This window comes from Frigoribacterium sp. Leaf164 (genome assembly GCF_001423665.1).
GTDB classification, from domain to species: domain Bacteria; phylum Actinomycetota; class Actinomycetes; order Actinomycetales; family Microbacteriaceae; genus Frigoribacterium; species Frigoribacterium endophyticum.
Genome location: NZ_LMOX01000003.1, coordinates 361,530 through 418,988 on the forward strand (window position 1 = coordinate 361,530; position 57,459 = coordinate 418,988).

At 74.1% G+C, this 57,459-nt stretch carries 48 protein-coding genes and 1 riboswitch (1 of these 49 cut by a window edge); of the genes, 16 read left to right on the top strand and 32 right to left on the bottom strand.

The window, feature by feature from the left end; translation table 11 throughout:
* From gcvP to ASF82_RS09765, 7 genes are all read right to left on the bottom strand, one after another.
* A partial coding sequence (gene gcvP / locus ASF82_RS09735; RefSeq protein WP_235491320.1) for an aminomethyl-transferring glycine dehydrogenase occupies positions 1-2,774 on the bottom strand: 2,774 nt, incomplete at its 3' end.
* A gap of 101 nt (positions 2,775-2,875) precedes the next feature.
* Entirely contained in the window at positions 2,876-3,253 is a 378-nt protein-coding gene (gcvH, locus tag ASF82_RS09740) for a glycine cleavage system protein GcvH (RefSeq protein WP_056056584.1), read from the bottom strand.
* A gap of 118 nt (positions 3,254-3,371) precedes the next feature.
* The gene (gcvT, locus tag ASF82_RS09745) at positions 3,372-4,691 is read right to left on the bottom strand and encodes a glycine cleavage system aminomethyltransferase GcvT (RefSeq protein WP_082514534.1); all 1,320 of its coding nucleotides are present in this window, start codon (positions 4,689-4,691) and stop codon (positions 3,372-3,374) included.
* Between the two features lie 221 nt (positions 4,692-4,912).
* Positions 4,913-5,016, bottom strand: a riboswitch (glycine riboswitch).
* Positions 5,017-5,090: 74 nt separating this feature from the next.
* Positions 5,091-6,482 carry an HD domain-containing protein gene (locus tag ASF82_RS09750; protein ID WP_056056586.1) on the bottom strand — a complete coding sequence of 464 codons (1,392 nt, stop codon included), beginning with the start codon at positions 6,480-6,482 and terminating at the stop codon, positions 5,091-5,093.
* Positions 6,479-6,970 carry a hypothetical protein gene (locus tag ASF82_RS15550; protein WP_056056588.1) on the bottom strand — a complete coding sequence of 164 codons (492 nt, stop codon included), beginning with the start codon at positions 6,968-6,970 and terminating at the stop codon, positions 6,479-6,481. The genes ASF82_RS09750 and ASF82_RS15550 overlap by 4 nt, the downstream gene beginning before the upstream one ends.
* Positions 6,971-7,047: 77 nt before the next feature.
* Positions 7,048-7,506 (bottom strand): SseB family protein, encoded by a 459-nt coding sequence (locus tag ASF82_RS09760; RefSeq protein WP_082514536.1) that lies wholly within the window; start codon positions 7,504-7,506, stop codon positions 7,048-7,050.
* A gap of 51 nt (positions 7,507-7,557) precedes the next feature.
* Positions 7,558-8,376: a putative protein N(5)-glutamine methyltransferase gene (locus tag ASF82_RS09765; protein ID WP_056056590.1), complete on the bottom strand. Its 819-nt coding sequence runs from the start codon at positions 8,374-8,376 to the stop codon at positions 7,558-7,560.
* Positions 8,377-8,799: 423 nt separating this feature from the next.
* Between ASF82_RS09765 and ASF82_RS09770 the strand changes: the two genes are divergently transcribed.
* From ASF82_RS09770 to ASF82_RS09790, 5 genes are all read left to right on the top strand, one after another.
* Positions 8,800-9,282 carry an FBP domain-containing protein gene (locus tag ASF82_RS09770; RefSeq protein WP_056056592.1) on the top strand — a complete coding sequence of 161 codons (483 nt, stop codon included), beginning with the start codon at positions 8,800-8,802 and terminating at the stop codon, positions 9,280-9,282.
* A gap of 71 nt (positions 9,283-9,353) precedes the next feature.
* Complete coding sequence (locus ASF82_RS09775) at positions 9,354-9,668, top strand: antibiotic biosynthesis monooxygenase (RefSeq protein WP_056056594.1); 315 nt, start codon at positions 9,354-9,356, stop codon at positions 9,666-9,668.
* Positions 9,669-9,867: 199 nt separating this feature from the next.
* Positions 9,868-10,992 carry a DUF2092 domain-containing protein gene (locus ASF82_RS09780; RefSeq protein WP_056056595.1) on the top strand — a complete coding sequence of 375 codons (1,125 nt, stop codon included), beginning with the start codon at positions 9,868-9,870 and terminating at the stop codon, positions 10,990-10,992.
* An 11-nt stretch (positions 10,993-11,003) separates the two neighbouring features.
* Positions 11,004-11,990: an ABC transporter ATP-binding protein gene (locus ASF82_RS09785; protein ID WP_200931994.1), complete on the top strand. Its 987-nt coding sequence runs from the start codon at positions 11,004-11,006 to the stop codon at positions 11,988-11,990.
* Positions 11,977-12,837, top strand: a complete 861-nt coding sequence (locus tag ASF82_RS09790) for an ABC transporter permease (protein WP_056056599.1) — start codon at positions 11,977-11,979, stop codon at positions 12,835-12,837. The genes ASF82_RS09785 and ASF82_RS09790 overlap by 14 nt, the downstream gene beginning before the upstream one ends.
* A 21-nt stretch (positions 12,838-12,858) precedes the next feature.
* On the opposite strand, the gene ASF82_RS09795 is transcribed toward ASF82_RS09790, so the two are convergent.
* From ASF82_RS09795 to ASF82_RS09845, 11 genes are all read right to left on the bottom strand, one after another.
* On the bottom strand, positions 12,859-13,785 hold the full coding sequence (locus ASF82_RS09795; RefSeq protein ID WP_056056601.1) for an acetamidase/formamidase family protein: 927 nt from the start codon (positions 13,783-13,785) through the stop codon (positions 12,859-12,861).
* The gene (locus ASF82_RS09800) at positions 13,782-14,582 is read right to left on the bottom strand and encodes a GntR family transcriptional regulator (RefSeq protein ID WP_235491251.1); all 801 of its coding nucleotides are present in this window, start codon (positions 14,580-14,582) and stop codon (positions 13,782-13,784) included. The genes ASF82_RS09795 and ASF82_RS09800 overlap by 4 nt, the downstream gene beginning before the upstream one ends.
* Before the next feature lie 30 nt (positions 14,583-14,612).
* A complete protein-coding gene (locus tag ASF82_RS09805; protein ID WP_082514537.1) occupies positions 14,613-16,310 on the bottom strand; it encodes an ABC transporter ATP-binding protein in 1,698 nt (565 codons plus the stop codon).
* The gene (locus ASF82_RS09810) at positions 16,294-18,186 is read right to left on the bottom strand and encodes a gamma-glutamyltransferase family protein (RefSeq protein WP_056056603.1); all 1,893 of its coding nucleotides are present in this window, start codon (positions 18,184-18,186) and stop codon (positions 16,294-16,296) included. Before ASF82_RS09810 ends, ASF82_RS09805 begins: the two co-directional genes overlap by 17 nt.
* Positions 18,187-18,190: 4 nt before the next feature.
* Positions 18,191-19,069, bottom strand: a complete 879-nt coding sequence (locus ASF82_RS09815; RefSeq protein WP_056056605.1) for an ABC transporter permease — start codon at positions 19,067-19,069, stop codon at positions 18,191-18,193.
* Entirely contained in the window at positions 19,069-20,022 is a 954-nt protein-coding gene (locus ASF82_RS09820) for an ABC transporter permease (protein WP_056056607.1), read from the bottom strand. Before ASF82_RS09820 ends, ASF82_RS09815 begins: the two co-directional genes overlap by 1 nt.
* Before the next feature lie 3 nt (positions 20,023-20,025).
* Positions 20,026-21,678 carry an ABC transporter substrate-binding protein gene (locus tag ASF82_RS09825; RefSeq protein WP_056056611.1) on the bottom strand — a complete coding sequence of 551 codons (1,653 nt, stop codon included), beginning with the start codon at positions 21,676-21,678 and terminating at the stop codon, positions 20,026-20,028.
* A gap of 193 nt (positions 21,679-21,871) precedes the next feature.
* Positions 21,872-22,882 (bottom strand): LacI family DNA-binding transcriptional regulator, encoded by a 1,011-nt coding sequence (locus ASF82_RS09830; protein ID WP_056056612.1) that lies wholly within the window; start codon positions 22,880-22,882, stop codon positions 21,872-21,874.
* Between the two features lie 46 nt (positions 22,883-22,928).
* Positions 22,929-23,717 (bottom strand): carbohydrate ABC transporter permease, encoded by a 789-nt coding sequence (locus tag ASF82_RS09835; RefSeq protein ID WP_235491321.1) that lies wholly within the window; start codon positions 23,715-23,717, stop codon positions 22,929-22,931.
* A gap of 164 nt (positions 23,718-23,881) precedes the next feature.
* Positions 23,882-24,835 carry a carbohydrate ABC transporter permease gene (locus ASF82_RS09840; protein WP_056056614.1) on the bottom strand — a complete coding sequence of 318 codons (954 nt, stop codon included), beginning with the start codon at positions 24,833-24,835 and terminating at the stop codon, positions 23,882-23,884.
* A gap of 79 nt (positions 24,836-24,914) precedes the next feature.
* Positions 24,915-26,222 carry an ABC transporter substrate-binding protein gene (locus tag ASF82_RS09845; protein ID WP_056056617.1) on the bottom strand — a complete coding sequence of 436 codons (1,308 nt, stop codon included), beginning with the start codon at positions 26,220-26,222 and terminating at the stop codon, positions 24,915-24,917.
* Between the two features lie 204 nt (positions 26,223-26,426).
* Between ASF82_RS09845 and ASF82_RS09850 the strand changes: the two genes are divergently transcribed.
* The 3 genes from ASF82_RS09850 to ASF82_RS09860 all read left to right on the top strand — a co-directional run bounded on the left by ASF82_RS09850 (position 26,427) and on the right by ASF82_RS09860 (position 30,930).
* Entirely contained in the window at positions 26,427-28,478 is a 2,052-nt protein-coding gene (locus tag ASF82_RS09850) for a beta-galactosidase (protein WP_056056619.1), read from the top strand.
* Positions 28,479-28,616: 138 nt separating this feature from the next.
* Complete coding sequence (locus tag ASF82_RS09855; protein ID WP_056056621.1) at positions 28,617-30,263, top strand: glycosyl hydrolase 53 family protein; 1,647 nt, start codon at positions 28,617-28,619, stop codon at positions 30,261-30,263.
* 172 nt (positions 30,264-30,435) lie between these two features.
* Positions 30,436-30,930: a MarR family winged helix-turn-helix transcriptional regulator gene (locus ASF82_RS09860; RefSeq protein ID WP_056056623.1), complete on the top strand. Its 495-nt coding sequence runs from the start codon at positions 30,436-30,438 to the stop codon at positions 30,928-30,930.
* Positions 30,931-30,961: 31 nt separating this feature from the next.
* Here the strand turns inward: ASF82_RS09860 and ASF82_RS09865 are convergent, their stop codons facing one another.
* From ASF82_RS09865 to ASF82_RS09880, 4 genes are all read right to left on the bottom strand, one after another.
* Entirely contained in the window at positions 30,962-31,642 is a 681-nt protein-coding gene (locus ASF82_RS09865) for an SDR family oxidoreductase (RefSeq protein ID WP_056056625.1), read from the bottom strand.
* Positions 31,643-31,748: 106 nt separating this feature from the next.
* The gene (locus ASF82_RS09870; protein WP_056056627.1) at positions 31,749-32,579 is read right to left on the bottom strand and encodes an ABC transporter ATP-binding protein; all 831 of its coding nucleotides are present in this window, start codon (positions 32,577-32,579) and stop codon (positions 31,749-31,751) included.
* On the bottom strand, positions 32,576-33,643 hold the full coding sequence (locus tag ASF82_RS09875; protein ID WP_082514539.1) for an iron chelate uptake ABC transporter family permease subunit: 1,068 nt from the start codon (positions 33,641-33,643) through the stop codon (positions 32,576-32,578). Before ASF82_RS09875 ends, ASF82_RS09870 begins: the two co-directional genes overlap by 4 nt.
* Positions 33,640-34,713, bottom strand: coding sequence for an iron ABC transporter permease (locus tag ASF82_RS09880; protein WP_082514540.1), 1,074 nt, complete (start codon positions 34,711-34,713; stop codon positions 33,640-33,642). Before ASF82_RS09880 ends, ASF82_RS09875 begins: the two co-directional genes overlap by 4 nt.
* Before the next feature lie 139 nt (positions 34,714-34,852).
* Here ASF82_RS09880 and ASF82_RS09885 point away from each other — a divergent pair, with 139 nt between their 5' ends.
* From ASF82_RS09885 to ASF82_RS09895, 3 genes are all read left to right on the top strand, one after another.
* Positions 34,853-35,857, top strand: a complete 1,005-nt coding sequence (locus ASF82_RS09885) for an iron-siderophore ABC transporter substrate-binding protein (protein WP_056056629.1) — start codon at positions 34,853-34,855, stop codon at positions 35,855-35,857.
* Between the two features lie 14 nt (positions 35,858-35,871).
* A complete protein-coding gene (locus ASF82_RS09890) occupies positions 35,872-36,735 on the top strand; it encodes a siderophore-interacting protein (RefSeq protein ID WP_056056631.1) in 864 nt (287 codons plus the stop codon).
* 122 nt (positions 36,736-36,857) lie between these two features.
* Positions 36,858-37,130, top strand: coding sequence for a hypothetical protein (locus tag ASF82_RS09895; RefSeq protein ID WP_156370062.1), 273 nt, complete (start codon positions 36,858-36,860; stop codon positions 37,128-37,130).
* Positions 37,131-37,193: 63 nt separating this feature from the next.
* On the opposite strand, the gene ASF82_RS09900 is transcribed toward ASF82_RS09895, so the two are convergent.
* Positions 37,194-38,819, bottom strand: a complete 1,626-nt coding sequence (locus ASF82_RS09900) for an ABC-F family ATP-binding cassette domain-containing protein (protein WP_056056635.1) — start codon at positions 38,817-38,819, stop codon at positions 37,194-37,196.
* Positions 38,820-38,930: 111 nt separating this feature from the next.
* Here ASF82_RS09900 and ASF82_RS15270 point away from each other — a divergent pair, with 111 nt between their 5' ends.
* Together ASF82_RS15270 and ASF82_RS09910 are read left to right on the top strand one after the other, a co-directional pair.
* A complete protein-coding gene (locus ASF82_RS15270) occupies positions 38,931-39,923 on the top strand; it encodes a bifunctional methionine sulfoxide reductase B/A protein (protein WP_082514541.1) in 993 nt (330 codons plus the stop codon).
* Between the two features lie 118 nt (positions 39,924-40,041).
* Positions 40,042-41,250 carry a cysteine desulfurase-like protein gene (locus ASF82_RS09910; RefSeq protein WP_056056637.1) on the top strand — a complete coding sequence of 403 codons (1,209 nt, stop codon included), beginning with the start codon at positions 40,042-40,044 and terminating at the stop codon, positions 41,248-41,250.
* Between the two features lie 180 nt (positions 41,251-41,430).
* Here the strand turns inward: ASF82_RS09910 and ASF82_RS15555 are convergent, their stop codons facing one another.
* The 8 genes from ASF82_RS15555 to ychF form a co-directional block, all read right to left on the bottom strand.
* The gene (locus ASF82_RS15555) at positions 41,431-41,592 is read right to left on the bottom strand and encodes a hypothetical protein (RefSeq protein WP_156370064.1); all 162 of its coding nucleotides are present in this window, start codon (positions 41,590-41,592) and stop codon (positions 41,431-41,433) included.
* 70 nt (positions 41,593-41,662) lie between these two features.
* A complete protein-coding gene (locus tag ASF82_RS09915; RefSeq protein WP_056056639.1) occupies positions 41,663-42,961 on the bottom strand; it encodes a hypothetical protein in 1,299 nt (432 codons plus the stop codon).
* Positions 42,962-43,042: 81 nt separating this feature from the next.
* A complete protein-coding gene (locus tag ASF82_RS09920; protein ID WP_056056641.1) occupies positions 43,043-43,915 on the bottom strand; it encodes a patatin-like phospholipase family protein in 873 nt (290 codons plus the stop codon).
* 194 nt (positions 43,916-44,109) lie between these two features.
* Positions 44,110-45,525 carry a UDP-glucose/GDP-mannose dehydrogenase family protein gene (locus ASF82_RS09925; RefSeq protein WP_255354163.1) on the bottom strand — a complete coding sequence of 472 codons (1,416 nt, stop codon included), beginning with the start codon at positions 45,523-45,525 and terminating at the stop codon, positions 44,110-44,112.
* A 305-nt stretch (positions 45,526-45,830) separates the two neighbouring features.
* The gene (locus tag ASF82_RS09930; protein ID WP_082514543.1) at positions 45,831-46,940 is read right to left on the bottom strand and encodes a nitrous oxide reductase family maturation protein NosD; all 1,110 of its coding nucleotides are present in this window, start codon (positions 46,938-46,940) and stop codon (positions 45,831-45,833) included.
* A complete protein-coding gene (locus ASF82_RS09935; RefSeq protein WP_056056642.1) occupies positions 46,937-48,883 on the bottom strand; it encodes a right-handed parallel beta-helix repeat-containing protein in 1,947 nt (648 codons plus the stop codon). Before ASF82_RS09935 ends, ASF82_RS09930 begins: the two co-directional genes overlap by 4 nt.
* The gene (locus tag ASF82_RS09940) at positions 48,880-50,400 is read right to left on the bottom strand and encodes a glycosyltransferase (RefSeq protein WP_082514544.1); all 1,521 of its coding nucleotides are present in this window, start codon (positions 50,398-50,400) and stop codon (positions 48,880-48,882) included. The genes ASF82_RS09935 and ASF82_RS09940 overlap by 4 nt, the downstream gene beginning before the upstream one ends.
* 542 nt (positions 50,401-50,942) lie before the next feature.
* On the bottom strand, positions 50,943-52,016 hold the full coding sequence (ychF, locus tag ASF82_RS09945) for a redox-regulated ATPase YchF (RefSeq protein WP_056058897.1): 1,074 nt from the start codon (positions 52,014-52,016) through the stop codon (positions 50,943-50,945).
* Between the two features lie 99 nt (positions 52,017-52,115).
* On the opposite strand from ychF, the gene ASF82_RS09950 reads away from it, so the two are divergent.
* Positions 52,116-52,715 (top strand): exonuclease domain-containing protein, encoded by a 600-nt coding sequence (locus ASF82_RS09950; protein ID WP_056056646.1) that lies wholly within the window; start codon positions 52,116-52,118, stop codon positions 52,713-52,715.
* Positions 52,712-54,013 (top strand): DNA recombination protein RmuC, encoded by a 1,302-nt coding sequence (gene rmuC / locus ASF82_RS09955; protein WP_056056648.1) that lies wholly within the window; start codon positions 52,712-52,714, stop codon positions 54,011-54,013. The genes ASF82_RS09950 and rmuC overlap by 4 nt, the downstream gene beginning before the upstream one ends.
* Positions 54,014-54,095: 82 nt before the next feature.
* Here the strand turns inward: rmuC and glpX are convergent, their stop codons facing one another.
* Positions 54,096-55,094, bottom strand: coding sequence for a class II fructose-bisphosphatase (glpX, locus tag ASF82_RS09960; RefSeq protein WP_056056650.1), 999 nt, complete (start codon positions 55,092-55,094; stop codon positions 54,096-54,098).
* Positions 55,095-55,189: 95 nt separating this feature from the next.
* On the opposite strand from glpX, the gene ASF82_RS09965 reads away from it, so the two are divergent.
* Positions 55,190-57,459, top strand: partial view of an SdrD B-like domain-containing protein gene (locus tag ASF82_RS09965; protein WP_156370066.1) — the 5' portion only. It continues 1,216 nt past the right edge of the window; 2,270 of the gene's 3,486 nt are visible here — the first part of the coding sequence; its start codon is at positions 55,190-55,192; its stop codon lies off the right edge, out of view.

Genomic DNA, 57,459 nt, shown 5'->3' on the forward strand with positions numbered 1-57,459 from the left:
GCCTGGTCGATGCGGCGCACCGGCGGCCAGTACTTGCCGCGCACGAGCGACCGGACGGGGTAGACGGCCTCGTCGCGGGTGTAGTCACGCGACCACTCCCCCGAGATGACCGACTCCGCCGTGTGCGGCGCGCCGCGCAGCGGGCTCTCCTCCACCGACCAGCGACCGGCGGCGACCTGGTCGGCCTCCGCCGCGATGGCGATCATCGCGTCGACGAAGCGGTCGATCTCGGCGAGGTCCTCGCTCTCGGTCGGCTCGACCATCAGCGTGCCGGCGACCGGGAACGACATCGTCGGCGAGTGGAAGCCGTAGTCGACCAGGCGCTTCGCGACGTCGTCGACCGTCACGCCGGTGGCGTCGCGGAGCGGGCGCAGGTCGAGGATGCACTCGTGCGCCACGAGGCCGTTCTCGCCCGAGTACAGCACCGGGTAGTGCTCGCGCAGGCGGGCGGCGACGTAGTTCGCGGCGAGCACGGCGGCGCCGGTCGCGGCGGTGAGGCCCTCCGTGCCCATCATCCGGACGTAGGTCCAGCTGATCGGCAAGATGCTCGGCGACCCGTAGGGGGCGCTCGAGACGGGGACGCCCCCGTGTGCGAGGCGCTCGCCCGCACCGGCGGCGGAGGCGCCGGTTCGGCGGTCGGCCTGCTGCGCGAGCGGGTGGCCGGGCAGGAACGGCGCGAGGTGCGCCTTCGCCGCGACCGGCCCGACCCCGGGGCCGCCTCCGCCGTGGGGGATGCAGAACGTCTTGTGGAGGTTGAGGTGCGAGACGTCGCCCCCGAACTCGCCGAAGCGCGCGACGCCGAGCAGGGCGTTGAGGTTCGCGCCGTCGACGTAGACCTGGCCGCCGGCCGCGTGGACGGCGTCGGTGACCTCGCGGATGTCGTGCTCGTAGACGCCGTGCGTCGACGGGTACGTGATCATCAGCGCGGCGAGGTCGTCGGCGTGCTCGGCGACCTTGGCCCGCAGGTCGGCGAGGTCGACGTCGCCCTGTTCGTTGCAGGCGACGACGACGACGCGGAGGCCCGCGAGGACGGCGCTGGCGGCGTTCGTGCCGTGCGCGCTCTGCGGGATGAGGCAGACCGTGCGGTCGACGTCGCCGTTCGCGCGGTGGTACCCGCGGATCGCGAGGAGGCCCGCGAGCTCGCCCTGGCTGCCCGCGTTCGGCTGCAGCGAGACGGTGTCGTACCCGGTGACCTCGGCGAGCCAGCCCTCGAGCTGGCCGATCATCTCGAGGTAGCCCTCGACGTCGGAGGCCGGGGCGAACGGGTGGACCCCGGCGAACTCGGGCCAGGTCACCGCGGCCATCTCGGTCGCGGCGTTGAGCTTCATCGTGCAGCTGCCGAGGGGGATCATGCCGCGGTCGAGCGCGTAGTCCTTGTCGGCGAGGTGCTTGAGGTAGCGCATCATGCTGGTCTCGCTGCGGTGGGTGCGGAAGACCGGGTGCGTCAGGTAGTCGGAGGTGCGGAGGGCCGCCTCGGGCAGGACCTCGACCCGCGCCGCCGCGTCGAGCGGGGGCAGCGTGACGCCGAGCACGTCGGCCACCACCGCGACGTCGTCGCGGGTGGTCGTCTCGTCGAACGAGAAGCGCACGCAGTCGTCGTCGACGGCCCAGAGCAGGTAGCCGCGCTCGTGGGCGCTGGCCACGACCTCCCGGGCCCGGCCGGGCACGAAGACCTGCAGGGTGTCGAAGAACGAGTCGCGCTCGAGCTCGAGGTCGCTGGCCGTGATCGCCGCGGCGAGGTCGACGGCGTGGTCGTGCACGCGCCCGGCGATGTGCCGGAGGCCCCACGGGCCGTGGTAGACCGCGTACATCGAGGCCATCACGGCGAGCAGCACCTGGGCGGTGCAGATGTTCGAGGTCGCCTTCTCGCGGCGGATGTGCTGCTCGCGCGTCTGGAGGCTGAGCCGGTAGGCGGGGTGCCCCTCGGCGTCCTGCGAGACGCCGACGAGGCGCCCGGGCAGCTGACGCTCGAGCCCGGTGCGGACGGCCATGTAGCCCGCGTGCGGCCCCCCGAAGCCCATCGGCACGCCGAAGCGCTGGCTCGTGCCGACGGCGACGTCGGCGCCGAACTCGCCGGGCGCCCGCAGCAGGGTCATCGCGAGCAGGTCCGCGGCGACGACCGCGAGGCCCCCAGCCGCGTGGGCTGCCTCGACGACGGGCTCAGGGTCCCACACGGCGCCCGAGGCGCCGGGGTACTGCACGAAGACGCCGAAGGCGGCCGGCAGGTCGGCGGGCGCAGTCGTCGCGAGGTCGAGCTCGACGATCTGGACGCCGACGGCCTCGGCCCGACCGGCCAGCAGCGCCTTCGTCTGCGGCAGCGCGTCCGCGTCGACGACGAAGACGTCGCTCGGCGCCTTCGACGCGCGGCGGGCGAGCAGCATGCCCTCGACGACGGCCGTGCCCTCGTCGAGCATCGACGCGTTGGCGGTCGTCAGGCCGGTCAGCTCGGAGACCATGGTCTGGAAGTTGATCAGGGCCTCGAGGCGGCCCTGCGAGATCTCGGGCTGGTACGGCGTGTAGGCCGTGTACCAGCTCGGGTTCTCGAGCACGTTGCGGCGGATCACGGCCGGGGTCACGGTGTCGTGGTACCCGAGGCCGATCATGCTGCGGGAGGCGCGGTTGCGGTCGGCGAGCCCGCGGAGCTCGGCCAGCGCCTCCTCCTCGCCGATCGGGGCGGGCAGCACCGAGCCCTCGACGGCGGACGCGTGGATGCTGTCGGGCACCGCGGCGCTCACGAGCGAGGCGACGCTGTCGTGCCCCAGCACGTCGAGCATGGCGCGCTGCTCGGCCGTGGTCGTGCCGACGTGGCGGTCGACGAAGCCCGTCGCGGCGCGGTCGGACCAGTCGCCGAACACGCTGCCCTCGGTCACGGCGCTCATTCGGCGGTCAGGGCGACGTACTCGTCGCGCGAGAGGAGGCCGACCTGGTCGTTCGACGACAGGGTGATCTTGATCAGCCAGCCCTCGCCGAACGGGTCGCTGTTGACGAGGTCGGGGCTGTCGACGACGGCCTGGTTCGCCTCGAGCACGGTGCCGAGCGCGGGGGCGAAGAGCTCGCCGACCGACTTGGTCGACTCGATCTCGCCGACGACCTTGCCGGTCTCGACCTCGGTGCCCTCGGCGGGCAGGTCGACGTAGACGACGTCGCCGAGCTTGTCGGCCGCGTAGTCGGTGATGCCGACGGTGGCGGTGTCGCCGTCGATGAGCAGCCACTCGTGCTCGGAGGTGTACTTCAGGGCGGTGAGGTCGGTCATGGCCGGGCCTTTCGTGGGGGCCGTCGTACGACGGAGGCGGGGGCTGGGGTCGTGGGGGCGGTGCGGGAGGGCGGTGCGGGAGGCGCGGTGCCGGCCGGGCGGGCCGGCCGCGGCCGGGCTAGGAGCGCTTGTAGAACGGCAGCGGGACGACCGCCGCCGGGATCGCCGTGCCGCGCACGTCGACGGCGAGGCCGGGGCCCCGCTCGACGACCTCGGGGTCGACGAACGCCATGGCGACGGGGTGGCCGAGGGTCGGCGAGAGCGCCCCCGAGGTGACCTCGCCGACGACCGTGCCGTCGTCGGTGACCACCGGGTAGCCGGCGCGGGCGGCACGACGGCCCTCGAGCGCGAGGCCGACGAGCACGCGGGAGTCGGGCGCCGGCTCGACGCCGGCCTTGCCGACGAACTCCTTCGAGGTGTCGACGACGCGGCCGAGCCCGGCCTGGGCGGGCCGCACGTCGAGGCCGAGCTCGTGCCCGTAGAGCGGCATGCCGGCCTCGAGGCGGAGGGTGTCGCGGCTGGCGAGGCCCGCGGGGACGACGCCGCGGGGCGCGCCGGCCTCGGCGAGCGCCGCCCACAGCTCAGGTGCGGTCTCGGGGTCGAGGTAGAGCTCGAAGCCGTCCTCGCCGGTGTAGCCGGTGCGGGCGATCAGCACGGGGGCGTCGTCGAACGTGCCCTGCAGCACGCGGTAGTAGCGGAGGGTCGACAGCGGCGCGTCGGGCTGGAGGCGGTCGCTCGTGACCAGCTCGTCGAGGACGCCCTCGGCCTCGGGCCCCTGGATCGCGATCAGCGCGGTGTCGTCGCTCTCGTCGTCGACCGTGACGTCGAAGCCGGAGGCGCGGGTCGCGAGGGCGGAGAAGGCCGCGTCGCGGTTCGACGCGTTCGCCACGACGAGGAAGTCGTCGTCGTCGAGCCGGTACACGACCAGGTCGTCGACGATGCCGCCCTCGGCGCTGAGCAGCAGCGAGTACTTCGCGCGGCCGACCGCGATGGTCGAGAGGGTGCCGGCCAGCGCCCGGTCGAGGAAGGCCCCGGCCTCGGGGCCGGAGACGGCGATCTCGGCCATGTGCGAGAGGTCGAAGAGGCCGGCGGCGGTGCGCACGGCGTGGTGCTCGGCGAGGTCGGAGCTGTAGCGGACGGGCATCTGCCAGCCGGCGAAGTCGGTGAAGCTCGCGCCCGCCGCCACGTGGACGTCGTGCAGCGGGCTCAGCCGCTCGTCGGGCTCGTCGGCGGCGAGCGCCTCGGCCTCCGCGCCGTCGACGACCTCGAGGTCGCCGGCGCCCGGACCGGTCGCGACCCCCTCGGTGCCGTCGTCGCCGGTGACGACGTCGCCGACGGCCTCCGCGCCGACGGGGGCCTCGGGCTCGAGCTCGTCGTCGACGAGGTCGGCGTCGGTGGGGCCGGGGGCGGCGGGCAGGTTCGAGGACGCGTCGGACATCGGACTCCTGGAGGGACGGCCCGGCCGCGGGTGTCGCCGGCCGGGAGCGATGCCGTGCAGCACCTGCACGACGGGGTGGGCAGCGGCCAGCGTCGCTGGTCGCGGCTCCCCCTCTGTCATGGGCCTGAGAGCTTCACCGACCGAGGTCGGCTTTCACCGTGGGCGAGGAGGACGTCGGCCGACCTGACGACGGCGCGGTGCCTCCTGCTTTTCAGAGTGGCCAGTCCGTCGCGGTACGCGTACCTGAGAGATTGGCGGGGAGCTTGCTCCTTCGGTGCCCGGTCGGCGCAGCATCTGCGCACCGGAGCTCTCCCGCGACGTGTTCGTGGCCCGATGTTCGGTTGTGGGGGGCAGCCTACAGGCGGCGTGTGACGAGCAGGTTTCGTCAGGGCGAGCGGCTCAGCCGAGGCGGGCGGCCAGCCAGCGCACCGCGCCGGCCTCGTCGACGTAGGCCTCGTCGTCCTCCGCCGCCGCCGCGGCCCGGAGGGTCTCGCGGAACACGGGCCCCGGCGTCAACCCGGCGTCGATGAGGTGGCGCCCCGTGAGCAGGCCGCGCCCCGGCGTCGGCGGCGTCGCCGCGGAGACCTCGCGCCAGGCGTCGGCGGCCCCCCGACGGGACGCCCCGGCCCGCCCGGCCGCGTCGGCGTCGACCACCCGTGCCCAGTCGTCGAGCCCGGCCGGCGCGAGCCGTCGGCGCAGCCGTCGCACGGCGGGGCCGGAGGGACGCCCCGGCACCGAGACGTGGGTCATGTGCTCGCGGACCACCGGCAGCACCCGCTCCACGACGGCGTGGGGCGCCCCCATCGCGGCGAGCGTGCGCCGGGCGGGGTCGACCCCGGCCTCGGCGTGCCCGAGCGACCGCACGCGCCCGTCGTCGCCGAGCTGCGTGTGCGTGGCCTTGCCGAGGTCGTGCAGCAGGGCCCCGAGCACGGCCACCTCACGGTCGGCCGGGTCGGTGCCCTCCTCCTCGGCGGCCGTGGCCGCGGCGCGGGCCGCCAGCCCGAGGTGGGTCCACACGTCGCCCTCGGGGTGCCAGGCCGGGTCCTGCGGCACGTCGCGCACGGCCGCGAGGTCGGGCCACCGCGCGAGCCAGCCGGTCTGCTCCAGGGCGACCAGCGCCTCCGGCCAGTGGACCGCCCGGCGGGCGAGCTTCCGCCACTCGGCCCAGATCCGCTCGACGGGCAGGTCGGCCGCGGCGGGCAGCAGCTCGCGGCAGAGGGCGGCGGTCTCCGCGGCGACCGCGAAGCCGAGCCGACCGGCCAGCTGCACGACGCGGAGGCCGCGCAGCGGGTCGTCGCCGAAGTGCTCGGAGACGTGCCTCAGCACGCCGCGCGCGAGGTCGGCCTCGCCGCCGTACGGGTCGACGAGCTCGTGCGAGACCGGGTCCCAGGCGATGGCGCCGACGGTCAGGTCGCGACGGGCGGCGGCGGCTCGGTCGGCCTCGGCGACGCTCCGGCCCGCCACGAGCGGCTCGACCGACACCTCGACCTCCTCGCCGTCGACGACGACGGAGACGACGAGGAAGGCCGCGCCGCGGACGGCGACGGGGCCGAGCGGGGCGAGCGCGGCCCCGAGCACCTCGGTCGACACGTCGCCGTGCGCCTCCAGGTCGAGGTCGCGGGGAGGCTCGGGCGGCAGGCCGCGCCGCTCGGCGAGCAGCGCGTCGCGCACGGTGCCGCCCACCACGAGGGGGCGGAGGCCGAGGTCCGTCAGCACCCCGACGACGGCCGAGGAGGCGCGGGTCGGCACGACGAGGCCCGGTGCGGCCCGGCGGCCGCCCGCGTCGGTCACGCCAGCGGGCCGGTGAAGCGGCCGGGGAACGGCACCGGCACATCGTCGCGCTCGTCGGCCGCGAGCACCGCGTCGCGCACGTGCGCCATGAGCACGGCGATGTCGGGCGGGAGCTGGGCCTGCGAGGCGCCCCCGTCGTCGACGACCTCGTCGAGCACGAGCACGCGCACCCCGGCGAGCAGCTCGGGCGGCGACGGCACGGCCACGTAGGTCGTGCCCGGCAGCAGCAGCCACTCGCGCTGCCAGGGCTGCGACGAGAGCGCCGAGAGGTCGCGGCCCGTGCGCGTGACGACGGCGACGAGCGTCGGCCAGCCGAGGTTGTCGGAGGCCACCAGCGGATCGAGGCTCGCGGGCGTCGGCACCGTGACGCGGAACGGCGTCGCGGGCAGCGCCTCCTCCGCGCTCGAGCGGAAGACGACCGCGGGCGACGGGGGCATCGCGAGGGCGGCGGAGACGACGTCGGTGGGCTGCGGCGTGGCGGAGGTCATGGTGCGCCGATCCTGCCACGGACGACGCCCCGGCCGCGGGGTCGCGGTCGGGGCGTCGGGGAGGTCGAGCCGGGGCGTCAGGCCTGGGCGGGCGTGCCGGGCTGCCCGGGCTCGGGCGAGCCGGCGGCCTGGTGGGCGGCGACCAGCGCGCGCACGTCGCCGGCGAGCTGGGCCACGCCCTCGGGCAGCATCTCGAAGCCCTCGGCGTTCCCGGGGTTCACGACGAGGCCGGTCTGGGCCGGGATGGCCTGCACGAGCTCGGCGGCGGGCAGCACGGCCGTGTACTGCGCCACGCCCTTCACCTGCTCGCCGACCATGTCGACGTGGGTGAAGGCGGCGAGCATCGGCGTGCCCTCGCGGTCGAACAGCACGGGCTGCAGGTCGTTCAGGGACTCCTGGGCGTCGGTCGCGGTGGGCACCACGACCTGCGAGTTGACGAACTCGGCGAGGACGGAGTTCATGTCTCCCTCCCCTGCCTGGCCCTTGCTGATGGCCTGCTCGAGGGCGGTCGGTTCGCGGTTCTCCGTAGCGGTCATCCGTCGATCCTGCCCGGTCGACCTCCGAGTCGGCTCCGTGAGGTCGGCGCGTCAGCCGACCCGCGCCTCCGCCCGGCCCACGACGACCGTCGCGTCGCGGTCGTCATCGCGGTGCACGCGGGTGACGAGGCCGGCCGCGGCCAGCAGGGCCTCCGTGGCGTCGGCCTGCGCCTCGCTCGTCTCGACCAGGAGGCTGCCGCCGGGGGCGAGCCAGGCCCGCGCCTCCCCCGCGATCCTCCGGTGCAGGTCGAGGCCGTCGGCGCCGCCGTCGAGGGCGAGCACGGACTCGTGGAGGCGCGCCTCGGGCGGCATCGTCGCGATCACGCTCGTCGGGACGTACGGCGCGTTGGCGACCAGCACGTCGACCCGGCCGAGGAGGCGCGGGGGCAGCGGCCGGAACAGGTCGCCCTCGAGCACCGACGCGCGGTCGCCGAGGGTGAGCCGGGCACGGGCGACCGCCGCGGGGTCGAGGTCGGCCGCCACGAGGTCGAGGCCGGGGCGGCGGTGCAGCAGGGCCGCGGAGACGGCGGCGACGCCGCAGCAGAGCTCGACGACGACGGGGCGGACCGGGGCTCCGGCGCCCGTGCCGCCGAGGAGGGCGTCGGCGACGTCGACGAGCAGCTCGGTGCGGCGACGCGGCACGAACACGCCCGGCACGACGGGGACGCGCAGGCCGTCGAAGGAGGCCCAGCCGAGCACCTGCTCGAGGGGCTCGCCCGCGACGCGGCGACGGACCATCGCCTCGCGCTCGCCGCCGGTCGCGGCCTCGACGAGCAGCCGGGCCTCGTCCTCCGAGAAGACGCAGCCGGCGGCGCGCAGGCGGTCGACGACGTGCTGCTCGTCGCCCCGCCCCGCCCGCTGTTCGACCACGCCGCCAGCGTAGGCCCCGGGGTGCGGCGGGTCGCTGTCCTCCCCGGCAGTGGTGCGGCGGGTCGCCCTCCTCCCCGGCGGGCCATCGTGGGCCCGCCCACGAGGACGCGGACCCGCCGCACCCCCTGTTCCTCCTGCACCGAGCCCGCACGGGACGGGCCCCGGATCCGCTGATCCACTCCAGAGTGGATCAGCGGATCCAGACCGCCAGGTCCGGACCTCCCCCGGCACCGTGCCCGGCCAGGAGCCCGGGGACGGTCGGCGGGTCGCCGTCCTCCCCGGCGGGCCGGCGCGGGCCCGCCCACGAGGACAGGGACCCGCCGCATCGGCACGGCACGCGCACACGCACCGCACCAGGCCCACGCCCGGCGGCGGCGCGGCCGGGCCGCGTAGGCTCGCAGCACCGACGGCACGAGGGAGAACATGAAGCCGCTGACCGAGTCCGACATCCGCGAGTCGTTCGTCAACGCCCTGCCGGGCGACCTGGACCGCCTGCCCATCCCCGGCCTGCACGAGATGCTCTGGAGCGAGCGCGAGTTCCTCGGCTGGCGCGACCCGCAGGCCCACCAGCGCGGCTACATCGTGCACTGGGTGGACGACCGCCCGGTGGGCCTCGTCGTGCGCTCCTCCGGCGCCTCGCTCCGCCCCGGCATCGCGGCGATGTGCTCGCTCTGCCACTCCCCCCAGCCGGCCACGCAGGTGCGGCTCTTCACGGCGCCGAAGGCGGGCGAGGCGGGAGCCAACGGCGACACCGTCGGCACCTACATCTGCGAGGACCTCGCGTGCTCGCTGCTGATCCGGGTCGCGCCGCCGCACCTCAACCCGCCCGAGCAGATCGACCGCCGGGCCGCGGGCCTCACCGAGCGCGTCCGCGGATTCACGGCGAACGTCATGAAGACGGCGTGACCACCGCCCTATCGTCGAGGAGGCGCGGTGCCGGTCGGCACCGCGCCCCACGAACCGCAGAGGGAGACCCCGTGTCCGTCGTCAAGATCAACGCCATCCACGTGCCCCAGGGGGCCGGCTCCGAGCTGGAGTCGCGCTTCGCCGCCCGCAAGCACTCGGTCGACGGGGCCCCCGGCTTCGAGGGGTTCCAGCTGCTCCGCCCCGTCGCGGGCGAGTCGCGGTACTTCGTCGTCACGACCTGGGCCGACGAGGAGTCGTTCCGCGCGTGGTCCGAGACGGGCGCGAAGGCCGCCCACGCCGGGCCTCCCGCGGGCGGTGCCGACGCCCCGCGGCGGCCCGTCGCCTCGGGCGCCGACCTGCTCGAGTTCGAGGTCGTCGAGCTCTAGCCCGCGCCTGGGGAACCCCGTCGTCACCCCGGAACCCTGCCGCGGCGGGGTTCCGGGGCAAGGACGGGGTTCCTCTGCGAGAGCGGGTGCCTCGACGTCGAACTGCCGTGCCCCGCGTCCCCAGTGGACTCCAGGCTTCCCGCGTACCCTGCTGCCCAGTCGCCGACCCGTCCGGGTCGACCCGAGAGGTGTCGTCACCATGAAGAAGTCCGCCCGTTGGATCACCGCCGCGGCCGTCCCGGTCGCCGTCGTCGCCGCCGGGGTCGTCGTGCCCGCCGTCTCGGCGAACGCCGAGGTCTCGTTGCCCGACAAGTCGGCGTCGCAGATCCTCCAGATGATCGCGGGCAGCTCCGACGCCGCGTTCTCCGGCACCGTCGAGCAGACCAGCGACCTGGGCCTGCCCGAGCTGCCGGGCTCGGCCTCGCGCGGGGGCTCGGGCGACTCCGTCTCGCAGGCCCTCGAGCTGCTGACCGGCAGCCACACCGCCCAGGTCTTCGTCGACGGGCCGTCGAAGCAGCGCGTCCAGGTCGTGGAGGACCTCGCCGAGCGCGACGTCGTGCGCGACGGCGACAGCGTCTGGGCCTGGGACAGCAGCACCAAGGAGGCGACGCACGCCACCCTGCCGGAGCACGAGGCCCGCGAGCTGCCGAGCACGCTGCCCGACGGCACCGCGGTGCCGCAGACGCCCGCCGAGCTGGCCGACGCCCTCGTGGCCGCCGTCGAGCCCAGCACGACCGTGACCACGAGCGACGACGTCTCCGTCGCCGGCCGTGACGCGTACCAGATCGTCCTCACCCCCGACGACGCCTCGACGCTCGTCGGCAGCGTCACGCTCACCGTCGACGCCGAGACCGGCGTGCCCCTCAAGGTCGTCGTGGCCGCGAAGGGCCAGGCCGACCCGGCCTTCTCGGTGGGCTTCACCGACGTGGACTTCCGGGCCCCCGACTCCGACGTGTTCGACTTCACGGCGCCCGCCGGGGCCGACGTCACCGAGGTGACGCCGCCCGCCGAGGGCACCGGCCACGACGGCCACGGCTCCGACGCCCAGGGCGAGCGCCCCACCGTCGTGGGGTCGGGCTGGAGCACCGTCGTCGGCCTGCCGGCCTCGACGTCGACGGACGCAGCGATGGGCGGCCAGCCCGCTGACCAGGCCGTCGGAGACGCCGGCGACGCCGCCGCGCTGCTCGACCAGGCGACCACCGCCGTCGACGGGGGCCGCGTGCTGCAGACCTCGCTGGTGAGCGTGTTCCTGGCCGACGACGGCCGGGTGTGGGTGGGGTCCGTGGACGCCGACGCCCTCCGCACCGCCGCCGCCGGCCGGTGACCGACAGCCCGGTGACCGACGCCGCCGCCGAGGCCCCCGCCGACGACGCCCTCGCGATCGAGACGCGGGGGCTCAGCAAGGCCTTCGGCCGGCAGCGCGCCGTGGCCGACGTCGACCTCGCGGTGCCGCGCGGCAGCGTCTACGGGTTCCTCGGGCCGAACGGCTCGGGCAAGACGACCACGATCCGCATGCTGCTCGGACTCACTTCCGCGACCGACGGCCAGGCGCGGGTGCTCGGCGAGTCGATGCCCGACCGGTCGCGCGACGTCCTGCCCCGCGTCGGAGCGCTCGTCGAGGGCCCGGCCTTCTACCCCTTCCTCTCCGGCCGGGCGAACCTCGCCCGCCTCGACTCGGGCGACCGGAGCGCGCCGTCGGCGACCCGCCGGGCCCGCGTCGGCGCCGCGCTCGACCGTGTCGGCCTCGGCCACGCCGCCGACAAGAAGGCCCACGCCTACTCGCTCGGCATGAAGCAGCGCCTCGGCCTCGCCGCCGCCCTGCTCATGCCGCGCGACCTGCTCGTGCTCGACGAGCCGAGCAACGGACTCGACCCGCAGGGCACGCGCGAGGTGCGCGGCCTCATCCGCTCCCTGGCCGACGAGGGCACGACGGTGTTCGTCTCGAGCCACCTCCTCGCCGAGGTCGAGCAGATGTGCACCCACATCGGCGTCATGAGCGCCGGTCGTCTGCTCACGCAGGGCACGCTCGACGACCTGCGAGCCCTCGGCGCCCACCGGGTGCGGCTGCTGACCCCCGACCCCGGGCCTGCCCGCGAGGTGCTCTCGCGCCTCGGCCTCGCGCCCGACCCGGTCGGCGCGGCGCCGGGCACCGGGCCGACGCACGTCGAGGCCGAGCTGCCGCAGCCGGGCCCCTCGCCCGAGTCGATCGTCGCCGCCCTCGTGGCGGCCGACGTGCGCGTGCGCGGCTTCGAGGTCGCCGGCGCCAGCCTGGAGGACCGCTTCGTCGACCTGACCGGGGAGGGCTTCGATGTCGCCGGCTGACGCCCCCGCCCGCCCCGCCCGCCGGGGCAGCGGCCTCGCGCTGCTCGGCAGCGAGGTCGCCGTGCTCTTCCGGCGCGTGCGCACGATCGCGCTGCTCGCGGCCCTCGCGCTCATCCCCGTGCTGCTCGCCGTCGCCGTGCGCGTCACGACCGACGGGTCGGAGGGCGGTGGCGACGGTCCGGCCTTCCTCGGCGACATCACGCAGAACGGCCTCTTCGTGTCGCTGACGGCGCTGACGGTGGCGATCCCGCTCTTCCTGCCGCTCACCGTGGGCGTGGTCGCGGGCGACACCGTCGCCGGCGAGGCGAGCCTCGGCACCCTGCGCTACCTGCTCGTGACGCCCGTGGGGCGGGTGCGCCTGGTGCTCGTCAAGTACGCCGGGGCGGCCCTCTTCTGCCTGGTGGCCACCCTCGTCGTCGTCGTCTTCGGCGCGATCGCCGGCGCGGCGCTCTTCCCCGTCGGGCCGGTCACCCTGCTGTCGGGGCAGACCATCGGCGTGGGCGACTACGTCGGCCGCCTGCTGCTGATGGCGCTCTACGTGACGATCTCGCTGCTCGGCCTCAGCGCGATCGGCCTCTTCGCGTCGACGCTCACGAGCGTGCCGGTGGGCGCCATGGCCGCGACCATCGTGCTCTCGACCGTGGCCCAGATCGTCGACGCCCTGCCGCAGCTCGACGCCCTCGACCCCTGGCTGTTCACCCACTACTGGCTCGGCTTCGCCGACCTGATGCGCGACCCCGTCTCGTGGGGGAACTTCGCCGACAACGCCCTGCTGCAGGCCGGCTACGTCGCCGTGTTCGGCGCGCTCGCGCTCGGCCGCTTCACCACGAAGGACGTCCTCAGCTGAGCTGAGCCGGTGGGGCACCGCTCAGAGGCCGAGGGCCCCGGTCGGCAGCACGGCGTGGACGCCCCAGGTCTGGTTCGCGACCTGCGTGACGCGGAGGTCGACGACGGCGCTGGCGAAGGCCAGGGCCGTCGCCCGGTCGACGTCGAGCAGCACGGCGAGCCAGGTCACCATCGCGTCGAGCGCGTCGCCGGTCGCGACGTCGAGGTCGGCGTCGAACCCGAAGGTGACGCGCCCGGCCGGGGTCTCGGCGTGGATGCCGTCGAGCGGGCGGTCGTCGACCAGGTCGACCCGCACCTCCGTCGTCATGGGGCACTCCACCGCGGTGCCGCCGACCTCGCCGTCGCCCTGCGCCGCGTGGCCGTCGCCGAGGTAGAGCAGGGCGTCGTCGACCTGCACGGGCAGGTAGAGGACGGAGCCCGCGACGAGCTCGCGGCAGTCGATGTTGCCGCCGGCCGTGGCGCGCGGGGGCGTCGTGGCGTGCTCGCCCGGCTCGGCGGGCGCCACCCCGGTGACGCCGAGGAAGGGCGCCGTGGGGACGGTGAGGCCCCGGCTCTCGGTGGCCGTGCCGGCGTCGGCGTCGATCTCCCACAGCAGCCAGGAGGGCTCGACGTCGGCGAGGCCGAGGCGGGTGGTCACGGGGGTCTCGCGGCCGCCCGCGACCGTCCAGCCCCACTCGCCGGGCCGCAGGTCGACGAAGGTGACGGCGAGCACCTGGCCGGGGCGTGCTCCCCGGACGGCCACGGGGCCGGTGAGGGCGTGGCCGCGGGCGGGCTCGAACAGGCGCGGGCGGAGCTCGCCCGGCGTCGTCTGGCGCTCGAGGTGGCCCGAGGCGTCGAGCGAGCCCACGACGACGGTGTCGCCGGGGTCGACCGTGAGCACGGGCCGGTGGTCGCGCGAGTAGACGTCGTTCGTCGTCTCGCGCGTGGGGTCGAGGCGGTGGGCGGTCACGCGGCGCCCTCCCCCGGGACGGGCGCGAGCGCGGGCGTGGGCGTGGCCCGGGCCGAGGCGGCCACCGCCGTCGCCCCGCCGACCGCGGTCGCGCGTGCCGGGACGACGACGGGCGGCGTCGCGCGGAGCTCGTCGACGACCTCCGCCGGGGCCGTCCGGCTGAGGTAGCCGATGCGCGACTCGCGGACGTGCCAGCCCATCAGCTCGGCGGCCCGGTCGGCGTCGCCGGCGTCGATCGCCGAGAGGATGACCCGGTGGTCGGGCCAGAGCCGCTTGCCGCGCGAGAACGTGTCGAGGGCGTAGAGCCACTCGATCTTGCGCGAGAGCTGACGCAGCAGGGTCGCCAGCGTCATGCTGCCGCTCAGCTCGGCCACCCCGATGTGGAACCGCTCGTTGAGCTCGACGAGCCGGTCGAGGTCGCCGACCTCGATCGCGGCGTCGCCGTCGTCGAGCAGCTGCTCGAGGCTGCGTCGCACGCGCTGCCAGTCGTCGGCCGGCTCGTCGCGCGTGAAGAGCTGACGTGCCCGGGCAGCGGCCCGACGCGCGGTCGAGATCTCGAGGGCCTCCCGCACCGCGAAGAGGTCGTCGGCCTCGTCGACGGGGATCTCGGCGACCCGCGACCCGACGTTCGGCCGTGACTCGACGAACCCCTCCGCCTCGAGGCCGCGCAGGGCCTCGCGCACCGGCACGCGCGACACCCCGTAGCGCTCGGCGAGCGCCGCCTCGGTGATGCGCGTGCCGGGCTGGAGGGCCCCGGCGACGATGTCGGCGCGCACGGCGTCGACGATGCTCAGCACGACGCCGCCGCTCGGGCGTGCGGCATGGGGTCAGACGGCCAGGCTGGCACCGGGGATCGCTCCTAGGAGGTGGTGGGTGTACTCGTCGGTCGGCGAGAAGAAGACGTCGTCGACGCTGCCCCGCTCGACGATGCGGCCGCGCCGCATCACCACCACACTATGGGCGATCTGCCGCACCACCGCGAGGTCGTGCGTGATGAAGAGGTAGCTCAGGCCCAGGCGCCCCTGCAGCTCGGCGAGCAGCTCGAGGATCTGCTCCTGCACGAGCACGTCGAGGGCGGAGACGGCCTCGTCGCAGATGAGCAGCTCGGGCTCGAGCGCGAGCGCCCGGGCGATCGCCACCCGCTGTCGCTGGCCGCCCGACAGCTCGCCGGGCCGGCTCTGCGCGACCGAGCGGGGCAGGGCGACCTGGTCGAGCAGCTCGGCCACCCGCGCCCGACGCGAGGCGCGGTCCCCGACGCCGAAGACGCGCAGCGGCTCGTCGACCAGCCGCTCCACGCTGTAGGTCGGGTCGAGCGAGCCGTACGGGTCCTGGAAGACGGGCTGCACCCGTCGTCGCAGGGCCCGCCGCGCGGCTCCCCGGCTGGCGGTGATGCCCTCGCCGTCGATCAGCGCGGTGCCCGAGGTCGCCGGCTCGATGCCGAGCACGATGCGCGAGAGCGTCGTCTTGCCCGAGCCCGACTCGCCGACCACCGCGGTCGTGGTGCCCCGCGGCACCTCGAACGAGATGCCGTCGACGGCGCGGACGGTCTCACCACGGCGACCCCGCAGGCGGTACTCCTTGACCAGGTCACGGACCACGAGGATGGGGTCGACCCGCGCCTCCTGCCCCTCCTGGCCCACCGGCTCCTCGGCCCGCAGCGCGGCGGCGGCCGCGACGGTCGGGGCGGCCGCCACCAGGCGCTTCGTGTACTCGTGCTGCGGGTCGAGCAGGATCTGCCGCGGCGTGCCCTGCTCGACGACGCGGCCGTCGAGCATGACGACGATGCGGTCGGTGCGGTCGGCCGCGACGCCGAGGTCGTGCGTGATGAAGAGCAGCGACGTGCCGTGGGCGTCGACCAGGGTCTGCAGGTGGTCGAGGATCTGCCGCTGCACCGTGACGTCGAGCGCGCTGGTCGGCTCGTCGGCGATGAGCAGCTCGGGGTCGCGGGCCAGGGCCACCGCGATCAGCACGCGCTGGCGCATGCCGCCCGAGAACTCGTGCGGGTACTGCCCCGACCGGCGCTCGGCGTCGGGGATGCCCGCCTCGGTCATCAGCTCGACGACGCGGCGGGCGACCGTGGCCCGGCCGCGCGCTCCCCCGGCGCGGAGGGCGTCGGCGACCTGCGCGCCGACGGTCATCGACGGGTTGAGGTTGGTCGACGGGTCCTGCGGGACGAGGCCGATGCGCGCCCCGCGCACGGAGCGCATGCGCGCCTCGCCCGCCCCGGTCAGCTCGTCGCCGCCGAGGTGCACGCTGCCCCCGGTGACGTGGCCGGCGCCGGGCAGCAGCTGCAGCACCGCGGCGACGACGGTCGACTTCCCCGAGCCGGACTGGCCGACGATGGCGACCCGTTCGCCGCGGGCGACGTCGAGGTCGACGCCGTGCACGACGTCGCGGTCGCCGAACGCGACCCGCAGACCGCGCACGGTGAGCAGCGGCTCGGCGGGCGAGGCGGGCGAGCCCGCGGCGGTGCTCGGGCCCGCGGCGCCGGTCGGGGTGGTCACGCGGTCAGCGTCCTGCGGCATAGGCCTGTGCTCCTCGGGGGTTGGCGGCGGCGCCCAGCACGCCGGTCGCGGGGTCTCGGGTGACGCTCGACAGCCGGCCGAGCGACCAGTCGCCGGCGCGGGTGACGACGTGGCCCCGGCGCTCGAGCTCGGCGATGACGTCGTCGCCGAGGCGGTCCTCGACGACGACGCCGCCGGGCGTCCAGGTGCGGGGCCAGAACGAGCCGGGGAAGGCGGTGGTGTGCAGCGCGGGCGCGTCGATCGCCTGCTGCGGGCTCCAGCCGCCGACGAGGGTGCGCAGCAGCCAGAGCAGCTGCCACTGGTCCTGCTGGTCGCCGCCGGGCGAGCCCAGCGCCGCGACCGGCTGGCCGTCGCGCAGCACGAGCGTCGGCGTCAGCGTGGTGCGGGGGCGGCGACCGGGCTCGAGCGTCGAGGCCGTGCCCTCCTCCAGCCACGACATCTGCAGGCGGCTGCCGAGGCAGAAGCCGAGCTCGGGGATCGTCGGCGACGACTGCAGCCAGCCCCCCGACGGCGTCGCCGAGACGATGTTGCCCCAGCGGTCGACGACGTCGATGTGGCACGTGTCGCCGCGCGTCTCGCCGGTCGGCGCGACGTCGGGCTCGGCGCCCGGCTGGCGGGCGTCGTCGGCGGGCACCGCGGCGAACGAGCCGACGGTGGGCTCGCCGACGCCGCTGGCCGTGGTCTCGTGGTCGGTGCGCAGCATCGGCAGCCGACCCGCGACTCCTGCCCCACCAGGGTCGCCCGGCCGCAGCTCGAGCGAGGCTGCCGACCCGATCAGGGCGCGGCGCTCGGCCGCGTACCCGGGCGACAGCAGCCGGTCGAGCGGCACGTCGCGGTCGCCGTACCAGGCCTCCCGGTCGGCCATCGCGAGCTTCTGCGCCTCGATGATCGTGTGCGCGCCGTCGGCGGTCGACGGGTCGAGCAGCTCGTCGGGCAGCGGCTCGAGCATCGCGAGCACCTGCAGCAGCGCCGGGCCCTGGCCCCACGCGCCGGTCTTGGCGACGACGTGGCCGCGGAACTCGACGGTCGCCGCCTCCTCCGTCGAGGCGCGGAAGGCCGCCAGGTCGGAGGCGCGGATCACGCCCGCGTGGTCGCCCCCGGTCGAGTGCCGGTGCGGGGCCCGCACGAACGCGTCGACCGAGCGCGCCACGAGGCCCTCGGACCACTCGGTGCGGGCGGCGTCGACGCGGGCGCGACGGGCGGCCTCCCCGGCGGCGGGGTCTGCGCCCTCCTCAGCGACCGGCACCGCGCCTCCCGCGCTCACCAGCCCGTCGAGCACCCGGGCGTACGCCTCGTTGGTCACCAGCGAGCCCGGCTCGGGCGGGGCGCCGTCGACGAGCCAGCGGTCGGCCGACGTGGGCCAGTGCTCGGCGAAGAGGTCGGTGACGGCCGCGATCGTCTCGCTGACGCGGGCGGTGAGCGGGTGGCCGTCGCGGGCGTAGCCGATCGCGTAGGCGAGCACGTCGGCGAGCTCCCACGTGCCGTGGTCGCGGAGCAGCAGCAGCCACGCGTCGACGGCGCCGGGCACGGCCGCGGCGAGGGCGCCCGAGCCGGGCACGAGGTCGAGGCCCTCGGCGCGGTAGTGCTCGACCGTCGCGGCCGCGGGCGCGGGCCCCTGGCCCATCAGCACGACGGGGCGGCCGGGCTCGTCGGCGGTGGCGAAGACCGCCGTCATGTCGCCGCCGGGGCCGTTGAGGTGCGGCTCGACGACGTGCAGCACGAAGGCGCCGGCGACGGCGGCGTCGAAGGCGTTGCCGCCGCGCTCGAGCACCGACTGGGCCGAGGCCGTCGCGAGCCAGTGGGTGGAGGCCGTCATGCCGACGGTGCCCCGCAGGTCGGGCCGGGTGGTGAACGCCGGAGGCGCGGTGTAGGTCACGGGGTCAGTTCCGTTCACGGGAGGTCGGGTCGAGGGCGTCGCGGAGCGCGTCGCCGACGAGGTTGAAGCCGAGGCAGATGACGGCGATGGCGAGGCCCGGCACGACGGCGGCGAACGGGGCGTTCGCGAGGTACTGCTGCGCGTCGGAGAGCATGATGCCCAGACTGGCCGTCGGCGGCTGGATGCCGAGCCCCAGGAACGACAGCAGCGCCTCCCCGATCACCGCGACGGGCATGATCACGGTCGCCTGGACGATGATCGCCGAGACGCAGTTCGGCAGCACGTGCGTGAAGATCACGCGGAGCCCGGTGGCGTCCATCGTGCGGGCGCTCAGCACGAAGTCGCTCGAGCGGATGCGCAGGGTCTCGCCGCGCACGACGCGGATCATCGTCGGGATCTGCGCGATGCCGAGCGCGACCACGGCGTTGCCGAGGCTCGGCCCGCTGATGGCGGCGAGCGCCACCGCGATGATGAGGAAGGGGAAGGCGAGCATGACGTCGGTGAGCCGCGAGACGATCGCGTCGAGCCAGCGCCAGTACCCGGCGACGAGGCCGAGCGGGGTGCCGACGACGACCGCGAGCAGCACGCTGAGCACGCCGACGACGAGCGAGACGCGGATGCCGTAGACGGTGCGCGACAGGATGTCGCGGCCGAGGTCGTCGGTGCCGAGCGGGAACCCGACGGTGCCGGGCAGCTGGAAGGGCGTGTCGAAGTGCACCTCGGCGGGGCCGTAGGGCGCGATCACCGGGGCGAGCACGCCGGCCACGACGACGACGAGCAGCATCACGGCGCCCGCGACGCCGAGCTTGTTGCGCCGCAGCTGGCCCCAGACCCGGCCGCGGGCCGAGCCGAGCTCGTGGGTGGTGGGCACGAGGACGGTCATCAGGAGGCTCCTCCGACTCGGATGCGCGGGTTCAGGACGCTGTAGAGCACGTCCACCACGAGGTTGATGAGGATGTAGCCGAGGGTGATGACGAGCACGACGGCCTGCACCACCGGGTAGTCGCGGGTGAAGACCGCGTCGAGGGTGAGCTTGCCGAAGCCCGGCAGCGCGAAGATGCGCTCGGTGACGACGGCGCCCGAGATGAGCCCGCCGAGCTGCAGGCCGACGATCGTCACGACGACGATCATCGAGTTGCGCAGCCCGTAGCGGAGCAGCACGCGGCCGCGGCCGAGGCCCTTCGCCCGGGCGGTGCGGACGTAGTCGGTCGTCATCGTCTCGATCATCGACGCCCGCGTCTGCCGCATGATCACGGCGGCGAGCGACGTGCCGAGGATGAGCGCCGGCAGCGTCAGGTGCACGAGCGCCTGCCACGGGTCGTCGCTGACGGGCACGTAGCCGGAGGCGGGGAAGAGCCCCAGCCCGACGGCCAGCCACAGGATGGCCAGGATGCCGAGCCAGAAGTTCGGCACGCTGAGCCCGACGAGGGCGGCGGCGTTGGCCATCCACTCCGGCCAGCGGCCGCGCCAGCGCTCGGCGACGACGCCCAGGGCGACCCCGACGACGACGGCCACGACGATCGCGTAGAGCGCCAGCCACAGGGTCACCGGCAGGGTCGCCCCGATCAGCTCGGTCACCGGCGTGCCCGTGCGGGTGGACTGCCCGAGGTCGCCGCGGAGGAAGGCGCCGGCGAAGCGCAGGTACTGCACGACGAGCGAGTCGTCGAGCCCGAGGTCGGCGCGGATGGCCGCGACCTGCTCCGGGCTCGCCTCCTCACCCGCGAGGGCGAGGGCCGGGTCGCCCGGCAGCTGCCGCACGCCGAGGAAGACGACGACCGAGGCGAGCACGAGCGTCACGGCCGACTGCCACAGGCGGGTGAGGAGGTAGCGCGTCATGGCTCAGTCGGCCTCGACGAACGCGGCGGTGCTGAGGCGGACGACGCCGTCGGCGTAGGTCGACACCCCGGCGATGTCGTTCGACAGCGCGGTGAGGCTGCGCACGCGGTACAGGTAGATGATCGGGTCGTCCTCCTGCACCTTCTCGACGACCTGGCCGTAGAGCTCGGCGCGCTCGTCGACGTCGGTCGTCGAGGCGGCGTCGCCGAGCAGCTCGTCCACCTCGTCGTCGCTGTAGCCGCTGTAGTTGTTGCCGGCGCCCGTCGACAGGAAGTTGAACATGTTGCCGTTCGGGTCGATGCGGCCCGACCAGCCGAGCTGCAGGGCCTCGAAGTCGCCCTGCGTCTGCACGTCGAGCAGCGTCGAGTACTCGACGGGCGTGATGGTCAGCTCGAAGCCGCCGTCGGCGACCTGCGCCTGCAGCGCCTGGGCGAAGCGGACGGTGTCGGGGTTGTTGCTGACCTGCATGTCGATGGCGAGGGGCGTGTCGACGCCCTCGTCCTCGAGCATCTGCTTCGCGGCCTCGGGGTCGTAGTCGGGGCAGGCGTCGCTGGCGTCGGTCGCGAAGGGGCTGCTCGGCGAGATCGGCGAGCAGGCCGGGTCGTAGAGGCCGCCGAAGACGGTCTTCACGAGCGCTTCCCGGTCGATCGACATCGAGAGCGCCTGGCGCACGACGGCGTTGCTCGCGAGCGGCGTGTCGATCTGCACGGGCTCGGTGCCGATGCCGTCCTGGTTGCCGATGTTGACGGTGAGGCCCTGGTAGCCGAGCGAGCCGACCTCGAGCACCGTCAGCGAGTCGTCCTCCTTGAGCGTGCCGACGTCCTGCGTCGACATCGAGTCGGCGACCTGGACGTCGCCCGACTGCAGGTTCGCGGCGCGGATGCTGGCGTCGGTGATGATGCGGTAGGTGATGGTGTCGAAGTGGGCCGACTCGGCGTCGTAGTAGAGCGGGTCGCGCTCGACGGTGATCGAGGTCTGCGGCACGCGCTCGACGAACTTGTACGGGCCGACGCAGACGGGCGCGTCGCCGAAGGCGTCGCCGGCGGAGGCCAGCGCGGTGGGCGACATGACCATGCCGGCACGGTCGGCGAGGGCGGCCGTCAGCGGGGCGAAGGGCTCGGAGTAGGTGACCTCGACGGTCGAGTCGTCGACCGCGCTGATGCCCGTGATCGGGCCGAGCTCGCTGCGCCGCGACGAGTCGTCCTTGTCGAGGCCGCGCTGCAGGGTCGTGACGACGGCGGCCGCGTCGAGGGGCGTGCCGTCGGCGAAGACGGCGTCGGTGCGCACCGGGAAGGTCACCGTCAGGCCGTCGTCGCTGACCTCGGGCAGCTCGGTCGCGAGCATCGGCACGATCTGGCCCTCCGCGTCGATGTCGTAGAGCTTCTGGCACATCGTCTCCATCACGTAGCGCGTGTAGAGCGACGAGGAGGTGGTGGGGTCGAGGCGGTCGGGCTCGGCCGACAGCGCCATGACGAGGTCGCCGCCCTCGACGATCGTCGAGTCGCCGATGGGCGCGGTCGACACGTCCTCGCGGCTGCCGGCGGACGGGGTGTCGGTGGTCTGGACCTGCTGGCACCCGGTCACCGCGAGGGCGAGACCGAGGGCGGCGGCCGGCAGCGCGAGCGCGCGTCGCCGGGGGAACGAGGTGCGAGGCATGTGTGATCCGATGCTCGAGGGTGCGGGAGGGAGTGGATTGAATGCAATCAGCCGCACAGGCTCGATTTCGTATACAACGCGTTACGACCATGTAAAACGTGCCCCGGACGAGGGGGGGCGGGAGGCGCGGGTCGCCCCGGGCGGGCCAGGCCGGCCAGGCGCGGGTCGGGTCGGGGCGGGCGGATCGGGCGGGTCAGGCCGTCCCGCGCACGACCATCTCGGTCGGCAGGGTGATCGTCGCCGGCTTCTCGCCCGCGATGACCTGGAGCAGCAGCCGCACCATCTCGGCGCTGATCCGGTCGAACGGCTGCCGCATCGTCGTCAGCGGCGGCTCGGTCTGCGCCGCCACGCTCGAGTCGTCGAAGCCGCCGACGGCGACGTCGTCGGGCACGCGCCGCCCGAGGTCGCGCAGGGCGTCGAGGGCGCCCGCGGCCATCCGGTCGTTCGCCGCGAAGACGGCGTCGAGGTCGGGGTGCACCGCGAGCAGCTCGCGCATCGCGGCGTCGCCGCTGGCCCGGCTGTAGTCGCCGTGCGCGACGAGGGTCGGGTCGTACTCGTCGCCGAGCTCGGCCCGGTAGCCGTCGAGGCGGATCAGCCCGCCCGGGGTGTCGGCCGGCCCCGTGATCGTCGCGACGCGGCGCCGCCCCCTCGAGCGCAGGTAGGCGACCATGTCGCGGGCGCCCTGCTCGTCGTCGGCCCCGACGTGCCCGAGCTTCTTCTCGTAGCCGAGCGGGATGCCGCAGGCGATCGCGGGCACGCCCGCCGCGACGACGTCGGCGAGCAGGCGCTGGCCGCTGTGGGCCGAGACGAGCAGCACGCCGTCGACGTGCCCCGCCTGGATGTACGCCACCGCGCGCTCCTGCTCGGCGACCGTGCCGGCCATGATCAGCACGAGCGACTTCTCGGCCGCGGCGAGGGCCGCCGCGGTGCCCTTGAGCAGCGCGGAGAAGTTCGGGTCCTCGAAGAGCTGCTGGTGGTCCTCGGTGAGGAGGAAGGCGACCGAGTCGGTGCGGTTCGTCGCGAGGCTGCGGGCGTGGGGGTTGACGCGGTAGCCGGTCTGCTTGATGGCCCGGTCGACCGCCTCCTTGGCGTCGGGGCTGACCCAGCGGCCGCCGTTGAGCACCCGCGAGACGGTGCCGCGCGAGACGCCGGCCGCGGTCGCGACGTCGTCGATCGTCGGTCGCCGGCCCGTCGCGCTGCTCACGCGGGACAGCCTAGGGGCGACCGCCCCGCCCGCCACGCCCCGCCGCCTACTTGACCGCGCCGGCGGCGAGGTCCACGCGCCAGAAGCGCTGCAGCACCAGGAAGATCGCGATCAGCGGGATGACCGAGAGCAGCGCGCCGGTGATGACGAGCGTGTACAGCGCCGGTGCCGAGGCCCCCTGGTTGAGCAGCCCGTTGAGGCCGACCGTGAGGGGGAAGAGCGAGTCGTCGCCGAGCATGATGTACGGCAGCATGAAGTTGTTCCAGATGGCGACGAACTGGAACAGGAAGATCGTGACGAGCCCGGGCAGCAGCATCGGCACGGCGATCTTCGAGAAGATGCCCATCTCGGTGGCGCCCTCGGTGCGGGCGGCCTCGATGACGTCGGTCGGCACGGCCGCCGCGGCGTAGATGCGGGCCAGGTAGATGCCGTAGGGGCTGATGATCTGGGGCAGCAGCACGCCCCAGAACGTGTTGGTCAGGCCGACGTTCGCGAGCAGGAAGTACTGCGGGATGGCCAGGATCACGCCGGGCACCAGAACGCCCATGAGCAGCACGTTGAAGACGACCTTCTTGCCGGGGAACTCGAACTTCGCCAGCACGTACCCCGAGAGCGCCGACACGTAGGTCGAGGCGATCGCCCCGATGCCCGCGTAGAGCGCGGTGTTGAGCATCCAGCGCCAGAACAGCCCGTCGCGGTACTGCGTCAGCGCGACGACGTTGTCGATCAGGTGGCCGCTCGGGGCCAGGGTGAAGGTCGAGAACAGCTCGCCGCCGTCCTTGGTCGAGGCCATCACGACCCACAGCACGGGGAAGAGGCAGTAGACGGCGCCCATCAGCAGCAGCACGGTCGAGACGACGCTCGGCCGCTCGGCGTGCAGGCGCGGGGCGGAGGGGTCGCGGCGCGGCCGCGCGGGGGCGACGGGGCCAGAGCCGGAGGCGCGGGTCGGGTCGGCCGGGGAGGCCGCGGCCTCGGGGGCGGTGTCGAGGGTGGTCATGGTCAGTCCTCCTGGCCGAAGGCTCGCTTCTGCACGACCCGGAGGAAGAAGAAGGAGACGATGAAGGTGGCGAGGGCGATGACGACCGAGGTCGCCGCCGCGGAGTAGATGTCGTCGCGGGTGAACGCGTCGCGGTAGACGAGCATCAGCGGCGACCAGCTGGTCGAGAGGCTGTTCGTCAGCGGGCGGAGGGTGGTCGGCTCGGCGAAGACCTGCAGCGTCGCGACCATCGAGAACAGGCCCGTCATGACGAGCGCCGGGGCGACCATCGGGATCTTGATGCGCAGGGCGATCTGGACCTCGCTCGCGCCGTCGAGGCGGGCGGCCTCGTAGACGTCGCTCGGCACGGCCCGCAGCGACGTGTAGATGACGATCATGTTGAAGCCGACGCCGCCCCAGAGGGCGATGTTGGCGATCGCGAACAGGACGGTGCCGGAGCCGAGCACGCTGTCGACGTCCCAGCCGAGGCGGTCGAACACCCAGTAGAACGGGCTCACCGCGGGCAGGTACAGGAACCCCCAGAGCAGCGAGCTGATCACGGCGGGCACGGCGTAGGGCAGGAAGATCGAGACGCGCGAGAAGGTCACCGCGCGGGTGCGGCGCGAGTCGAGCAGCAGGGCGAAGAGCAGCGCGAGGCCGAGCATGCACGGGATGAGCACGACGCCGTAGAGCAGCACGCGCCCGACGCTGGCGCCGAACTCGGGGTCGGTCAGCGTGCCGACGTAGTTCTCGAGGCCGGCGAAGGCCGTGGTCTGGCCGCCCGAGCCGAGGCCGAGCCCGATGACCTGCTTCTTCTGGAAGCTGAGGAAGACCGTGTAGACGATCGGCGCGGCCATGAAGAGGACGAACAGCACGATGCCGGGGGCGAGCATCGCGTAGGGCGTGATCACCCGGCTGCGGACGCTGCCGGGTCGTCGACCGGTCGCCGGTCGGGTGGGGGTGAGCGTGTCGGCCATGCCGGTCCTGGTTCCTCGTGGGGGCGGTGCGGGTGCGGGGCGGGAGGGGCGGCCGGGGCCGCCCCTCCCGGGTGGTCGGCTACTTGACCGAGAAGCCGCTCTTGGTCAGGTCGTCGAGCGTGATCTCCTGCATGGCGTCGACGGCGTCCTCGAACGCGGACTGCGTCCGGGCGTCGGCGGCCTTCGCGAACTCGTCGTTGTAGGCGCTGAAGGCGACGTTGACGTTCGGCCCGTAGGTGAAGGGCTGCACCGCGTCGGAGGACGCCGCGGCGATGTCGTAGAAGTCGGCCTGCTGGCTGAAGAACTCCGGTGGGGTCGTCAGCGCGTCGGACGCCGCGTCGGTGGCGGCCGGGTAGACGCCGGAGATGTCGGCGAGCGCGGCGACGGCCTCGGGGTCGGTGTTCAGCCACGTCGCGAACTCGACCGCCGCCTCCTTCTTGGTCGACTGGGTCGTGACGGCCGTGGTCGAGCCGCCCCAGTTGCCGTCGGTCGGCTCCGAGGCGTCCCACTGCGGCACGGGCGCGGCCGTCCACTTGCCGGCCGTGTCGGGAGCGTTGCCGCTCAGCACGCCGGGGGCCCAGACCGAGCTGATCCAGCCGACCTGCGAGCCGTCGTTGAGGCCGGCGTTCCACTCGGGCGTGTACATCGGCGCGTTGTCGATCGCGCCGCTCTCGACGAGGCCGCCCCAGTACGACGCGACCTTCTCGGTCGGGTCCTCCGCGATGTCGACGCTCCAGCTCTCGCCGTCGTTGGACCACCAGGAGGCGCCCGCCTGCTGGGCGAGGCCGGCGAACCAGCCGGCGTCGTTCGCCGAGAAGGTGCCGAGGTACTTGGTCGGGTCGGCCGCGTGCAGCGCCTCGGCGACCTGCGCGTACTCGTCCCACGTGGTCGGCACGGAGAGGCCGTACTGCGCGAGGACGTCCTCGCGGTAGTACGCCATCATCGGGCCGGAGTCCTGCGGGATGGCGTAGACGCCGTCGCCGCCGAGGGTGACCGACGACCAGGTGCCGGCCGAGAAGTCGCCCTCGAGGTCGCCGGCGCCCTGCTCGCTGATGTCGGCGAGCGCGTCGGAAGCGACGAGCGTCGGGATCTTCTGGTACTCGGCCTGGATGAGGTCGGGCGCGCCGCTGCCGGCCTTGATGGCCGTGAGCAGCTTGGTGATGGCGGGGTCGCCGCCGTCCTGCTTGTTGACCGTGACCTGGATGTCGGGGTTCTGGTCGTTCCAGATGTCGACGACCTTGTCGAGGTTCGGGGCCCAGGCCCAGTAGGTGAGCTCGACGGGGCCGCCGTCGGCGGAGTCCCCGCCGGAGGCGGAGCAGCCGGCGGTGAGCAGAAGTGCGGCCGTGGCGAGGGTGGCGACGCCGAGACGGCGGGATGAGCTGCGCATTCGTCCTCCTTGAGGAAAGCAAGAGCTGGGGTGGGGCGGCGCAGCCGTGCTTCGGAGAACCACGTCGCTGTGCCTGTGAGCGGTTACAGTTATGCACAGCCGAAATGGCTTGTCAACTGTGCGTCAGATGCGGATGACGCACTATTTCGGCGGGGTGACCGTGTGCTAGAACTGGGAGCGCACACAGTCAAAGGAGATCACCGCATGTCACTCGAGCTCGAGACCCCGCCCGCCGCGCAGCCCGGTGAGCAGACCGGCGCCTCGCGCGTCCCCGGCCGTGCGGAGATCCGCTACGGCGGCGACTACAACCCGGAGCAGTGGCCCCGCGAGACCTGGCTCGAGGACATCGCGCTCATGGAGCAGTCGGGCGTCAACCTGGTCAGCGTCGGCATCTTCTCGTGGGCGCTGCTCGAGCCCCGCGAGGGCGAGTACGACTTCACCTTCCTCGACGACATCATCGGCCTGCTGCACGAGGCGGGCATCGACGTCGACCTCGCCACGCCCACGACGGTGCCGCCGGCCTGGTTCTGGGCCGCCTACCCCGAGTCGCACCCCGTCACCCGCGAGGGCACCGTCCTCGGCCGCGGCTCGCGCGGCATGGTCAGCCCGAGCTCGCCCGAGTACCGCCGCGCGGCCACGGCGATCACCGAGCAGCTCGCGAAGCGCTACGGCCAGCACCCGGCCGTCGTCATGTGGCACGTCCACAACGAGTACGGCGCCCCGATCAGCGAGGACTACGGCCCGCACTCGGTCGTCGCCTTCCGTCGGTGGCTGCAGGCGCGCTACGGCACCCTCGACGCCCTCAACGCGGCCTGGGGCACGCTCTTCTGGGGCCAGGTCTACGGCGAGTGGGAGCACATCGACGCCCCGCGCGTCTCGGCCACCGTCGTCAACCAGACGCAGCGCCTCGACTTCGCCCGCTTCACCTCCGACGCCCTGCTCTCGCTCTACGTCGCCGAGCGCGACGTGATCAAGGCGCACTCGCCGGGCCGCCCCGTCACGACCAACTTCATGTCGAGCAACTGCCCGTCGATCGACTACTGGGCCTGGGCCCGCGAGGTCGACGTCGTGGCGAACGACCACTACCTCGTCGCCGAGCGCCCCGACAACCACGTGCTACTCGCGCTCGACGCCGACCTCACCCGCAGCTTCGCGCAGGGCCGGCCGTGGATGCTCATGGAGCACTCCACCTCCGCCGTGAACTGGCAGCCCCGGAACATCGCCAAGCGCCCGGGCGAGCTGGCCCGCAACAGCCTGTCGCACCTGGGCCGCGGGGCCGACGCCGTGATGTTCTTCCAGTTCCGCGCCTCCCGCTACGGCGCGGAGAAGTTCCACTCGGCGATGCTCCCCCACGCGGGCGCCTCGAGCCGCGTCTGGCAGGAGGTCGTCCGCCTCGGCGGCGACCTCGGCAAGCTGGCGAGCATCCGCGACAGCCGGGTGGAGGCGCGGGTCGCGATCCTCTGGGACATCGAGTCGTTCTGGGCCCACGACCTCGAGTGGCGCCCCTCCGTCGAGCTCGACCACCGCGAGCGCGTCGTCGCGTACTACACGGCGCTCTGGCAGCTCGGCGTCACCGTCGACTTCCGCCACCCGCACGACGACCTGTCGGGCTACGACCTCGTGCTCGCCCCGTCGCTCTACCTGGTCGACGACCGCTCGACGGAGAACCTGACCGGCTTCGTCCGTGACGGCGGCACCTTCCTGGCGTCGTACTTCTCCGGCGTGGTCGACGAGAACGACGCGGTGCACGAGGGCGGCGCCCCCGGCGCGCTCCGCGAGGTGCTCGGCCTCTCGGTGCCCGAGTTCCTGCCCCTGCACGCCGACGAGCTCGTCTCGCTCGACGACGGCTCGACGGGCGCCGGCTGGTCGGACGACGTCGTGCTCGAGGGCGCGACCGCCGTCGCGAGCTACACGACCGGCCCCGCGGCCGGCGGCGCCGCCGTGACCCGCAACGCCCTCGGCGAGGGCTCGGCCTGGTACGTCTCGACCCGCGTCGAGGGCGGCGACCTCGAGCGTCTCGTGCAGCAGGTGCTGGCCGACGCCGGCGTCGCCGAGCGCGAGGGCCGCGTCGCGGGCGTCGAGGTCGTCGAGCGCCGCTCGGACGACGCGCTGTTCACCTTCTGGCTGAACCACACCGACGCCGAGGTCGCCGTCGTCGCCCCGACCGGCACCGAGCTGCTCACCGGCGACGCCGTCGACGGGATGGTGACGATCGCCGCCGGCGGCGTCGCCGTGGTCCGCAGCGACCGGCGCTGACGCCCGGCCCGGGTCGCCGCCCACCGGGCGCGGCCCGGGCCCCCTGACCGCACCACCAGCACCGCCGCCGCACCGCCAGCACCGCCAGCACCGCCGCACCGCCACCGCACCGCCCGCAGATCGTCAAGGAGGACGACCATGGCTCGACCCGCACCCCACCCCGCCCCCGGCGGCCGACGGAGGGCGCGGCTCGCCCTCACCGGCGGCGTCGCCGTCGCGGTCGTCGCCCTCGGCGGCGGCCTCCTGCCGACGAGCGAGGCCCTGGCCGCGTCGCCGACGGCGGTCGTGAGCGACCCCGGCTTCGAGCAGGGCGCCTCCGGCTGGGTCAGCAAGGGCTCGGGCACGACGTCGCTCGAGGCGGGCGGGCACGACTCCCCCACGCGCCTGACGCACTGGCTGCCCGCCGCCGGCGAGGCGGTCACCACGCAGAAGGTCAAGAAGGTCACGCCGGGCTGGTGGACGTTCAGCGCCTGGGTGAAGAGCGGCGGCGGGCTCGACGCGAGCGCGCTCGAGCTCGCCGGCTGCGGGCAGGGGTCGAGCCGGGCCGTCGCGGCGTCGACCGCGGTGCCCTCGACCGAGGCGGACGACGGCTGGGTGCGCCTCGCGGTCTCGGCAGAGGTCTCGCACAGCCAGTGCACGCTGACCTTCCGCACGACGGGCGCCGCGGGCGCCTGGGCGAGCATCGACGACGTGCAGTTCACGCCCGGCCGCGTCACCCGCGACGTGCGCGGGGCCGACGTGTCGGGCCTGCTGCGCAACGAGGACGAGGGGGCGGTGTACCTCGACGCGGCCGGTCAGCCGACCGACGCGATCCAGCAGCTCGCCGACCACGGCGCGACGATGGGCCGCCTCAAGGTCTGGGTCGACCCGAGCGACGGCTACAACGACCTCGACGACGTCGTGGCGAGCGCGAAGCGGATCGACGCGGCCGGCATGCAGCTGCTCGTCGACTTCCACTACTCCGACCGCTGGACGGACCCGGGCGCGCAGACGATGCCGAGGGCGTGGCAGGGCTTCACGGCCCCGCAGGTCGCCCAGGCGATCCACGACCACACCCGGGCGGTGCTCGACGCGCTGGCCGCCGAGGGCATCACCGCCGACGCCGTCCAGGTCGGCAACGAGATCAACCCCGGCATGGTCTGGCCGCTCGGCCAGACCTGGGACGTCGACCCGACCGACGGCGTGACGGGCGCCCAGTGGGAGAACCTCGCGAGCTTCCTCACCGCGGGGGCCACGGCCGTCCGCGAGGTGTCGCCCGAGACGAAGGTCGTGCTGCACCTGACCAACATCAACGCCGGCGTCGACGGCCTCACCTGGTGGTTCGACGAGGTCAGCGCGCGCGGGGTGCCGTTCGACCTGATCGGCCTCTCGTACTACTCGTACTGGCACGGCAGCCTCGCCGACCTGCAGGGCGCCGTCAGCACCCTGTCGGAGCGCTACGACCGCGACGTGCTGATCGTCGAGACCTCCTACCCGTGGACCCTCGCCGACGACCCCGACCACGTGTGGGAGAACGTCGTCGCGCAGGCCTCGATGCTGACCCCCGGCTACCCGGCGACCCCCGAGGGCCAGGCGGCGAACTTCCGCGCCGTGCAGGACGTCGTGGCCGCCGCCCCGGGCGGCCGCGGCATCGGCGTCGTCGCGTGGGAGCCCACCTGGACGGCCGTCGACGGCGCCGGCTGGGACCCTGACGACCCGACCTCCGGCAACGCGTGGGAGAACCAGGCCATGTGGGACCACGACGGCCGCCCGCTACCCGCGCTCGACGAGTACGCGGCTGACTAGGCCACAGGGCCGGGCGGAGCCCCGGGGAGGCGCGGTGCCGGTCGGTCGGCACCGCGCCTCCTGCCTGTCCGGCGAGCGCGTGCTCGGCCCCGCCGGGGGCGTCGTGGAGGCGACCCGCACCTCCTGGGGGCATGATCGTGGGTGGACCCCCGACCGGATTGGACACGCCTCCGTGAGCACCAGCGACGAAGTCGACCTGATCATCGACGCGTGGGCGCGCGTGCGCCCCGACATCGACTTCGCGGCGCTCGACGTCTTCTCGCGGCTGCGGCGCGTGTCGCGGCGCCTCGACCGCGTGCGCTCCGAGGCGTTCAGCCACTCCGGCCTCGAGATCTGGGAGTTCGACGTGCTCTCGACGCTCCGCCGCGCGGGCGAGCCGTTCGAGCTCAGCCCGAAGGAGCTGGTCGCCGCGACCATGGTCACGAGCGGCACGATGACGAACCGCCTCGACCGCCTGGTCGAGCGTCGGCTCGTCGAGCGCCGGGCCGACCCGCGCGACGGCCGCGCCGCCCGCATCTGCATCACCCCGGCCGGCATCGAGCGCGTCGACGCGGCCATGCTCGACCTGCTCGCCGCGGAGGAGTCGCCGCTCAGCTCGCTCGACCGCGCCCAGCAGGCGCAGCTCGCCGACCTCCTCCGGGTGCTCGGCGCCGAGTTCCCCAGCTAGGCCCCGCTCGCGGCGACCTGCCGGGCGGCGCTCAGAACGCCGTGCTCGGCAGGTCCTTCTCGCCGTCGGCGATCGCCTGCACGATGCGGGCCGCGACCGCGTCGGGGTCGAGAGCCGGGCCGAACGCCGGGGCGCTGCCCGCGATCGGGTGCTCGGAGAGGGCGGTGCCGGTGTGGCCCGGCCGCGCGTCGACCAGGCGGACGCCGCGGCGCCGGAACTCCCGGGAGGCGGCGCCCACGTACGCGGCGAGGCCCGCCTTGGCCGCGGAGTACGCGGCCATGCCCGCGGTCGGCGACTCGGCCACGATGCCGCTGATCGTCACCACGAACGGCTCGCGGCCCTCCGCGGCGGACGCGGCCAGCGCCTCCGCGCCGTCGCGCAGCAGTCGGATCGGCGCGAGCAGGTTCGTGTCGACCAGCTCGGCGAGGGTGTCGTCGGCGACGGCGTCGGCCGGCCCGAAGGCGACGACCCCGGCCGCGACCACGATGCCGTCGAGGCGCCCGTGGGCCTGGAGGGCCGCGGCGACCAGCGAGGCCGCCCCGGTCGGCTCGCGGAGGTCGGCGACGTAGGCGCCCGGGCCCTGGAGGCTGCCGCCGGCTCGGCCGGCACGCACCACGACGGCCCCCCGCTCGGTGAGCTGGGCGGCGAGGCGCGAGCCCAGCCCGCCCGAGGCTCCGGTCACCAGGACGACGGCACCACGCAGTTCGGTCATGCGGCGGAGCGTACCCGCGGCGGCTGGGCCCGCCGCCGGGCCGCCGATGAACCGCGTTCCGTGCGGTGAACCGCAGTGGAGTGCGGTTCATCGCACGGAACGCGGTTCACGCCGAGGGGCGACGTCGGCGCGGGACGACGAGGGGCGTGCCGGTGACCGGGTCGGGCACGACGACGCACGGCAGGTCGAAGACCCGCTCGACGAGCTCGGCGGTGAGCACGTCGGCCGGGGCGCCCGTCGCGACCACCTCGCCGTCGCGCATCACGATCAAGTCGGTCGCGTACCGGGCCGCCTGGGCGAGGTCGTGCAGCACCGCCACCACGGTGGTGCCCCGCTCGTGCAGCCGGGCGAACAGGTCGAGCAGGTCGTACTGGTGGGCGACGTCGAGGAAGGTCGTCGGCTCGTCGAGCAGCAGCACCGAGGTCTGCTGCGCCAGCGCGGTCGCCACCCAGACGCGCTGCCGCTGCCCGCCCGACAGCTCGTCGACCGGCACGTCGACGAGGTCGACGAGGTCGGTCTCGGCGAGCGCGCCGTCGACGGCCTCGCGGTCGGCCTCCGACCACTGGCGGAAGAGGCCCTGGTGCGGGTAGCGCCCGCGCGCGACGAGCTCGCCGACGGTGATGCCCTCGGGGGCAGTCGACGACTGGGGCAGCAGGCCCACGGTGCGCGCCGCCTCCTTCGCGGGCACGCCGGCCAGCTCGCGGCCGTCGAGCAGCACGCTGCCCGACCGGGGCTTCAGGAGGCGCGCGAAGGCCCGCAGGAGGGTCGACTTGCCGCAGGCGTTCGGCCCGACGATCACGGTGAACGAGCCGTCGCGGACGCTCGCGTCGATCGACCGCGACACGGTGCGCCGGTCGTAGGCGAGGTGCGCGGCGCGGGCGGCCAGGCGAGGCGTGCCGGGCTGCCCGGGCGTGGCGGGCGGCTGGGGCGTGGTCACGACGACCTCCGGGATTCTCCGACGAGCAGCGAGACGAGGTAGGCGCCGCCGATCACGAGGGTGACGAGGCCGACGGGCACGGGCGAGGTGGTGACGTGCTGGGCGACGACGTCGGCGACGAGCAGCAGCAGGGCCCCGGCGAGCGCCGCCGCGCCGAGCGGCACGCCCGCCGAGCGCACGAGGCGCCGGGCGAGCTGGGGCGCCGCGAGGGCGACGAACACGATCGGCCCTGTGCTCGCCGTGACGACCGCGGTCAGCGCGACCCCGACGACGACGAGCGCGAGGCGGGCCGGCTCGGTGCGCAGGCCGTGCGAGCGCGCGGCGTCGTCGCCGAGCTCGAGCTGGCGCAGCGGTCGCGAGAGCACGGCGACCGCGACGCCGAGCAGCGTGAGCAGCGCCGCCGCGGGCACGAGCTCCGACCAGCTGACGAGCGCGAGGGTGCCGGCGCCCCAGAACGACGCCGTCAGCGCGACCTCGGCCTGGGCGCGCAGCAGCAGCCAGCTGTTGACCGAGTGCAGCACGGCGGTGACGCCGATGCCGACGATGATGAGCCGCAGCCCCTGCACGCCGCCGCGCCAGGCCAGCAGGTAGACCACGAGGGCCGTGCCGAGCCCGCCGACGAGCGCCCCGGCGGCGGTGCCGACGGTCGAGGTCGCGCCCGAGACGATCACGACGATCGCGCCGGTGTAGGCGCCGGTCGAGAAGCCGATGACGTCGGGCGAGCCGAGCGGGTTGCGCGTCAACGACTGGAAGACCGCTCCGGAGGCGCCCAGCGCGGCCCCGAAGACGAGCGCGGCCAGGACCCGCGGCAGCCGCCAGCCCAGCACGATCGTCGAGGCGGGGCCGTCGGCGCCGCCGAGGGCGCGCAGCACCTCGAGCGGGCTGAGCGGGTAGTCGCCGAGGCCGAGCGCGACGAGTCCGACGACGAGGGCGACGAGGGCGATCGCGGCGGTCGCCGTGACCCGATGCCGGCGGAGGGCCGAGCGCGGCCGCGGGGCGCGGGCGGGCGGCGCCCCGCGCGTCGGCGTCCCCGTGCCGGGCCCCGTGCCCGTGCCCGCGGTCACCGCGCCCCTCCCGCCGTGCGGCGACGGGCCACGAGCACGAGCACCGGCGCCCCGAGGGCGGCGGTGACGAGGCCCGCGGCGAGCTCGCCGGGCGGGGCGGCGACGCGGCCGAGCACGTCGGCGAGCAGCAGCAGCACGGGGCCGAGCACGGCGCTGAGGCCGATCGTCCACGGCTGGCTCGCTCCGACGACGCCGCGGGCGGCGTGCGCGACCATGAGGCCCAGGAAGGCGACCGGGCCGACCACGGCGGTGGCGCCTCCGGCCAGCAGCGTGACGACGACGAGCGCGGCGACGCGCACCAGCGGCACCGAGACGCCGACCGACGAGGCGTGGTCGTCGCCGAGGGCGACCGCGTCGAGGGGCCGGGCGGCGACGAGGGCGACGACGACGCCCGCGACGACGAACGGCGCCACGGTCACGACCGGCGCCCAGCCGCGGTCGGCGAGGCTGCCGACCTCCCAGGCGCGGACCGCGTCGAAGCGCCGGGGGTCGGCGAGCACGATGGCCGAGGTCAGGCCGCTCAGCACGGCGCCGAAGGCGATGCCCGCCAGCGTCAGGCGCGCGGGGCTGCCGCCCGAGCGGCCGGCGCCGCCGATCAGCGAGACGGCGACGGTCGCGACCGCGGCGCCCAGCAGGGAGGGCCACACCCAGCCGCCGGCCGCGGTCACCCCGGCGAACCCGACGGCGAGGGCGACGGCGAACGCGCTGCCGGAGGTGACCCCGAGGAGGCCCGGGTCGGCCAGCGGGTTCCGCGTCACCGCCTGCGCGACGGCGCCCGCGACCCCGAGCCCGGCGCCCGCGACGATCGCCGCGACCGTGCGCGGCAGCCGCAGGTCGACGACGGCGGTCGCGTCGCCCGCGTCGGGGGCGGCCGTCGAGCCGGTCGGGCTCCAGCCCGTGAGCAGCTGCACGACGACGTCGAGGGGAACCGGACGGGCCCCGACCGCGAGGCTGAGCAGCACGGCCACGACGAGCAGGCCCAGGCCGGCGAGCAGCCAGGCGAGCCGCGTGCGGGTGCGGCGCACCACCCGGGGCGCCCGGACGTCGCCGGGCCGGGTGCTGATGGCCATGCTGAGGAGCTTAGGCTAGCCTTCCCTGAGTTCGACCCCGAGCGTCGCGCCCCCACCGCAGCGGGCCCGCCGGAGCGACTCCCCCGCACCCTGCACCGCACCCCGTCTCCCCTGCCCCGCCCCCGACTCCGAGGACCCCATGCGCACCCCCCTGAAGCTCGCCGCCCTCCTGGCCGCCGCCGCCGTCGCCCTGACCGGCTGCGCGGCCGGCAGCGCCTCCGACGACGCGACCGCCACCTCCTCCGCCGCCCCGGCCGCCGACTCCTTCCCCGTCAGCGTCGACACCAAGTTCGGCGAGGTGACCGTCGACCAGCAGCCCGAGCGCGTCGTCGCGCTCGGCTGGGGCGACGCCGAGACGGCGCTCGCGCTCGGCGTGCAGCCGGTCGGCGCCTCCGACTGGCTGGCGTTCGGCGACGACGTCGACGGCGTGGGCCCGTGGGCCCAGGGCCTCTACGACCAGTCGCCGGAGATCATCGGCACGCTCGACCCCTCCTACGAGGCGATCGCCGCGCTGCAGCCCGACCTCATCCTCGACACGAAGTCGTCGGGCGACCAGGACCGCTACGACCGTCTGTCGGGCATCGCCCCGACGATCGGCGTGCCCGAGGGCGGCGACAGCTACCTGACCACCTTCGAGCAGCAGATGGACCTCGTCTCGACGGCCCTCGGGCAGTCCGCGAAGGGCGACGAGCTCGTCGCGCAGAGCGAGGCCGAGGTGGAGGCCGCCGCCGAGGCGCACCCCGAGTGGAAGGGCCTCACCGTGACGGCCGCCACCAAGACCAGCGAGGGCTGGGGCGCGTACGTCGCGGGCTCGGAGCGCGTCAGCCTGCTCGAGTCGCTCGGCTTCGAGCAGAACCCGGAGGTCGCCACCCTCGACGCGAACTCGGGCGGCTTCTCGGTGAGCATCTCGTCGGAGAACCTCGACGTGATCGACGCCGACGTGATCGTCGCCTTCCCGATCTACATCGACACCGCGCAGATCACCGACGACCCGCAGTGGCAGGCCCTGCCGGCGGTCGAGGCCGGGCACGACGTCGTCATCGACGGCGACGTCTCGTCGGCGTACTCGCTCGGCACCTCGCTGTCCCGCAGCTACGCCCTCGACGCCCTCGTGCCGCTGCTCGAGACGGCGACGAAGAGCTGACCGGGAGCGACCCCGTGAGCCCGACCGACGCCTCCCCCGCCCGCTCCCCGCGCCCGGTGCGCGCGCAGCACGTCTTCGTCGTCGAGCGCACCGAGCGCCTGACGCCGCACCTCGTGCGCGTACACCTCGGCGGCGACGCCTTCGACGGCTTCGTCGAGGCCGGCGCCGCGCAGCTCGCCGAGAGCGACCGCTACGTCAAGCTGCTGCTCGCCCGGCCCGGGCTCGGGCTGCAGCCGCCGTTCGACCTCGACCGGCTGCGCGGCGAGCTGGCCCCCGACGACCTGCCCGTGCGCCGCACGTACACGGTGCGCTCGGTCGACCACGACGCCCGCACGATCGCCGTCGACTTCGTCGTGCACGGCGACGAGGGCGTGGCCGGCCCGTGGGCCCTCGCGGCCCGGCCCGGCGACCGGCTGCAGATGTCGAGCCCGGGCGGCGGCTGGTCGCCCTCCTCCGACCCCGCGGTGCCGAACTTGCTGCTCGCCGACGACTCCGCCGTGCCCGCCGTCGCGTCGGCCCTCGAGGCGATGGGCCCCGACGCCCGGGGCCTCGCGCTCGTCGAGGTCGCGGGCCCCGACGACGAGGTCGCCCTGACCCCGCCCGCCGGGCTCGAGCTGCGCTGGCTGCACCGCGGCGAGGGCGCCCCCGGCAGCGCGCTCCTCGCCGCCCTCGGGGCCCTCGAGCCGCCGGTCGGCCCGGTCACCGTCTTCGCCCACGGCGAGCGCGGGGCCGTGAAGGAGGCGCGGGTCGTGCTCCACGACCGCTGGGGCCTCGATCGGGCGTCGCTGTCGATCAGCGCCTACTGGGCGCTCGGTCGCGTCGAGGACGCCTTCCAGGCCGAGAAGCGCGAGCCGGTCGGCGCGATCTTCGCCGACTGACGGGCGGCGCGGCGCGCTGCCGCCGCCGCCGCCGTCCGGACATCGAGGCGACGCGTCTCGGGGCCTCGCCGTCGACGAGGGCCCCGGACGGGTCACCTCGATCGCCCCGGTAGCCTGTCCCGGTGAGGTTCTGCAGCAGGTGGGTCGTGCGTGACCAGTGGCACGAGGTCTGCCTCCACGAGGACTTCTTCCTGTACCGCACCCGCCCGGCCGACAGCACCGCGCCTCCGGAGGAGCACCGCGTCGAGAACGGCGACATCGCCGACATCGGGGTCGACCGCGAGGGGCCGCTCTGGGGCATCACGCTCACGGTGACGAGCGGGGAGTCGCGCACGGTGCCGTGCCCGGCGACGATCGCCGCGCCGCTGCTGCTGCGCTGGCACGACCGCGACTGACGACTGGGCCCGGCCGTCGGCCGTGGCGACGCACGTCCGCGGCGGTCGAGGTGCCCGGTCGGCCTACGCGGCGCCGACCAGCAGCTCGCCCGGCTCGGCCCCCTCGGCGCCGAACTCGATGCGCCGGTTCGCGACCTTCTCGCTGAAGAACCGGTCGTGGCTGACGACGACGACCGCCCCGGGGAAGTGCACGAGGGCCCGCTCCATCACCTGCGTGCTGGCCATGTCGAGGTGGTTCGTCGGCTCGTCGAGCAGCAGCACGGAGGCGCCGGAGAGCAGGCACTGCGCCATCGCCACGCGGGCGCGCTGACCGCCGGAGAGCGCGCCGATGCGCTGCTGGAGGTCCGCCTCGGAGAACTGGAACATGGCCAGGAAGCGAGCGACCGACTTCCGGGTGGCCTTCAGGGCCAGGCTGTCGGGCATCGCGTTGACCGAGTGCGTCACCGTGTCGGCGTCGTCGAGCTCGGCGAGCACCTGGTTGTACGAGACGACCTTCGCGCCGCCCGCCCAGTCGACGCGGCCGCGGTCGGCCGCCTCGGTGCCCTCGAGCACCCGCAGCAGCGTGCTCTTGCCGCTGCCGTTCGAGCCCACGACGACGATGCGGTTCCCGCGGCGCACCTCGAAGCCGAGATCGTCGAAGAGCGTCTTCTCGCCGTACGACTTGCCGAGCCCCTCGACGCGGCAGAGCACGTCCTTCACGTGCAGCCCGCCGTAGATCTCGGTGATGATCTGGTCGACGGGCCGCGGGGTGCGCTGCTTCTTGATCTTGGCGAGGTCCTTCGTGAGGCCCCCCGCGCCTCCCTGCTTCTGCGCCTTCGCGGCCTTGACGGCCTCGCGACGGTCGCTGATGCCCTCGGCCTCGAAGGCGAGCAGCTCGTTCTCGTGCGCGAACTGCTGCTCGAGGGTCTTCAGCCGGAACTGCTTCTGCACGACGTACTCGGCGAAGGCGCCGGGGTACTCGTGCAGGTGGAAGTTCTCGACCTCGACGATGCGGGTGACGACCGCGTCGAGGAACTGCCGGTCGTGCGAGACGACGATCGCGGCGCCGCGGAAGTCGCGGAACCACTGCTCGAGCCACTCGACGCCGGCCACGTCGAGGAAGTTCGTCGGCTCGTCGAGCAGCAGCACGTCGGGCGCCTCGAGGACGATCTTCGCGAGGGCCGCGCGGTTGCGCCAGCCGCCGCTCAGCGCGTCGATCGGGCTGGTGCGGTGCGCCGCGTCGAAGCCGAGCACGGTGAGGGCGGTGTCGACGTGACGGCGGTACTCCCAGCCGTCGAGCCGGTCCATCTCGGCGAAGAGCTCGGACTGCCGCTCGATCAGGCGCGTGAGCTCGTCGCCCTGGTCGGGGTCGACGGCGACCACCGCGATCGCGGCGTCGATCTCGGCGAGCTCGGCCTCCATGGCGCGGACGTCGTCGAAGAGCCCCTCGAGCACCTCGGTGACGGTGGCGGTGCCGTCGAGCTCGCTGAACTGCGAGAAGTAGCCGAGCCGCAGGCCGTCGTCGACGGTGACCGTGCCCTCGTCGGGCTGCACCTGGTCGAGGGCGAGCTTCAGCAGGGTCGACTTGCCCGAGCCGTTGCGCCCGATGAGGCCGACGCGGTCGCCGGGCTCGAGGCGGAAGAAGGCCTCGCGCAGCACCGGCCGCTGCTCGTAGCGCACGGTGACGTCGTTCAGGCGGATGAGGCTCATGCCCACCAGTCTCGCAGCCTGCGTCGGAACACTGGACCGGGCCGGGGCGTTGCACCCCCCGGAGCCGTGCGCACCACTCCGGGTGCGTCCCCGCTCCGAACTGGAGGCACCATGACCACCGACGACCACGACCACGCACCCACCCCCGACGCCCTCGCCCGCCTGACGCCCGAGCAGCGCCGCGTCACCCAGGGCGGCGGCACGGAGCCCGCGTTCCGCAACGAGTTCTGGGACTCCCACGAGGCGGGCATCTACGTCGACGTGGTCAGCGGCCAGCCGCTCTTCGCCTCCGTCGACAAGTTCGACAGCCGCACCGGCTGGCCGAGCTTCACCCGGCCGATCGACGCCGAGAACGTCGTCGAGCGCCGCGAGGGCATGTTCTTCGCGCGCCGCACCGAGGTCAGCTCGGCGGGCGCCGGCAGCCACCTCGGCCACGTCTTCCCCGACGGCCCCACCGCGACGGGCGGCCTCCGCTACTGCATCAACTCGGCGGCCCTCCGCTTCGTCCCCCTCACCGCACTCGAGACCGAAGGATACGGTTCGTACATGACGCTCTTCTCCCCTGAGTCCACCCCCGCCCCCAGCGGAACGACCGAGACCGCGATCCTCGCGGGCGGCTGCTTCTGGGGCGCGCAGCAGCTGCTCCGTCGCCGACCGGGAATCGTCTCGACCCGCGTCGGCTACTCCGGCGGCCACGTCGCCAACGCCACGTACCGCAACCACGGCGGCCACGCCGAGGCCGTCGAGATCGTGTTCGACCCGGGCGTGACCTCGTACCGCGAGGTGCTCGAGTTCTTCTTCCAGATCCATGACCCGTCGACGAAGGACCGCCAGGGCAACGACATCGGCGACTCGTACCGCTCGGCGATCTTCTACACCTCCGACGAGCAGCGCGAGACAGCCCTCGACACCATCGCCGACGTCGACGCGTCGGGCCTGTGGCCGGGCAAGGTCGTCACCGAGGTGACCACCGCCGGCGACTTCTGGGAGGCCGAGGAGGAGCACCAGGACTACCTCGAGAAGCTCCCCAACGGCTACACCTGCCACTTCGTGCGACCCGGCTGGGTGCTGCCGAAGCGCGAGCAGGCCGTCAGCGCGAGCTGAGCCCGGGCCCCGCGGTGCGGAGCCGCAGGTCTGCGGGAGGCGCGGTGCCGGTCATGTCGGCACCGCGCCTCCCGTGCGCGTGCGCGGCGACCGCCGCCGCACCTGGTAAGCAGGGGGCATGCCCCTCGACGTCGCCGCCCTCCGCTCCGCCTTCCCCTCGCTCGGCTCGGGCATCGCCCACTTCGACGGCCCGGGGGGCACCCAGACCCCGCTCGTCGTCGGCGAGGCCATCGCCCGCGCCATGACCGGTCCCACGTCGATCCGCGGCACGAGCACCCTCGGCGAGCGCAACAGCGAGGCCACGGTCCAGGCCTTCCGTGCCGCCTACGGCGACCTGCTCGGCGTGCCGGCCCGCGGCGTCGTCCACGGCCGGAGCGCGACGCAGCTCACCTACGACTTCTCGCGCCACCTGTCAGCCGGCTGGGGCCCGGGCGACGAGGTCGTCGTCTGCCGGCTCGACCACGACTCGAACGTCCGGCCCTGGGTGCAGGCCGCCGAGGCCGTCGGCGCGACCGTCCGCTGGATCGAGTTCGACCCCGCCACCGGCGAGCTCGACCACGCCTCGGCCGCCGTCGCCATCACCGACCGCACCCGCGTCGTGGCCCTGACCGCCGCCTCCAACCTGCTCGGCACGCAGCCCGCCGTCCGGGCGATCGCCGACCGCGCGCACGCCGCGGGCGCGCTCGTCTGGGTCGACGCCGTGCACTTCGCGGCGCACGAGGTCGTCGACCGCGAGGCCCTCGGCGCGGACTTCGTCGTCTGCTCGCCCTACAAGTTCTACGGCCCGCACTGCGGCGTGCTCGGCGCCGACCCCGAGCTGCTGGAGGGCCTCCGGCCCGCGAAGCTCCTGGCGTCGACCGACGTGGTGCCCGAGCGGTTCGAGTTCGGCACCCTGCCCTACGAGCAGCTGGCCGGGGCCACGGCCGCCGTCGACTTCCTCGCCGGGATCGCCCCGGGCGACGCGACGACCCGCCGCGAGGCGATCGTGGCGTCGATGCGGGCCTGCCACGAGCACGAGGGCGAGCTGCGCGCCCGGCTCGAGGCGCGCCTCCTCGCCGTCCCCGGCCTGACGCTGCACTCGCGGGCGGCGCGGCGCACGCCGACCCTGTACGTCACGATCGCCGGGCGCCGCATGCGCGAGCTGTCGGCGCACCTCGCGACGCGCGACGTGCTGGCGCCGTCGGGCCACTTCTACGCGATCGAGGCCTGGCGCACGATGGGCCTCGACGATGAGACCACCGGGCTGCGGATCGGGCTCGCGGCCTACACGGACGACAGCGACGTCGACCGGCTGCTAGCGGGCATCGAGGAGTTCGTCGCGGCCTGACGCTGCCTGCGCGGCCGTGGGTGCCCGAGCCGCACGGCGGGCCGGTGCCCCGGCCGCACGGAGTGCGGGTGCCCCGGCCCTCCGGCGGGCGTGTTCGACACCGACGGGCCGTCGTGCACGCCCGGCCGCGTCGAACTCGCCGGCGCGGCGAGAGTCGACACGCGGGACGCGAGACGGCCGTCAGCGCGAGGCGACTCCCCCGGGCGGGCGACGGGTCGGGGCCGCGGCGGCGCGGCGCTTGTCGACGACGGCGGTCACGGCCGAGCCGAGCAGCAGGACGAGGATGCCCAGGGTGACGACGGCGGCCCCCAGGACGATGAGCGCGATGATGAACGTTTCCACCCCCCGATCCTGACGGAGGCGCGGGCGCCGCGGCAAGGACCCGCGGCGGATGCCCAGGCCGACCGGCCCCTCAGGACCCGCAGGCCGAGGTGGCCGACAGGCTGAGACCCTCCGCCGTCCCGCGGATGGTCGCGCCGGCGACGCCCGACGCCCCGCTCCCCTGCGTCGCCCAGATGTCGAGGCCGAGCGCCCGGTCGACTGGGCGCAGGCCCTGGTCGGTCCAGCTCGCCGTGACGGCGTCGAAGGGAACCTGGGCGTCGTCGACGTGGAGGAACACCGGCGCGACGACCCAGCCCCGCACGCGGACCCGCAGCGAGCCCTCGCACTGCTCGCGGCCGTCGACGGCGACGACCGCCTCGACGCCGGTGAGCGCGACCGAGGCGTCCAGGAACGCCCGCACCGCCGCCTCCTCCTCCGTCAGGTCGACGGTCTGCAGCTCGGCCTCGGTCAGCGGCGCGGGAGGGGCGTCGGGCGTGATCCGCGGGACGGTGGGCGGCGGAGGCGACCCGAGCGGGAGGCCCAGCCAGCCGTCCACGTCGCGGTCGACGCCGGCCACGTCCGGTGGGGAGACGGTGAAGCCGGTGCGGTCGCGGGTGCCGGCGTCGGCCTCCTCGTCGGTGGTCGCGGCGAGCTCGTCGGCGATCGACACGACCTCACGGGTCTCGACCCAGAGCGTCGGGCCGACGGGCCCGGCCACGGGGTCGGCGACGGAGAGGCTCAGCGACGTGAGACGACCCGCCGCCAGCTGGGCGTCGAGACGGTCGAGCAGAGCCGGCCCCGGGCTCGTCCGCCCCACCCCCAGGTACGCGGAACCGCGGGTCAGGCTGGTGCGCAGCCCGTCCACCAGCGGCCGCACCGCGTCGACCGTGGCGCGGAGGCTCGCGGAGGCGGCGACCGTGACCTGGGCGGAGGACCGGTCGACGACGACCGACTCGACCTCCGGCACGCGTCGGAGCCCGTCGGCGAGGGTGACGGAGGCGGCGTCCAGGACGTCGAGGGTGGCGGCCGAGGTGCCCTCGCCCGCGGGCAGGTGCAGGTCGAGCAGGAGGGCCGCCCGCGTCACGCCCCCGAACGCGGCGTCGTCGAGATCGTCGACGAGGTCGATGTCCGGCCCGTCGGCCGTCACGGCGACCCGGGCGATCCAGTGGTGGGGGTCGTCCTTGGCGTCGACCTGCGAGAGGTCGGTCTCGACGCCGGCGACGCCGTCGACTACTCGGAGACGGTCGGCGAGGGCCGCGAGTGACTCCTCCGAGCCCTCCGGCGGCGGCACGAGCAGCAGCGAGCAGGCGCTCAGCGAGGCTGCGACGAGGGCCAGGCCGACGACCCCGGCGAGGGCGCGGCGAGCACGACGAAGGCGGGGCAGCGGCATCACCTCAGCCTAGGAAGACGCGGGCCGCCCCTCGTCGCCCGGGAGGAGGACGGGCGTCCCCCTCCCGGTGGAGCGTCAGGCTCAGCCTCGCCAGAACTCCCGCACGGCATCGAGCACCTCGTCCGCCTGGCGCCGCCCGGCCTCGGCCGCGGGGCCGCGGGTCGCGCCCGAGAGGGAGTTCGCGCCGAACGCCGCGAGCGCCGCGTCGTCGGCCTGGATCACCATGACCTCGCGACCGGCCGCCTGCCGCGCCGCGACGACGCCCGGCAGGGTCGGCCCGAGCGGCGACTGCGCCAGCTCGGGCCCGCACGACAGCACGAGAACGCGTTCGGCGGCGTCGGCGACGTCGGCGTTGGTGCCGGAGCGCACGCCGCCGTCCATCGTCGGCCGGCCGTCGACCTCGACGGTCGGCCAGACGAGCGGCACCGAGCAGCTGGCCGCGACGGCCACGTGCAGGGGGACGCCGGAGTCGCGGGTCAGCACCCGGAACTCGCCGTCGGTCGCGTCGACGGTGCAGACCGCCAGGTCGCCCGCGGGCCACGGGGTGTCGGCACCGAGCCGCTCGCGCATGGTCGTCACCAGCTCGGGCTCGTCGCCGGTGACGGGCACCTGCCGGGCGAGCGCGCCCAGGCGGGCCCGCGCCTCCTCGGGGCTGGCGGCGCCGGCCACGGCCTGGCCGACGCGGTCCAGGAAGTCGCCGCCGTCGAGGGCGGCCTCGGGGGTCGCGCCGGCCGGCAGCAGCTGCTCGCGGTAGGCGTCGGCGACGCCGCCCAGGCGGAGCGTCGTGCCGACGACCGAGCCGGCGGACGTGCCGACGACGAGGTCGGCTCCGGCGAGGGGCACGCCGGCCTCGAGCAGGCGGGCGAGCACGCCGACCTCCCACGCGATGCCGGTGATGCCGCCGCCGCCGAGGACGAGGGCGGTGCGGGGGGTCGAGGGTGCGGTGTCGGTCACGGGGCTCCTCCAGACGATGACGGGGTCGCCGTCACGCTACGACCCCCGGCCGAGGAGCGCTCCCAGCGAAAGCGACCGGGCGGCCCCGAGACGGCCCCGGGTGCACCGGAGGGGGCCGGGCCACCCGAGGCCCGACCCCCTCCGGGCCTGTCAGCGCCCTGCGGGGCGCTGCTGACGAACCCCCCGAAGGGCCGTCAGACCGTCACCTCGTCCCGCAGGTCGGAGGCGAGGGCGACCGTGCGGGACTGCGCCGGGCGACCCAGCGCCCGGAACTCCCAGCCCTTCGCACGGTAGTCGTCGGCGTCGAGGGCGTGGCGCCCGTCGACGACGCGTCGGTGGCGCACGAGCTGCGCCAGGTCGTCGGGGTCGGCGTCGCGGAAGACCTGCCACTCGGTGAGCAGGGCGACGGCGTCGGCGTCGACGACGCAGGCCATCATGCTCGACGCGTAGGTGAGGTCCGGGTAGAGGCGGTGCGCGTTCTCGTTCGCCTCGGGGTCGTAGACCGTGACGGTCGCCCCCTCGAGGTAGAGCATGCGCGCCACGTCGAGCGCGGGGGCGTCGCGGACGTCGTCCGAGTTGGGCTTGAACGCGGCGCCGAGGCAGGCGATGCGCTTGCCGGCGAGGTCGCCGCCGACCATCTCGCGGATGAGGTCGACCGTGCGCACGCGGCGACGGTTGTTGATGCTGTCGACCTCCTTGAGGAAGGAGACCGCCTGGCCCACGCCGAGCTCGTCGGCGCGGTGCGCGAAGGCGCGGATGTCCTTCGGCAGGCAGCCGCCGCCGAAGCCGAGGCCCGGCTTGAGGAAGCGGCCGCCGATGCGGGAGTCGTACGAGAGCGACTGCGCGAGCAGGTTGACGTCGGCGCCCGTGGTCTCGCAGACCTCGGCCATCGCGTTGATGAACGAGATCTTCGTGGCGAGGAACGAGTTCGCGGCGACCTTGACGAGCTCGGAGGTCGCGAGGTCGGCGACGACCAGGGGCGTGCCCTCCTCGAGCACGGGCGCGAACGCCGCGGAGAGCTGGCGCTCGGCCCACTCCGACTGCACGCCGAAGACGAGGCGGTCGGGGTGCATGGTGTCCTGCACGGCGAAGCCCTCGCGGAGGAACTCGGGGTTCCAGGCGAGCTCGAGCTCGGCCCCCAGCGGCGAGAGCGACTGGACGAGCTCGGTGAGGCGGCTCGCGGTGCCGATCGGCACGGTCGACTTGCCGACGAGGAGCGCCTTGCGGGTGATCCGCTTGGCGAGCTCGCCGAAGGCCGAGTCGACGTAGCGCATGTCGGCGGCCATCGAGCCGGGCGTCTGCGGGGTGCCGACGCAGATGAAGTGCACGTCGCCGAACTCGGCGGCGGCGTCGAAGTCGGTCGTGAAGGTGAGGCGGCCGCTGTCGAGCGCCTCGCGGAGCTTCTCGGGCAGGCCGGGCTCGTAGAACGGCACGGTGCCGGCGGCGAGGGCCTCGACCTTGGCGACGTCGACGTCGACGCCCATGACCTCGTAGCCGAGGACGGCCATGCAGATGGCGTGGGTGGCGCCGAGGTAGCCGGTGCCGACGACGGTCAGGCGGGGCTTCTCGACGATGGGCAGCGGGGCGGAGCGGGTGATCGGGTCGGACAAGGGGTGCCTCCAGGCGGGTGTGGGTGAGCGGACGGTGCCGAGCGGTTCAGGTGCCCGGCAGGGTCACAGGAGGACGCCGTCGCCGGGCGTTCAGGGCGCCCGGCGGGGCGCGGTGCTGCGTTTCGGGCGCAGCGGGGGCGCATCGCAGGTGCGGTGCGGGTGGAGCACGGTGATCCGTGGTGCGGGTGATCGGGCGGTGCGGGTGATCCGTGGTGCGGGTGATCAGGCGGTGCGGGTGATCGGGTGGTGCGGTCGGTGGCCCGTGGGGGCGGGGAGGGGCCGGGGCCCCGGAGGCGCGGGCAGGGTCAGCGCGCGCACTCCACGTTCCAGTCGCCCTCGCCGGCGCCGGAGACGGTGTTGTCGCACATCACGCGGTTGCCGAGCTCGGGGGTGAGCGAGAAGCCGAAGCCGGGCCCGTCGACCGCGGCCGTGTTGCCGCTGAAGACGTTGTCGGTGCCCCAGCCCTCGAGGAGCTCGTGGGTCTGGAAGCCGTCCATCGACGACGCGGTGCCGGTGTTGCCCTCGATGGTCCAGCCGTTGCCCTTGACGTCGACCCAGGAGTCGCCCTCGGTCAGCGAGGCGCCGTCGAAGCTGTTGCCGCGGACGACGCCGCCCGTGGTCCCCTCCTTGATGTCGATGTTCTCGGCCGTCGTGTCCGAGATGGTGTTGCCCTCGATGACGTTGCGGTCGGAGGTGTCGGGGTCGCCGCCGGTGATCTCGCCCCAGTTGTTCTTCGAGGAGCCGATGTAGATGCCCTCGCCGAACTTCTCCTTGCGGTTGCCGGTGTCGCTGATGGTGTTCGACGACACGACGTTGTCGGTGCTGCCGTCGCGGAGGTGGACGGCCTCGTCGCCGATGTGGTTCACGGTGAGGCCGGTGATCGTGCTGCCCACGGTGCCGTCGGCCATCAGGCCCTTCTGGCCGTTCGTGATCGTGAACCCCTCGAGGTGCCAGTACTCGGCGCCGTCGAGGTGCATCACGTAGCCCTTCTCGACGTCGTCGCCGTCGAGAACGGCGTCGGCCGAGCCGCAGAGGGCGATCGGCTGGTCGGCCGTGCCCGACTCCGACGCGACGAAGTTGCCGACGTAGGTGCCCGGCTCCAGCTGGATCACGTCGCCGGGGGCGGCGTCGGTGAGGGCCGAGGTGAGCTCGTCCGCCGAGGCGACCGAGACGCTCGGGGCCTGGCAGACGTCGCTCGCCGTGGCCGGAGCGGCCGGGGCGCGGGTGGCGCTCGGGGTGGGCGACGCCTCCTCGAGGGGCGCCGAGGTGGCGCCGGCGGACGGAGCCCGTGACGCGCCTCCCTCGTCGTCACGACCGACGCCGATCGCCGTCACCGCGACTCCTCCCACGATCACGCCGGCCAGCACGAGGCCGGTCGCGGTCAGGGCGGGGTGCTTGCGGAACAGGTCGATCATGCGGTGCTTCCTCGAGGGGTGGAGGGCGGGCCGACCTCGTCGCGCGAGGCCTCCCCGCGGGTGAAGGTCGACAGCGGCGCGAGGTTCGCGTAGGGGTGGACGAACCCGCGGCGGTTGCGGCCGACGCTGGTGATTGCCGTGACGAGCAGGATGAGGCCGAGGCTCAGCCACATGATGGTCAGCGGCTGGAAGATCGACCGCAGGATCACGCTGAGCGGCTTGGTGCTGCGCCAGTCGCTGTCGTCGTTGTCGGCACGGACGGCGCCCTCGGTGCGGGCGGTGTCGATGGCGCTCGGGCCGCGGCCCGACACGACGTTGTCGCTGATGCTCGACCGGCCGGTGTCGCCGATCAGGGTGATGGCGTGGTTGCCGACGTCCTCGACGGTGTTGCGCGAGATCGTCGCGCCGGCGTCGCGGAGGTAGATGCCGATGTCGCCGCCGGAGATCGTGTTGCCCTTGATCGTGCCGCCGGTGCCGGCGTCGCGGAGCGCGATGCCCTGCAGCGCCGACTCCTCGATGGTGTTGTCGGTCAGGGCGACCTTCTCGGCGCCCTGGCCCACGACGATGCCGACCTCGTTGCCCGTCAGCGTGTTGCCGTCGACCTCGATGTCGGTGCCGCCGATGACCTCCACGCCGTAGCGGGCGTTGTCGCTCGACTTGCTGTTCGACAGCGAGTTGTTGCCGTAGACGCCGGTGGGCATGCCCGTCGCGCTCGGGCCCTCGGCGAGGGCGCGGCCGTTCATGGTGATGCCGTTGTGGCCGTTGCCGGTCGCCGTGAGGCGTTCGAGCACGATGCCCGAGGAGGCGCGGTTCACGTCGAACCCGTCGAGCGCGTTCCCGGTCGAGGTGGTGTTCTCGACCTCGCTGTTCGACACGTTGCGGTGGAAGACCATGCCGTCGACGAGGCTGTCCTTGATGGCACTGTCGCGGACCACGACGCCGTCGGCGCTGGTGACGAACAGCCCGAAGGCGTTGCCGTCGAAGGTGACGTCGCGGACCATGGCCGAGACGTAGCTGTAGCCGCTGAGGTCGGGGTCCATGTCGAGCACGCTGGCCTCGTCGGTCGGCAGCAGCTCGGTGCCGAAGACCTCCGTGCTGGCGTCCTCCTCCGCGGCGGCCGCGGCGGCCGCCTCGTCGCTCGCGCTGGCGTTGGTGCCCTTGCGGGCCAGGGTGTCGGTGCCCTTGTCGGGGATGTCGGTGCCCGTCATCGAGACGCCGCCCGTCATGCCGCTCCAGAAGCCGAGGTCGGTGAAGAACGCCTTGCTGAGCTCGGCGCGGCCGCCGACGACGCGGATGTAGGCGCGGCCGTCGGAGGTGTCGGTGTCGACGGCCCCGGCGTCCGGGTCCCAGCTGCTGATGCGCGTGGGCTCGTCGTAGGTGCCGGCCACGACGAGGGAGCCGCCGAGGGTGACGATCGACGTGAACGCCTCCGAGTTCGACTGGAGGTGCAGCGTCAGGCCGTCCTTGTCGCTGAGGTCGAGCGTGGCGCCGTCCTCGACGACGATGTTCTCGCTGAGGAGCCAGCTGCCGTCGGGCTCGCGGCGGAAGGTGCGGGGCGCCAGCTCCTCCAGGTCGCTGAGCGTGTACGGCGCGTCACGGGCGACGAGCACCAGCGTGTAGAGGTTGCCGGTGGCGAGGCGGTACGGCTTGTAGTGCGCGACGCCGCTCCAGTCGGCGGCGTTCGCGATGGCCCGCACCTCGATGAGGCGGCGGTCCTCGGTGGCGGAGACCTGCGCCTCCGCCTCCGGGTCGCCCTCGTACGACGCGACGCCGCTGGCGTCGAGGCGCTCGGAGGTCGGCTCGGACGAGCTCGACGAGCTCGGCTCGGGCGACGCGGCGGAGGCAGTGCCCGCGCCGGTGAGGGCGATGCCGCCCGCCACGACGGCGGTGACGAGGACGGCGGAGGCGCAGCTCAGCGCGGTGCGGCGGCGGAGGGCGGTCATGCGGTCACCTCCTGGGCGACGGGAGCGGTCTGGGCGGGGACGGGCGGGGCGGCGACGGGCTGAGCGGGGACGTGCTGCGCCGTGGCCGGCTGGACGTCCGCGGTCGACGCCGCGACGGGCACGCCGACCGGCGGCGAGACCGGGGCGGGCGGCAGCGCGCCGTGGCGGCCGGCCGGGGTGACGGCCTCGTCGGCCGGGACTCCCTCGTCGGCCGGGACTCCCTCGTCGGCCGGGCCGGCGGCGTAGGCCGCCTCGCTGACGAGCGACGACGCGGTCTGGCCGTCGCCGCCGATGCGGTCGGCGTGGCGGGTCAGCCAGCCCTGCTTGTTCATCGTGATCAGAGCGAAGACCTTGATGGGCAGCGAGATGAAGATGACCACGAAGGCGACGACGGGGAGGATGAAGATGTCACCGGGGTTGCGCTTCAGGTGCGAGAACCCCCGCACGCCGCGGCTGAGCAGCACCCAGGCGAGCGTCGCGCCGATGCCGAGCGCCGTGCCGTCGATGCGGCTGAAGGCGAGGTAGCCGACGGTGAGGCCCATGGTGACGGGCGTCAGGATGATCTGCATGACCGTCACCTTGGTGACGAAGGGCACCTTCCAGAGCCAGCCCTTCGCGATCGCCGTGAAGTAGGTGCGGTACGAGTTGCGGCTCCAGCGGACGCGCTGCTTGACGAAGGCGCTGAACGTGTCGGGGAACATCGACAGGGCCTTGGCCGACGACTGGTGCACGGTCTTGTAGCCGCTGGCGAGGACGAGCCAGGTGAGGCGCCCGTCGTCGCCCGAGATGCAGCGGCGGCCGAGGAAGAACTCGTTCTCGAGGTTCTCGAGCACGGGCATCACGGCGGAGCGGCGGTAGACGGCGGTGCGGCCGGAGATGATCGCGACGGCGCCGGCGGCGCCCATGGCTGGCACGTAGTTGTAGTACCGCAGGTTGACCAGCCAGTCGGCCACGCGCCTCCACACGCTCGTGCGGCGCTGGTACACGTTCTGCTGCGTGCTGACGCCGCCCACGAGCGGGTCGGCGAACGGCTTCTGCGCGTTCTCGAGCAGGCCCGGCGTCCACGACGTGTCGGAGTCGGTGAGGAAGAGGATCTCGCCCTGGGCCCGGCGGATGCCGGCGCCGAGCGCCGAGCGCTTGCCGACGTGGTGGAAGAGCACCGGGGTCACGCGCGGGTCGCCGAGGGCGATGATGCGGTCGTACGCCTCGGTGTCGATCAGGTCGAGGACGATGATGATCTCGTCCGGCCCCTGCTCGCGCCACGTCTGGAGGCAGCGCATCAGGATGTCGGGGTCCTCGTGGTACGACGGCACGACGAGCGAGGTCGTCGACCGGAAGTCGCTCTCGATCGGCTTCGCGCGGGCCGACAGGATGACCCGGTAGAGCCAGAGCAGCCAGACGATCGTGCCGGCGATGGCGATGGGGAAGTAGGGCTGGACGGTGGTGAAGACGTCGACGACGGACTGCCAGTTCAGGGCGATCTGGAAGTCGGTCGACAGAGCTGTGCCAAGGCGCATGGGTGGCGGGTCCTCGATCGGGGTTCGGGTAGGCGCACCGGTGGCCGACAGCCTCGATGAGGCGTGCCGCGGTCGGCGGCCCCTTCAGGGGTCGCCGACCGGTGAACGACCTCTCGCGAGGTGCGTGTGGTGACCGTGTCGGGATCGGAGGGAGTTCGGGCTCCCCCCGCACGGAGCGTCGAGGTTCGGGCCTCGACGCTGGGGTACCGGCGTCTGGTGCTCAAAGTAGGGACAGCGCTGTGACCACGTCAAGACTGTGCTGTGAGCCGGGCCGGGAACCATCCGCGGATGACCCGCGACCCCCGGACGGGTGATCCCTCCCCCTTCGGGGTACACGACCCTCACGTGAAGGGAGGATACCCGGGAGTATCGGCCGGACGGGGGGCACGGCGGGGTACGGATCCGGTCCCCCACGGGCCTCCGATCGACTGCGGCGTGTACCCCGGCGGTCGTCCCCCGGTCCAGCTCCCGGATCGGCCCTCGTCAGCCGCGGGCGGTCGCCTCAGAGAGGCCCGACGCCGGGCTCCGACCCATCCGGGTGCCTAGTTGTTGAAGCGGAACTCCACCACGTCGCCGTCCTGCATGACGTACTCCTTGCCCTCGATGCGGGCCTTGCCGGCCGAGCGCGCCTCCGCGATGGAGCCGGTCTCGACGAGGTCCTCGAACGAGATGACCTCGGCCTTGATGAAGCCCTTCTCGAAGTCGGTGTGGATCACGCCGGCCGCCTGCGGGGCCTTCCAGCCCTTGCCGATGGTCCAGGCGCGGGTCTCCTTCGGGCCTGCCGTGAGGTAGGTCTGCAGGCCGAGGGTCTCGAAGCCGATGCGGGCCAGCTGGTCGAGGCCCGACTCCTCCTGGCCGGTCGACGCGAGCAGCTCGGCCGCGTCGTCCGGGTCGAGGTCGATCAGCTCGGACTCGATCTTGGCGTCGAGGAAGACGGCCTCGGCCGGCGCGACGAGGGCGGCCAGCTCGGCCTTCTTGGCGTCGTCGGTCAGGATGGACTCGTCGACGTTGAAGACGTAGATGAAGGGCTTCGCGGTGAGCAGCCCGAGCTCGCGGATCGGCTCGAGGTCGATGCCCGACGCCGACAGGGCCTCGCCGCGCTGCAGGGCGTCGCGGGCGGCGACGGCGGTCTCGTGCGTGACCGGCTCGACGCGCTTGAGGCGGAGCTCCTTCTCGTAGCGCACGATCGCCTTCTCGACGGTCTCGAGGTCGGCGAGGATCAGCTCGGTGTTGATCGTGCCCATGTCGCCCTCGGGGTCGACCCGGCCGTCGACGTGCACGACGTCCTCGTCGACGAAGCCGCGCACGACCTCGGCGATGGCGTCGGCCTCGCGGATGTTGGCGAGGAACTTGTTGCCGAGCCCCTCGCCCTCGCTCGCGCCCTTCACGATGCCGGCGATGTCGACGAACGACACCGGCGCGGGCAGCGTCTTCTCGCTGCCGAAGATGTCGGCGAGCACCCGGAGGCGCGGGTCGGGCAGGTTGACGATGCCGACGTTCGGCTCGATGGTCGCGAACGGGTAGTTCGCCGCCAGCACCTGGTTCTTGGTCAGGGCGTTGAACAGGGTGGACTTGCCGACGTTGGGCAGTCCGACGATCGCGATAGTGAGAGCCACGGTCAGCCATCGTACCGGCGCGGGGCCCGACGCACCGCCCGGAGCCGGGGAGGCGCGGGCCGGGCCGGCGACGTCGGGGGTGCGTGAGAGCATGGCCCGGTGCCCATCGACTTCACCGCGATCGACTTCGAGACCGCCAACGCGAGCAGCGCGTCGGCCTGTTCCGTCGGCCTCGTCAAGGTGCGCGACGGCGTCGTCGTCGACAAGGTCGGCTGGCTGATCAAGCCGCCCGCCGGCCACGACGCCTTCCTGGAGTGGAACACCCGCATCCACGGGATCGTCGCCGACGACGTCATCGGCGCCTTCGAGTGGGAGGAGCAGTTCGACCTCATCGCCGACTTCGCCGGCATCGACGTCTTCGTCGCCCACAACGCGGGGTTCGACATGGGCGTCATCCGCGCCGCCTGCCACGCCACGGGCATCCACCCGCCCGACTGGGCCTACCTCTGCAGCCTGCAGGTGGCGCGCAAGACGTACGCCCTCGACTCCTACCGGCTCCCGATGGCGGCCGCCGCCGCGGGCTTCACGGGCTTCTCGCACCACGACGCCCTCGCCGACGCTGAGGCCTGCGCGGCCATCATGACCCACGCGGCCGCGGTGCACGGCGCCGACGACCTCCGGCAGCTCGCCGAGGCCTCCCGCGTGACGATGAAGCGGCTCACACCGCTGTCGGGGGCTGCTGCGACACTGCGGGCATGACCTCACCGATCGCCGTCGTGGCCCTCGTCGTCCTCTCCCTCGCCGTCGGCGTCGTGCTGGGCGTGCTGGCGACACGGGCCCGGTCGGCCGAGTCGACGGCCCGCCTGTCGGCCGAGCTCGCCGGCGCCCGCGCCACCGTCGAGGGTCACCGCGAGCGCCTCGCCGACCTCGACGAGCTGCACCGCCGCCAGTCCGCCGACCAGGAGGCGCGCCTCCGCGAGTTCCAGGACCGCCTGCGAGACGTCCGCATCGCCGAGGCCGAGCGCACCCGCTCCGAGGGCCAGGTCATGACCGCGCTCAGCCCGGTCGCGCAGAGCCTCGCGGCCGTCCAGGCCAAGGTCGCCGAGCTCGAAGAGCAGCGGGCGCACCAGTACGGCACCCTGAGCGAGCAGCTGCGCAGCGCCGTCGAGTCGGAGGAGCGCCTCCGGAGCACGGCGGAGTCGCTGGCCAGCGCCCTGCGCTCCAACAGCACCCGAGGCGTCTGGGGCGAGACCCAGCTGCGCAACGTCGTGCAGGCGGCCGGCCTGATCGAGCGGGTCGACTTCGACCTGCAGTCGAGCATCAGCTCGGACGCCGGCCAAGGCCGGCCCGACATGGTGGTGCACCTGCCCGGCGGCAAGTCCATCGCCGTCGACGCCAAGGTGCCCTTCTCCGCCTACCTCGAGGCGAGCACCATCCCGGCCACCGCCTCCGGCGAGGAGGCGGCCCGCCGCGACCTGCTCGTCAAGCAGCACGTGAAGGCCCTCCGGGCGCACGTCGACGCCCTCTCGGCGAAGACCTACTGGGCGGGGCTCGACTCCTCCCCCGAGCTGGTCATCGCCTTCATCCCCAGCGAGTCGCTCGTGTCGTCGGCCCTCGAGGCCGACCCCGCCCTGATGGACTACGCGTTCCAGAAGCGGGTCGCGCTCGCCTCACCCGTCACGCTGTGGTCGGTGCTCAAGACGGTGGCCTTCAGCTGGCAGCAAGACGTCGTGACCACGGAGGCGAAGGCCCTCTTCGACCTCAGCCGGGAGCTGCACGGCCGCCTCGCCACGATGGCCGGCCACGTCGACAAGCTCGGCCGGTCCCTGCGCGGGTCGGTCGTCGACTACAACCGCTTCGTGGGGTCGCTCGAGCGCACCGTCCTGCCGTCGGCCCGGCGCCTCAGCGTGCTCGACGAGTCGACGGTGCTGGCGGCCCCCGCGGTCGTCGAGGAGGTGCCCCGCGACCTCACCGCGCCCGAGCTGACGGCGGCGCTCGACGAGGCCGAGCAGCGCGACGGGCAGCGCCAGGACGAGCACCAGCACGACAGCCTCTGATCCCCCGCGAGCGGCGGCGCGGGGCAGACGGAGGGGCCGGGGCGAACACGTCGCCCCGGCCCCTCCGTCTGTCACTCGGTGACTAGGCGTTCTCGCCGTACCACTTCGAGACCAGGTGGTCGGCCTCGACGCGACGGATCGTGCCGGAGTGCGAGCGGAGCACGATGCTCGAGGTGCGGATCATGCCCTGCTTGCGCTTGACGCCGGCGACGAGCGCGCCGTCGGTGACGCCCGTGGCGACGAAGTAGGCGTTGTCGCCCTTGACCAGGTCGTCCTGGTCGAGCACGCGGGTGAGGTCGTGGCCGGCGTCGATCGCCTTCTGGCGCTCCGCGTCGTCCTTCGGGGCCAGGCGGGTGAGGATGAGGCCGCCGAGGGCCTTCACGGCGCAGGCGGTGATGATGCCCTCGGGGGTGCCGCCGATGCCGACGCACATGTCGATGCGCGAGTCGGGACGGGCGGCGTTGATGCCGCCGGCGACGTCGCCGTCGAGCAGCAGGCGGGTGCCGGCGCCGGCGGCGTGGATCTGCTGGATGAGGTCGGCGTGGCGCGGGCGGTCGAGGACGGCCACCTGGACGTCCTCCACGGCGAGGCCCTTGGCCTCGGCCAGGGCACGGATGTTGTCGCCGATCGGGCGGTCGAGGTCGATCACGCCGATGCCCTCCGGGCCGGTGACGATCTTGTCCATGTAGAACACGGCGCTGGGGTCGAACATGCTGCCACGGTCGCTGACCGCGATCACCGAGAGGGCGTTCATGCGGCCGGCGGCGGTGAGGCTCGTGCCGTCGATCGGGTCGACCGCGATGTCGCAGGCGGGGCCGAAGCCGTTGCCGACGTGCTCGCCGTTGAAGAGCATCGGGGCTTCGTCTTTCTCGCCCTCGCCGATGACGACGACGCCGTCGAAGGCGACGGTGCCGAGGAACTTGCGCATCGCGTCGACCGCGGCGCCGTCGGCGGCGTTCTTGTCGCCCTTGCCGATGAAGGGGGCGGAGCGGATCGCCGCCGCCTCGGTGGCCCTCACCAGCTCCATGCCGAGGTTGCGGTCAGGGTGCGAGTAGAGGTTCCCGGAGGACGAATCAGCCATTCCTCGAGTGTACTCGCCACGCCTTCCCCTCACAGCTGTCATGCGATATGTTCTCACCCGGCATGAGGCATGCATGCCCGACCGGAAGGCCTCCCTTGACCCCTCTCTCCACTCCCCTCACCCGCGGGGTGACGGCAGCCGCCGTCGCCGCTGCGCTGATCGCGGCGGCCACCGTCCCCGCGGTCCCCGCCCGCGCCTCCTCACCGCCTCCCCTCAAGCCCGGCGGGCCGTCGACGACGGCCCCGCCGAGCGAGCGCTCCGAGGTCTCCGCCGACGGGCTCCGGCTCAGCGTGGCGGTCTCGTCGGACGGCCTCGGGCGCTTCAGCGACGACGACCGGCCCGGCGGCGACAGCGGTCCGCGCAACGGCGTCGTCCGCACGGCCGACGCCGTCGTCTACGCCGTCACCGTCGGCACCTCGGAGGGGTCGGCCACGGGCGGGGTGCGCCTCACGGCCGCCGAGGGCACCAGCTGGGCCGGGGTCCCCGACGAGTGCTCGGCCGGCTCGGCCGTCGACGGCGACGTGCTGAGCTGCGAGCTCGGCACGCTGACCGGCGGTGCCCGGACGGTCAGCGCCGTCGCGTCGGTCTCGACGGCGCTGCCGCACGCGGCCGTGCTCGAGGCCGGGGTCGAGGCCCATGCCGTCGGGCTGGAGCCGGTCGAGGTCACGGCGCCCGCCGTCACCGTCTCCGCCGCCCCGCGCTTCGACGTGTCGATGTCGCGCACCGTGCCGGCGTTCTCGCCGTCGCTCGGCGCCGACGGCACGACGCCCGGCTTCTCGATCGTCTACCCGCTGCAGGTGCACTGGGAGTCGCTCGTCGAGGGCGGCGGACTGCTGGGCTACGAGCAGCTCGCCGACGGCATCACGCTCGTCGACGACGTGTCGCGCATGTACGGCTCGTCGCCGAGCCCCGCCGTGCTCCACTCGGTCGACGGCGCCCCGGCCTGCGGTGTGAACACCGGCCAGATCGCCGCCGCGCCGGGCGGCGTCGGCGGCGGAGAACGGGCGGTCGTCGACTCCGGCACCGTGACCTGCGAGCAGGCCGCCCCGGGCGAGCCCGTCTCGATCACCGTCAGGGGCACCGACACGAGCCTCGCCTCGGTGCCGACCCGCAGCGTGTCGGGCGGGCAGATCGCCGGCGGCGTCGTGCCCTACGTCGTCTCGGCCTACGTCAGCCTCTGGGTCCCGGCCCCGCCGCTCGGCCAGTCCTTCACGGCCCGCAACACCTACCGCGACGTCGCCGCGACCTCCATCAGCGGTCGGGCCAACTACGACGGTGAGCCCGAGCCCGACCACGACAACTCCGTCGACCGGAACGTCAGCCAGAACGCCGGCGTCGGGGGCGTGACCCGCTACTACGGCTGGGACGCCGAACGCTCCGCGTCGTTCCCGTTGTCGGGCAAGAACGACCTCCCGTACGTCACCCCCGCCCAGTCGATCCTCAGCAGCACGAGCCTCAACAACCGCGGCGTGGGCCCGTGGGGCGACACGGTCGTCTGCTCCGTCTTCGACAACACCGTGCAGACGCTGCGCGAGAACGCCCCGGGGTCGTGGGCGGCCAGCAACAGCGTGGGCACGACCGGCCGGCCGGAGTTCGCGGCCTTCGCCGGCGGCGACCAGGAGGCGGCCCGCAGCGCCACCTGCGACGACGACGACCTGGAGTGGCACGCCGACCCGCTCGACGTCGAGGGCGGCCCGGCGGCCGTCGGCGCCGTCCGCTGGTCGTACGACCACCCGGCCACGACGACCATCGGCTTCAACGTCCACCTCACGGTGGCCCCGCGGCTCGAGAACGACACCCGCGTGCGGACATTCTCCAGCATGCGCACGTCGACCGACGGCGAGTGGACCCACGACCGTGCCGACGCGGAGAGCGCGAACGGCCCGTGGTCGGACTTCCTCACGACGACCAGCAACACCGCCCGCATCACGAGCGCGGTCGTCGACCCTGGCCACGACGCCGGCGACACCCCCGACCAGAGCGCCTTCGTCACGGCGGGCGGCACGGTCCGCTACGCCCTGTACCCGTCGGTGACGAACGCCAGCGACGACCGGGTGGCCGAGGTGGTCACGGTGCGGGACGTCCTCCCCGCCGGCGCCGAGTTCGTCCCCGGGTCGAGCTCGCCGGAGCCGGTGGTCGACGAGGTCGAGATCGACGGCGAGGCCCGCCAGCGGCTGACCTGGCGCTTCGACCCGGTGGAGGTCAACGCGACGATCGCGCCCCTCGTGTTCGACGCTCGCTTCACGAGCACGCGCGCGGGGGTCGAGGCCCTGAACCGCGCGACGATCGAGTCGAGCCGTGACGTGTCGGCGCCGTCCTTCCGCACCTCCGACCGGGCCCTCCAGGTGCTCGCCGGCAGCGGCTT

Excerpts from the sequence above, each read along its gene's own strand:
- glpX (WP_056056650.1), bottom strand. The coding sequence starts at position 55,094 with ATGGCTGATTCGTCCTCCGGGAACCTCTACTCGCACCCTGACCGCAAC.
- gcvT (WP_082514534.1), bottom strand. The coding sequence starts at position 4,691 with ATGTCCGACGCGTCCTCGAACCTGCCCGCCGCCCCCGGCCCCACCGAC.
- ASF82_RS09910 (WP_056056637.1), top strand. The coding sequence starts at position 40,042 with ATGCCCCTCGACGTCGCCGCCCTCCGCTCCGCCTTCCCCTCGCTCGGC.
- ASF82_RS09865 (WP_056056625.1), bottom strand. The coding sequence starts at position 31,642 with ATGACCGAACTGCGTGGTGCCGTCGTCCTGGTGACCGGAGCCTCGGGC.
- ASF82_RS15270 (WP_082514541.1), top strand. The coding sequence starts at position 38,931 with ATGACCACCGACGACCACGACCACGCACCCACCCCCGACGCCCTCGCC.
- ASF82_RS09840 (WP_056056614.1), bottom strand. The coding sequence starts at position 24,835 with ATGGCCGACACGCTCACCCCCACCCGACCGGCGACCGGTCGACGACCC.
- ASF82_RS09880 (WP_082514540.1), bottom strand. The coding sequence starts at position 34,713 with ATGGCCATCAGCACCCGGCCCGGCGACGTCCGGGCGCCCCGGGTGGTG.
- rmuC (WP_056056648.1), top strand. The coding sequence starts at position 52,712 with ATGACCTCACCGATCGCCGTCGTGGCCCTCGTCGTCCTCTCCCTCGCC.
- ASF82_RS09915 (WP_056056639.1), bottom strand. The coding sequence starts at position 42,961 with ATGCCGCTGCCCCGCCTTCGTCGTGCTCGCCGCGCCCTCGCCGGGGTC.
- ASF82_RS09835 (WP_235491321.1), bottom strand. The coding sequence starts at position 23,717 with ATGGGCGCCGTCTACTGCCTCTTCCCCGTGCTGTGGGTCGTGATGGCC.
- gcvH (WP_056056584.1), bottom strand. The coding sequence starts at position 3,253 with ATGACCGACCTCACCGCCCTGAAGTACACCTCCGAGCACGAGTGGCTG.
- ASF82_RS09820 (WP_056056607.1), bottom strand. The coding sequence starts at position 20,022 with ATGACGCGCTACCTCCTCACCCGCCTGTGGCAGTCGGCCGTGACGCTC.
- ASF82_RS09815 (WP_056056605.1), bottom strand. The coding sequence starts at position 19,069 with ATGACCGTCCTCGTGCCCACCACCCACGAGCTCGGCTCGGCCCGCGGC.
- ASF82_RS09780 (WP_056056595.1), top strand. The coding sequence starts at position 9,868 with ATGAAGAAGTCCGCCCGTTGGATCACCGCCGCGGCCGTCCCGGTCGCC.
- ASF82_RS09805 (WP_082514537.1), bottom strand. The coding sequence starts at position 16,310 with ATGCCGCAGGACGCTGACCGCGTGACCACCCCGACCGGCGCCGCGGGC.
- ASF82_RS09885 (WP_056056629.1), top strand. The coding sequence starts at position 34,853 with ATGCGCACCCCCCTGAAGCTCGCCGCCCTCCTGGCCGCCGCCGCCGTC.
- ASF82_RS15550 (WP_056056588.1), bottom strand. The coding sequence starts at position 6,970 with ATGACCTCCGCCACGCCGCAGCCCACCGACGTCGTCTCCGCCGCCCTC.
- ASF82_RS09845 (WP_056056617.1), bottom strand. The coding sequence starts at position 26,222 with ATGCGCAGCTCATCCCGCCGTCTCGGCGTCGCCACCCTCGCCACGGCC.
- ASF82_RS09850 (WP_056056619.1), top strand. The coding sequence starts at position 26,427 with ATGTCACTCGAGCTCGAGACCCCGCCCGCCGCGCAGCCCGGTGAGCAG.
- ASF82_RS09760 (WP_082514536.1), bottom strand. The coding sequence starts at position 7,506 with ATGACCGCTACGGAGAACCGCGAACCGACCGCCCTCGAGCAGGCCATC.
- ASF82_RS09940 (WP_082514544.1), bottom strand. The coding sequence starts at position 50,400 with ATGCGCCTTGGCACAGCTCTGTCGACCGACTTCCAGATCGCCCTGAAC.
- ASF82_RS09855 (WP_056056621.1), top strand. The coding sequence starts at position 28,617 with ATGGCTCGACCCGCACCCCACCCCGCCCCCGGCGGCCGACGGAGGGCG.
- ASF82_RS09825 (WP_056056611.1), bottom strand. The coding sequence starts at position 21,678 with ATGCCTCGCACCTCGTTCCCCCGGCGACGCGCGCTCGCGCTGCCGGCC.
- ASF82_RS09900 (WP_056056635.1), bottom strand. The coding sequence starts at position 38,819 with ATGAGCCTCATCCGCCTGAACGACGTCACCGTGCGCTACGAGCAGCGG.
- ASF82_RS09790 (WP_056056599.1), top strand. The coding sequence starts at position 11,977 with ATGTCGCCGGCTGACGCCCCCGCCCGCCCCGCCCGCCGGGGCAGCGGC.
- ASF82_RS09770 (WP_056056592.1), top strand. The coding sequence starts at position 8,800 with ATGAAGCCGCTGACCGAGTCCGACATCCGCGAGTCGTTCGTCAACGCC.
- ASF82_RS09930 (WP_082514543.1), bottom strand. The coding sequence starts at position 46,940 with ATGATCGACCTGTTCCGCAAGCACCCCGCCCTGACCGCGACCGGCCTC.
- ASF82_RS09935 (WP_056056642.1), bottom strand. The coding sequence starts at position 48,883 with ATGACCGCCCTCCGCCGCCGCACCGCGCTGAGCTGCGCCTCCGCCGTC.